At 57.3% G+C, this 56858-nt stretch carries 58 protein-coding genes (1 of these 58 running past the window's edge); 47 read left to right on the forward strand and 11 right to left on the reverse strand.

Going from position 1 to position 56858, the window contains the following annotated elements:
- The first annotated feature begins 314 nt into the window (after positions 1–314).
- Positions 315–2039, forward strand: coding sequence for a beta-xylosidase (locus ACFE7X_RS07445; RefSeq protein ID WP_375435044.1), 1725 nt, complete (start codon positions 315–317; stop codon positions 2037–2039).
- Between the two features lie 148 nt (positions 2040–2187).
- On the opposite strand, the gene ACFE7X_RS07450 is transcribed toward ACFE7X_RS07445, so the two are convergent.
- The 4 genes from ACFE7X_RS07450 to ACFE7X_RS07465 form a co-directional block, all read right to left on the reverse strand.
- Positions 2188–3195 (reverse strand): glycoside hydrolase family 43 protein, encoded by a 1008-nt coding sequence (locus tag ACFE7X_RS07450; protein WP_375435045.1) that lies wholly within the window; start codon positions 3193–3195, stop codon positions 2188–2190.
- Between the two features lie 101 nt (positions 3196–3296).
- Positions 3297–6134, reverse strand: coding sequence for a bifunctional transaldolase/phosoglucose isomerase (locus ACFE7X_RS07455; protein ID WP_375435046.1), 2838 nt, complete (start codon positions 6132–6134; stop codon positions 3297–3299).
- Positions 6135–6190: 56 nt separating this feature from the next.
- Positions 6191–8242 (reverse strand): transketolase, encoded by a 2052-nt coding sequence (gene tkt, locus ACFE7X_RS07460; RefSeq protein ID WP_375435047.1) that lies wholly within the window; start codon positions 8240–8242, stop codon positions 6191–6193.
- Positions 8243–8572: 330 nt separating this feature from the next.
- Positions 8573–9553: an arabinan endo-1,5-alpha-L-arabinosidase gene (locus ACFE7X_RS07465; protein ID WP_375435048.1), complete on the reverse strand. Its 981-nt coding sequence runs from the start codon at positions 9551–9553 to the stop codon at positions 8573–8575.
- A gap of 891 nt (positions 9554–10444) precedes the next feature.
- Between ACFE7X_RS07465 and ACFE7X_RS07470 the strand changes: the two genes are divergently transcribed.
- From ACFE7X_RS07470 to ACFE7X_RS07480, 3 genes are read left to right on the forward strand one after another with little or no spacing between them, the layout of a single operon-like run.
- Positions 10445–11455: a LacI family DNA-binding transcriptional regulator gene (locus ACFE7X_RS07470; protein WP_375435049.1), complete on the forward strand. Its 1011-nt coding sequence runs from the start codon at positions 10445–10447 to the stop codon at positions 11453–11455.
- A 46-nt stretch (positions 11456–11501) separates the two neighbouring features.
- A complete protein-coding gene (locus ACFE7X_RS07475) occupies positions 11502–12215 on the forward strand; it encodes an exonuclease domain-containing protein (RefSeq protein ID WP_375435050.1) in 714 nt (237 codons plus the stop codon).
- The gene (locus ACFE7X_RS07480) at positions 12208–14109 is read left to right on the forward strand and encodes a DUF294 nucleotidyltransferase-like domain-containing protein (protein ID WP_375435051.1); all 1902 of its coding nucleotides are present in this window, start codon (positions 12208–12210) and stop codon (positions 14107–14109) included. The genes ACFE7X_RS07475 and ACFE7X_RS07480 overlap by 8 nt, the downstream gene beginning before the upstream one ends.
- Positions 14110–14166: 57 nt before the next feature.
- On the opposite strand, the gene ACFE7X_RS07485 is transcribed toward ACFE7X_RS07480, so the two are convergent.
- Positions 14167–15471 (reverse strand): OmpA family protein, encoded by a 1305-nt coding sequence (locus ACFE7X_RS07485; protein WP_375435052.1) that lies wholly within the window; start codon positions 15469–15471, stop codon positions 14167–14169.
- Positions 15472–16083: 612 nt separating this feature from the next.
- On the opposite strand from ACFE7X_RS07485, the gene ACFE7X_RS07490 reads away from it, so the two are divergent.
- Positions 16084–18837 carry a TIM-barrel domain-containing protein gene (locus tag ACFE7X_RS07490; RefSeq protein ID WP_375435053.1) on the forward strand — a complete coding sequence of 918 codons (2754 nt, stop codon included), beginning with the start codon at positions 16084–16086 and terminating at the stop codon, positions 18835–18837.
- Between the two features lie 115 nt (positions 18838–18952).
- Here the strand turns inward: ACFE7X_RS07490 and ACFE7X_RS07495 are convergent, their stop codons facing one another.
- From ACFE7X_RS07495 to ACFE7X_RS07520, 6 genes are all read right to left on the reverse strand, one after another.
- Positions 18953–19933: a Gfo/Idh/MocA family protein gene (locus ACFE7X_RS07495; RefSeq protein WP_375435054.1), complete on the reverse strand. Its 981-nt coding sequence runs from the start codon at positions 19931–19933 to the stop codon at positions 18953–18955.
- 120 nt (positions 19934–20053) lie between these two features.
- Positions 20054–20668, reverse strand: coding sequence for a DNA-3-methyladenine glycosylase I (locus tag ACFE7X_RS07500; protein WP_375435055.1), 615 nt, complete (start codon positions 20666–20668; stop codon positions 20054–20056).
- Positions 20669–21406: 738 nt separating this feature from the next.
- A complete protein-coding gene (locus ACFE7X_RS07505) occupies positions 21407–21796 on the reverse strand; it encodes a hypothetical protein (RefSeq protein WP_375435056.1) in 390 nt (129 codons plus the stop codon).
- Between the two features lie 1242 nt (positions 21797–23038).
- Positions 23039–24370, reverse strand: coding sequence for a tyrosine-type recombinase/integrase (locus ACFE7X_RS07510; RefSeq protein WP_375435057.1), 1332 nt, complete (start codon positions 24368–24370; stop codon positions 23039–23041).
- Positions 24371–24381: 11 nt separating this feature from the next.
- Positions 24382–25206 (reverse strand): hypothetical protein, encoded by an 825-nt coding sequence (locus tag ACFE7X_RS07515; protein ID WP_375435058.1) that lies wholly within the window; start codon positions 25204–25206, stop codon positions 24382–24384.
- Between the two features lie 47 nt (positions 25207–25253).
- Positions 25254–25730 (reverse strand): hypothetical protein, encoded by a 477-nt coding sequence (locus tag ACFE7X_RS07520; RefSeq protein WP_375435059.1) that lies wholly within the window; start codon positions 25728–25730, stop codon positions 25254–25256.
- A gap of 378 nt (positions 25731–26108) precedes the next feature.
- On the opposite strand from ACFE7X_RS07520, the gene ACFE7X_RS07525 reads away from it, so the two are divergent.
- From ACFE7X_RS07525 to ACFE7X_RS07730, 42 genes are all read left to right on the forward strand, one after another.
- Positions 26109–26462 carry a hypothetical protein gene (locus ACFE7X_RS07525; protein ID WP_375435060.1) on the forward strand — a complete coding sequence of 118 codons (354 nt, stop codon included), beginning with the start codon at positions 26109–26111 and terminating at the stop codon, positions 26460–26462.
- 13 nt (positions 26463–26475) lie between these two features.
- The gene (locus tag ACFE7X_RS07530) at positions 26476–26820 is read left to right on the forward strand and encodes a helix-turn-helix transcriptional regulator (RefSeq protein WP_375435061.1); all 345 of its coding nucleotides are present in this window, start codon (positions 26476–26478) and stop codon (positions 26818–26820) included.
- A gap of 31 nt (positions 26821–26851) precedes the next feature.
- Positions 26852–27100: a hypothetical protein gene (locus ACFE7X_RS07535; protein WP_375435062.1), complete on the forward strand. Its 249-nt coding sequence runs from the start codon at positions 26852–26854 to the stop codon at positions 27098–27100.
- Between the two features lie 4 nt (positions 27101–27104).
- Positions 27105–27449 (forward strand): hypothetical protein, encoded by a 345-nt coding sequence (locus ACFE7X_RS07540; protein WP_375435063.1) that lies wholly within the window; start codon positions 27105–27107, stop codon positions 27447–27449.
- Entirely contained in the window at positions 27442–28140 is a 699-nt protein-coding gene (locus tag ACFE7X_RS07545) for a hypothetical protein (protein ID WP_375435064.1), read from the forward strand. The genes ACFE7X_RS07540 and ACFE7X_RS07545 overlap by 8 nt, the downstream gene beginning before the upstream one ends.
- An 11-nt stretch (positions 28141–28151) precedes the next feature.
- Positions 28152–28454 (forward strand): HNH endonuclease, encoded by a 303-nt coding sequence (locus ACFE7X_RS07550; protein ID WP_375435065.1) that lies wholly within the window; start codon positions 28152–28154, stop codon positions 28452–28454.
- Between the two features lie 48 nt (positions 28455–28502).
- Positions 28503–28685: a hypothetical protein gene (locus ACFE7X_RS07555; RefSeq protein ID WP_375435066.1), complete on the forward strand. Its 183-nt coding sequence runs from the start codon at positions 28503–28505 to the stop codon at positions 28683–28685.
- Between the two features lie 323 nt (positions 28686–29008).
- Positions 29009–30376, forward strand: a complete 1368-nt coding sequence (locus ACFE7X_RS07560; protein WP_375435067.1) for a hypothetical protein — start codon at positions 29009–29011, stop codon at positions 30374–30376.
- Between the two features lie 2 nt (positions 30377–30378).
- Positions 30379–30813 (forward strand): hypothetical protein, encoded by a 435-nt coding sequence (locus ACFE7X_RS07565; RefSeq protein WP_375435068.1) that lies wholly within the window; start codon positions 30379–30381, stop codon positions 30811–30813.
- Positions 30814–31192: 379 nt separating this feature from the next.
- On the forward strand, positions 31193–31429 hold the full coding sequence (locus tag ACFE7X_RS07570) for a hypothetical protein (protein WP_375435069.1): 237 nt from the start codon (positions 31193–31195) through the stop codon (positions 31427–31429).
- Positions 31430–31445: 16 nt separating this feature from the next.
- Positions 31446–31655, forward strand: coding sequence for a hypothetical protein (locus ACFE7X_RS07575; protein WP_375435070.1), 210 nt, complete (start codon positions 31446–31448; stop codon positions 31653–31655).
- Positions 31636–31878, forward strand: a complete 243-nt coding sequence (locus ACFE7X_RS07580) for a hypothetical protein (protein WP_375435071.1) — start codon at positions 31636–31638, stop codon at positions 31876–31878. Before ACFE7X_RS07575 ends, ACFE7X_RS07580 begins: the two co-directional genes overlap by 20 nt.
- A 20-nt stretch (positions 31879–31898) precedes the next feature.
- Positions 31899–32123, forward strand: coding sequence for a hypothetical protein (locus ACFE7X_RS07585; RefSeq protein ID WP_375435072.1), 225 nt, complete (start codon positions 31899–31901; stop codon positions 32121–32123).
- Complete coding sequence (locus ACFE7X_RS07590; RefSeq protein ID WP_375435073.1) at positions 32120–32506, forward strand: hypothetical protein; 387 nt, start codon at positions 32120–32122, stop codon at positions 32504–32506. The genes ACFE7X_RS07585 and ACFE7X_RS07590 overlap by 4 nt, the downstream gene beginning before the upstream one ends.
- 10 nt (positions 32507–32516) lie before the next feature.
- Positions 32517–32882, forward strand: a complete 366-nt coding sequence (locus ACFE7X_RS07595) for a hypothetical protein (protein WP_375435074.1) — start codon at positions 32517–32519, stop codon at positions 32880–32882.
- A 43-nt stretch (positions 32883–32925) separates the two neighbouring features.
- Positions 32926–33507 (forward strand): dual specificity protein phosphatase family protein, encoded by a 582-nt coding sequence (locus tag ACFE7X_RS07600; protein ID WP_375435075.1) that lies wholly within the window; start codon positions 32926–32928, stop codon positions 33505–33507.
- Positions 33508–33796: 289 nt separating this feature from the next.
- Positions 33797–34414: a hypothetical protein gene (locus ACFE7X_RS07605; RefSeq protein WP_375435076.1), complete on the forward strand. Its 618-nt coding sequence runs from the start codon at positions 33797–33799 to the stop codon at positions 34412–34414.
- A gap of 1 nt (position 34415) precedes the next feature.
- A complete protein-coding gene (locus ACFE7X_RS07610; protein ID WP_375435077.1) occupies positions 34416–35120 on the forward strand; it encodes a hypothetical protein in 705 nt (234 codons plus the stop codon).
- 128 nt (positions 35121–35248) lie between these two features.
- Positions 35249–37912, forward strand: a complete 2664-nt coding sequence (locus ACFE7X_RS07615; RefSeq protein WP_375435078.1) for a hypothetical protein — start codon at positions 35249–35251, stop codon at positions 37910–37912.
- Positions 37913–38020: 108 nt separating this feature from the next.
- On the forward strand, positions 38021–39424 hold the full coding sequence (locus ACFE7X_RS07620) for a S49 family peptidase (protein WP_375435079.1): 1404 nt from the start codon (positions 38021–38023) through the stop codon (positions 39422–39424).
- A 62-nt stretch (positions 39425–39486) separates the two neighbouring features.
- Positions 39487–40473 carry a hypothetical protein gene (locus ACFE7X_RS07625; protein ID WP_375435080.1) on the forward strand — a complete coding sequence of 329 codons (987 nt, stop codon included), beginning with the start codon at positions 39487–39489 and terminating at the stop codon, positions 40471–40473.
- An 84-nt stretch (positions 40474–40557) separates the two neighbouring features.
- A complete protein-coding gene (locus ACFE7X_RS07630; protein WP_375435081.1) occupies positions 40558–40884 on the forward strand; it encodes a hypothetical protein in 327 nt (108 codons plus the stop codon).
- A gap of 53 nt (positions 40885–40937) precedes the next feature.
- Complete coding sequence (locus ACFE7X_RS07635; RefSeq protein WP_375435082.1) at positions 40938–41486, forward strand: hypothetical protein; 549 nt, start codon at positions 40938–40940, stop codon at positions 41484–41486.
- 12 nt (positions 41487–41498) lie between these two features.
- Entirely contained in the window at positions 41499–41723 is a 225-nt protein-coding gene (locus ACFE7X_RS07640; RefSeq protein WP_375435083.1) for a hypothetical protein, read from the forward strand.
- A gap of 91 nt (positions 41724–41814) precedes the next feature.
- Positions 41815–41982: a hypothetical protein gene (locus ACFE7X_RS07645; protein ID WP_375435084.1), complete on the forward strand. Its 168-nt coding sequence runs from the start codon at positions 41815–41817 to the stop codon at positions 41980–41982.
- The gene (locus ACFE7X_RS07650; RefSeq protein ID WP_375435085.1) at positions 41979–42620 is read left to right on the forward strand and encodes a hypothetical protein; all 642 of its coding nucleotides are present in this window, start codon (positions 41979–41981) and stop codon (positions 42618–42620) included. Before ACFE7X_RS07645 ends, ACFE7X_RS07650 begins: the two co-directional genes overlap by 4 nt.
- Positions 42613–43902 carry a DNA modification methylase gene (locus tag ACFE7X_RS07655; RefSeq protein ID WP_375435086.1) on the forward strand — a complete coding sequence of 430 codons (1290 nt, stop codon included), beginning with the start codon at positions 42613–42615 and terminating at the stop codon, positions 43900–43902. The genes ACFE7X_RS07650 and ACFE7X_RS07655 overlap by 8 nt, the downstream gene beginning before the upstream one ends.
- Entirely contained in the window at positions 43877–44566 is a 690-nt protein-coding gene (locus tag ACFE7X_RS07660; protein WP_375435087.1) for a hypothetical protein, read from the forward strand. Before ACFE7X_RS07655 ends, ACFE7X_RS07660 begins: the two co-directional genes overlap by 26 nt.
- The gene (locus ACFE7X_RS07665; protein ID WP_375435088.1) at positions 44553–46211 is read left to right on the forward strand and encodes a hypothetical protein; all 1659 of its coding nucleotides are present in this window, start codon (positions 44553–44555) and stop codon (positions 46209–46211) included. The genes ACFE7X_RS07660 and ACFE7X_RS07665 overlap by 14 nt, the downstream gene beginning before the upstream one ends.
- A 338-nt stretch (positions 46212–46549) precedes the next feature.
- Positions 46550–46885 carry a hypothetical protein gene (locus ACFE7X_RS07670; RefSeq protein WP_375435089.1) on the forward strand — a complete coding sequence of 112 codons (336 nt, stop codon included), beginning with the start codon at positions 46550–46552 and terminating at the stop codon, positions 46883–46885.
- A gap of 1 nt (position 46886) precedes the next feature.
- Complete coding sequence (locus ACFE7X_RS07675; protein ID WP_375435090.1) at positions 46887–48257, forward strand: hypothetical protein; 1371 nt, start codon at positions 46887–46889, stop codon at positions 48255–48257.
- On the forward strand, positions 48232–49254 hold the full coding sequence (locus tag ACFE7X_RS07680; protein ID WP_375435091.1) for a DUF6712 family protein: 1023 nt from the start codon (positions 48232–48234) through the stop codon (positions 49252–49254). Before ACFE7X_RS07675 ends, ACFE7X_RS07680 begins: the two co-directional genes overlap by 26 nt.
- 23 nt (positions 49255–49277) lie before the next feature.
- Entirely contained in the window at positions 49278–49835 is a 558-nt protein-coding gene (locus ACFE7X_RS07685) for a bacteriophage holin (protein ID WP_375435092.1), read from the forward strand.
- Positions 49835–50338 (forward strand): lysozyme, encoded by a 504-nt coding sequence (locus ACFE7X_RS07690; RefSeq protein ID WP_375435093.1) that lies wholly within the window; start codon positions 49835–49837, stop codon positions 50336–50338. The genes ACFE7X_RS07685 and ACFE7X_RS07690 overlap by 1 nt, the downstream gene beginning before the upstream one ends.
- A gap of 5 nt (positions 50339–50343) precedes the next feature.
- A complete protein-coding gene (locus tag ACFE7X_RS07695) occupies positions 50344–50871 on the forward strand; it encodes a hypothetical protein (protein WP_375435094.1) in 528 nt (175 codons plus the stop codon).
- Between the two features lie 198 nt (positions 50872–51069).
- Complete coding sequence (locus ACFE7X_RS07700) at positions 51070–51360, forward strand: hypothetical protein (protein ID WP_375435095.1); 291 nt, start codon at positions 51070–51072, stop codon at positions 51358–51360.
- A 327-nt stretch (positions 51361–51687) separates the two neighbouring features.
- Entirely contained in the window at positions 51688–52674 is a 987-nt protein-coding gene (locus ACFE7X_RS07705; RefSeq protein ID WP_375435096.1) for an amidoligase family protein, read from the forward strand.
- 1 nt (position 52675) lies between these two features.
- Positions 52676–52909 (forward strand): hypothetical protein, encoded by a 234-nt coding sequence (locus ACFE7X_RS07710; RefSeq protein WP_375435097.1) that lies wholly within the window; start codon positions 52676–52678, stop codon positions 52907–52909.
- A 351-nt stretch (positions 52910–53260) separates the two neighbouring features.
- A complete protein-coding gene (locus ACFE7X_RS07715) occupies positions 53261–54052 on the forward strand; it encodes a hypothetical protein (RefSeq protein ID WP_375435098.1) in 792 nt (263 codons plus the stop codon).
- Positions 54049–54591, forward strand: coding sequence for a hypothetical protein (locus tag ACFE7X_RS07720; RefSeq protein WP_375435099.1), 543 nt, complete (start codon positions 54049–54051; stop codon positions 54589–54591). Before ACFE7X_RS07715 ends, ACFE7X_RS07720 begins: the two co-directional genes overlap by 4 nt.
- A gap of 2 nt (positions 54592–54593) precedes the next feature.
- The gene (locus ACFE7X_RS07725) at positions 54594–56642 is read left to right on the forward strand and encodes a hypothetical protein (RefSeq protein ID WP_375435100.1); all 2049 of its coding nucleotides are present in this window, start codon (positions 54594–54596) and stop codon (positions 56640–56642) included.
- Positions 56639–56858: the 5' end (the start) of a hypothetical protein gene (locus tag ACFE7X_RS07730; protein WP_375435101.1), read on the forward strand. Its footprint extends 1199 nt past the window's final position; the window shows 220 of its 1419 coding nt (coding positions 1–220); the start codon lies at positions 56639–56641; the stop codon falls past the right edge of the window. Before ACFE7X_RS07725 ends, ACFE7X_RS07730 begins: the two co-directional genes overlap by 4 nt.

Below are 56858 nucleotides of genomic sequence, written 5' to 3' on the forward strand. Positions count from 1 at the left end.
GGTATGCACCATCCAGCCGGCCAACGGCAACGCCGTTAGGGCGCCTATGGGCATAGCAAGCAGCAATTGCCCTATTTCTCCCTCGCTCAACCCTAGTTTCAAGCTGATATCAGGAATGCGGGAAGCCCAACTGGCGAAGCAGATACCAGCTTGAAAGAAAACGGCAGCAACGGCAATTCGGCTTTTGGTAGTGGAATGCGGCATGGGAGGCAGTAATCGGGCAAAGGTACGGGCAGTTACACAATCGGTTGTGTTTACAGCGCAGGAATAGTAGCTTGCCTTGTGCCTCCTTCCACCCAACCCCCAATGGCTACATGAATACACTTTCTTCGCCCTTTCGCCCGCTTACTAGTCACTTACTCGGGTGGTTGATTTTGCTAGGTTTAGCGGCGGGCGCCTCACCGGCCCGCGCGCAGGCACCTACCGCGCCGGTCTCCATACAGGTTGACTTAGCGAAGCCGAAAGGCCCTATGTATCCGATGTGGGCTTATTTCGGCTACGACGAGCCCAACTACACTTACATGAAGGACGGGCAAAAATTGCTCACTGAGCTGGCTGCCTTGAGTTCAACTACCGTGTACGTGCGGGCGCACAACCTGCTGACCACCGGCGACGGGACGCCCGCCCTCAAGTGGGGCTCCACTAACGCCTACACCGAAGACAAAAAAGGCCGGCCCATCTACAACTGGAAAATAGTCGACCAGATTTTCGATACTTACTTGGCGCGGGGCATGAAACCTATTGCCCAAATTGGCTTTATGCCCGAGGCGTTGTCGTCGCACCCGGTACCGTATCGGCACTACTGGAAGCCGGGCCAGCCCTACAACGACATTTATACCGGCTGGGCTTACCCGCCCAAAGACTACAAGAAGTGGTCGGAGCTGGTGTACCAGTGGGTGAAGCACTGCGTGGCGCGCTACGGCGAGGCGGAGGTGAAAACGTGGCCCTGGGAGCTGTGGAACGAGCCCAACATCGGCTACTGGAAAGGCACACCCGAAGAGTACAGCAAACTTTTTGACTACACCGAAGAGGCCGTGCACCGCGCCTGCCCCGGCATCCAACTCGGTGGCCCCGAAACCACCGGTCCACGCTGGGATAAGGCAGCCAGCTTCCTGAAAGACTTTTTGCAGCACTGCGCCACCGGTACTAACTACGCCACCGGCAAAACCGGCACCCGCCTCGACTTCATTACCTTTCACGCTAAGGGCGCCCCCAAAGTGGTGGAGGGCCACGTGCGCATGAACATGGGCGTGCAACTCGAAGACATTACCGAAGGCTTCAAAATCGTGGCTTCGTTTCCGCAGTACAAGAATCTGCCCATCATCATCGGCGAGAATGACCCCGAAGGCTGCGCGGCCTGCTCGGTGGATTTAAGCCCCGAAAATGCCTACCGCAACGGCACTATGTATTCCAGCTACACCGCCGCTGCCTACGCGCGTCTTTATGAGCTGGCCGACGAGTACAAAGTGAATTTGCTCGGCTCGGTGAGCTGGTCGTTCGAGTTTGAAAACCAGCCCTGGTTTGCGGGCTTCCGCGACTTAGCCACCAACGGCGTCGATAAGCCCGTACTCAACGTGTTCCGGATGATGGGCCTCATGGGCGGGCAGCGCGTAGCCGTCAGCAACGCCACCGCCCTCACGTTGCCCGAGTTGCGACAGGGTCTGCAAAGCCAACGCGCCGACATCAGTGCCCTGGCCTCCACCAACGGCCGTTCCGCCAACGTGCTGGTCTGGAATTATCATAACGACGACTTGCCCGCTGCGCCCACCGAAGTGGAAATTGTGCTGCAAAACCTAACCGCGCCGCAAGCCCTGGTTCAGCACTACCGCATCGACGGAGCGCACAGCAATTCGTACACCGCGTGGCAGAAAATGGGCTCCCCGCAAAATGTATCAGCCTCCCAACGCACCGAGCTAGAGCAAGCCGGCCAACTGGCTTTGCTGGACTCTCCTGCATGGGTGAAAACCAAAGACAACAAAACCACACTGCATTTCACGCTGCCCCGCCAAGGCGTTTCGCTGCTCCACCTCACTTGGTAGGTACATAAACAGGTTTGTCTTTAGCAATCAAAAAGTAGAAGGCCTCATGGTAAGTTTGTCATTGCGAGTGCACTCGCAATGACAAACTTACCATGAGGCCTTCTACTTTTTGTGTTTATGCTCAACGTGCTAAAAGCGCCCGTCAGTCTTACTTCGCTGGCTTAACGCCTTCCGTGGTCATTACCACCCGCTTGAGCGTACCGTCTTTGTTGTAGTTGAGGTAATCGATGCAAACGGAGCGACGGAAACTGCCGCCGTCGGTGTTGATGGCGCCGTTGTGGTAGACGAAATACGATTGGCCTTTGAAGTCGATGATGGATTGGTGGTTGGTGTTGGAGTTGCCGGCTATCTCATTTAGGATGCCTTTGTACTCCCACGGGCCCTCAATCTTGCGGCTCATGGCGTAGGCAATCTTCTCCGGGAAACCCGTGGCATACGAGAGGTAGTACCAGTCGCCGCGCTTATGGACCCAGGGGGCCTCCGTAAAGTTAGGCAAAGCCACTTTGTTGATGGGGCCATCCAACTCGGTCATGTTTGGTTTGAGCTTGGCGTAGTAGCACGTTGTATTGCCCCAAAACAAGTAGCCCTGGCCTTTGTCGTCCACCCAAACCGTCGGGTCGATGTCGGCCCAACCGATTTTATCGTCGGGGGTCATGTCGCTCGTAATCAGCGCCGAGCCGCGGGCGTCTTTGAAAGGCCCCATAGGATTGTCGGCCACCGCCACGCCAATGGCTTTGCCCTTGACGGTGGCATGCTCCACGGCCGCGTACCAGTAGAACTTACCGTTGCGCTCTATCACTTGCGAAGCCCACGCATCATCTTTGGCCCAGGCGAAATCCTTGACGGCCAGGGGTGATGGATGCTCGGTCCAGTTCACCATATCGGTCGAGGAAAAGCACAGCCAGTCGTGCATCACGTAGCGTTCCTGCCGGGCGGGGGCTTCGTCGTGGCCGGTGTAGAGGTACACGGTACCCTTGTGCACGAGAGCGGCCGGGTCGGCAGTGTACTTCTGCTTGATGATGGGGTTGCCAGCCGGAGCCGTGGAAGCGGGGTTTTGGGCATGAAGCACTGAGGGGGCTACCACCAAGCCAAGTAACCCAACTAGTACAGCCTGGCGGAGTAGCGAGCCAGCCTTTTTGTGCAGTCTTTTTGTCATTCTGAAAGGGTGGGAAAGTACACAATCGATTGTTAAAAGAACGAAAAAATAACCGGCTCAACAATTACTGCTGCTGAGCCGGTTACTTTAATTCCAACAAGTTACTTCTGCTGTAGCGTAGCCGCTTGCAGGGCCGTCAGCACGGTTTGCATACCTTGCTCGGCATCAGCGCCAAGGTGGATGTGCAAGGTGCGACGGTTGTAGTCGTGCAGCGCTTGTAAGTCACCGGCGGCTTGGGCGTTTTTGAAAGTGCCGAACGTGTACGAGCGGCCCGGCAGTGGCAAGTCCTGCGGGTGGTCCATGGTAAACTGCACGAACAAGCCGGTGTTCGGGCCGCCCTTATGGTACTGGCCGGTGGAGTGCAAAAAGCGTGGACCGTAGCCAGAAGCGGTAGCAATGTGCAACTGCTCCTGCACTTGGGTACGCAACTGGTCTAGGCTTTCGTTCAAGCTTGGCGTTTCGGTCAGGTAAGCCTGGAGGCAGAGGAAGTCGCCGGGCTTGGCCTGGTCGAAGAAGGCTTGCAGCACCTCGGCCGCGTCGGAGCCCGAAACGGCGGTGTAGTAAGCCACGCCGTTTTCGGTTACCACGGGCGCGTCGCCTTGCGGCAGGCTGCCTTCCTTCTCTACCACTTTCATCAACGCGTCGGTGGCCGTTTTGGCGGCTTGCACGTTGGGCTGGTCGAAGGGGTTGATTTCCAGCACCGCGCTGGCTACGGCAATGGCCACTTCCCAACGGAAGAATTCTTGCCCAAAGTCATAGGCATCCTTGATGGTGATGCGCACCACTGGATGGCCCGCTTGCTCCAGCGCTTGCAGTGCCTGCTTGTTGGCTTCGTCGGCTTCGTTTTCGTAGCCCACATACACGAACACCCGGTCATTGCCGTACAGGCTAGGCTCGCGCACTGGTTCGCCGGCAATGGGCATGATGCCGGTGCCTTGCTTGCCGGTGCTTTCAGCCGTTAGCTGCTCCAGCCACAGTCCGAAGCTGCTCAACGACTCGGGCACAATGAGCGTCAATTTGTCGCGGCCTTGCTTGGCCAATACGCCGAGTGCCACGCCTAGCTCCAAACCAGGGTTTTGCTCCACAGCGCCGTAAGCACCGCACGCGCGCATCATTAGGATGGCGCGCTCCAATATCTCGCCGGTGCTCAAGCCATAGAAGGCCGCCGGCACCAAACCGAAGTAAGTGAGAGCCGAGAACCGGCCGCCTACTTCCGCGAAATTCAGGAAGATGTGGCGGTAGCCTTGCGCCGTAGCCGAGGCCACGAACTTCGAGCCCGGGTCCGTAATGGCTACGAAGTTTTCGCCGGCTTTGTCGCCTTTGATCTGCTTGACCTTGTCGTAGAAATAGTCGCCAAAGGCCAGCGGCTCAGCCGTAGTGCCCGATTTGCTGGCTACAATAAACAGGGTATCCGCCAGCGGCACCAATTCTTCGATCTGACGGACCGTGCCGGGGTCGGTGGTATCTAGCACCGAGATGGGCAAGCCGTTATCCCCCCGCTCGAAGCTCTCCTTGAACACAATCGGCGCCATGGTGCTGCCGCCCATGCCCATTACCACTACGTGCTTGAAGCCGGCATCCCGTACTTCCTGCGCGAACTGCTCGATAGCGGGCACGGCGGCTACCATCGTTTCGGCCACGCGCAACCAGCCCATGAAGCTGCGGATGCTTTCCTGCCCTTCGGCATCCTGCACCCACAAATCAGCTTGCTTGTTCCAGAATCCTTCCGTGAAATTCTTGGCATTGAATTCCTGCACCTTGGCATCTACATCCGCCTGATACTGGCCGAGGGCCAAGGTGGCGGGGGCCGTGGTTTGGGCGAGGGCCTCCAGGCGCTTCTTCTCCAGCGAAGCCATCAGCTTGCCGAAAGGCTCATTGAACTTCTTGGCGCCGTCGATTTCCAACGCGTTGGTTTGCTCTTCCAAGTCGATGCCCAATTCGGGCAGCCGACGCAGCACTTCGGCGGCTTTGTCGAGGCCTTCTTCGAGGCGGGCGGCGGGCTGTCCTTTCTCCCGGAAAATGTCCAGCGTTTCGGTCGGTACGGTGTTCACTGTTTTCGGGCCGATCAGGTTCTCTATGTACTTCAGGTCGTCGTACTTCGGGTTTTTGTTGCCGGTGCTGGCCCACAGCAACCGCTGCGTGTCGGCGCCTTGGGCTTGCAGCGCTTCCCAGCGCGGACCTTGGAATATCTCCTTGTAAATCTGGTAAGCTTGCTTGGCGCTGGCCAAGGCTACTTCGCCTACCATCGACTGCGCTAGCTCGCCTTTCTCGCCGCCTTCGGCCGCTAGCTTCTCCAGCATCGGATCAATCAGCACATCAATGCGGCTGAGGAAGAAGCTGGCTACCGAATCGATGCCGTCGAGGGGTAGGCCGGCTTTCACCCGGTCTTCGAGGCCCGAGATAAAGGCTTCGGCCACCAAGCGGTAGCGCTCCAAGCCAAAAATCAGGGTTACGTTAACGTTGATGCCTTCGGCAATAAGCCGGCGAATGGCGGGCAGGCCTTCCAGCGTGGCGGGCACCTTAATCATCACGTTGGGCCGGTCCACGGTTTTCCAGAAGCGCATGCCTTCCTCGATGGTGCCTTCCGTATCGTTAACCAACGCCGGCGATACTTCCAGGCTCACGTAGCCATCAGAAGAATTGTCGTGGCTGTCGTAGAGCGGGCGGAACAGGTCGCAGGCGTGCTGGACGTCGGCAATGACCATCTCCGTGTAGATTTCGTCGGCGGTTTTATTTTGCAGGGCCAGGCTGCGGATGGCCGCGTCGTAGTCGTCGGAGCCACCAATGGCCTTCTCGAAGATGGCCGGATTGGACGTAACGCCGCGCAACGCCTCGTGGTCGATGCGGCGCTTCAACTCGCCGTTAATCAAGATTTTGCGACGGATGAAGTCAAGCCAAATGCTTTGGTCGAACTCGCGGATAGCAACTAATGGGTTCATGACAGGGGAATAGAGTGGACAACGAATGTAAAAAGTGGCAGCTAGTGCGTCACTTCTTACGAAACCACTTGTTTTTGGTCTTCTTCGGCGGGCTGCTCTTGCAATACGGAGTGGGCAGTTTTCACTACGTTTTCCACCGTGAAGCCGAACTCCTCGAACAGGTACTCCGCCGGCGCCGACTCACCGAAGCGGTTCATGCTGATGCTGGTACCTTCGTCGGTGGCGTATTTGGCCCAACCGATAGGTGAGCCGGCTTCGATGGTAACGCGCTTGCGCACCGTGGGCGGCAACACCTGCTGCTGGTAGGCTTTATCCTGCTTCTCAAACAGCTCCCACGACGGCATGCTCACCACGCGGGTAGCTACGCCTTCGCCTTGCAGCGCTTTCTGCGACGCCAAGGCCAAGCTCACTTCCGAGCCAGTAGCAATAAGAATGAGTTGTGGCGTGCCGCCATCGGCCTCGCTCAGGATGTAGGCTCCTTTGGCCACGCCTTCGCGGGCCGAGCCAAGCACCGTCTGGTCGAAAACAGGGAGCTTCTGGCGCGACAAAATCAGGCAGACCGGCGACTTGGGCGTGGTCATGGCAATGCGCCACGCTTCGGTGGTTTCGTTGGCGTCGCCGGGGCGCAATACTATAATGTTAGGAATGGTCCGCAACGATACCACCTGCTCAATAGGCTGGTGGGTTGGGCCATCTTCACCCAAGCCGATGCTGTCGTGGGTGAAAACGAACGTAGCGGCCGATTCGGCCAGCGCCGTGAGGCGGATGGCGCCACGCATGTAGTCAGAGAAAGTGAGGAACGTGCCGCCGTAGGTACGCACGCCGGCGTGGTGGGACATACCGTTCATGATGCCGCCCATGGCGTGCTCGCGCACCCCAAACCAGATGTTGCTGCGCTCGTAGTGGCCGGGTTGGAAACTATCGTCGCCCGACTTATCCATCTCATTGGAAGAAGCCAAGTCGGCCGAGCCGCCAAACATAAAGGGCACGGCTTTCTTGATGGCCGTTAGGGCCTTACCGGAAGCCTGGCGGGTGGCTAACTCACCATCAGCAGGCGTATAAACGGGCAGATCCTTGTCCCAGTTTTCGGGCAAGTCGCCGTTGAAAGAGATGTGGAATTGTTGGGCTTCAGCTGGGAACTCCTGTTCGTACTGCTTGAACTGTGCGTCCCACTCTTTTTGCAGCTCGGCGCCTTGCTGACCGGGCTGCCGCAGGTGCTCGTACACCTCGGCGGGCACTACGAAAGACGCTTCCGGGTCCCAGCCGAAGAACTCCTTGGCTTTCTTCACGTTGTCGGGACCGAGGGGGCTGCCGTGGGCCTTACTGGTGCCAGCCAGTGGCGAACCAAAGCCGATGATGGTTTTTATCGAAATAATCGAGGGCTTGTCTTTCTCTTCTTGCGCGGCTTTGATGGCTGCCTCAATTTCGTCGAGGTTGTTGCCATCCGCTACGCGCTGGGTGTGCCAGCCGTAGGCCTCGAAGCGCTGCATAGCATCTTCAGTATAAGCCAGGCTTGTGGGACCGTCGAGCGAGATGTCGTTGTCGTCGTAGAGGTAAATGAGCTTGCCCAGCTTCAAATGGCCCGCCAGCGAAGCCGCCTCCGAAGCAACGCCTTCCATTAGGTCGCCGTCGCTCACAATGGCGTACGTGTAGTGGTCCTGCACGGTGTGACCGGGTTTGTTGTAGACCGCCGCCAAGTGGGCTTCGGCCATGGCCATGCCCACGCCGTTGGCGAAGCCCTGGCCCAGCGGGCCGGTGGTTACTTCTACGCCGGGCGTCACGTTGGACTCGGGGTGGCCAGGCGTGCGCGCGCCCGGCTGACGGAATTGCTTCAGCTCATCCATCGGCAAATCGTAGCCATACAAATGCAGCAAGCTGTAAATCAGGGCCGAACCATGGCCCGCCGACAACACGAACCGGTCCCGGTTCGGCCACTTCGGGTCTTGGGGATTGAAGCGCAGAAACCGCGAAAACAGCACGTAGGCCATAGGAGCCGCACCGAGCGGCAGGCCGGGGTGGCCGGAGTTGGCGGCCTGCACCATATCCACCGACAGCAGGCGGATGGTGTTTACACTTTGCTGATCGAGGGAAGCAGAAGGATTACTCATGAGGAAGTGAAGAAGGGTTGTATGTGCTTGGTTGCGTAAGAAATGTGTGCATCCATTCCGCGTTTGGCAGATGGATGCAAGTGCTTGTTGTGTTGCTGTTAAGCCCAAGAAGCGAGTTCAACTAGGAACTTATACGCTTATGCAAGGCTCGGCGCCCACGCACAAAGGCAATAAGTTCTGCTCAGCGGCACGGGCCGCCAGGCAGGCTCAATTGAATAGCCGTTGCGAAGCGCTTCTTCGGCAACGGGTACTCGCGTTACGCAAAGAAGAGTATTTCGCTCGTGTATCTTGCCTACCGCAAATGTTGCGATAAAAAAATATTCTGATTTTTTAGGGTTTTACCACCGGCCAGCCTTGCGCGTCCCAAGTCATCTTTTCGATTCGGAGCTTGGGGCGGCCCTTGTCAGCGCCATCGTAGCCGTGGAAGACGATGTAGTCGGTGTTGGCGAAGGTGTAGGCGGAATTGTGTCCCACGCCAAACCAGTTTTTGTCGCCTTCCAGCACCAGCGTGCCACCGCCTTGCTCTAAACCGGTGCCCGCCTTGTCTGTATAAGGGCCCGTGACGTTTTTCGAGCGGCCCACCATCATCTTATACGTGCTTTGGGGCCCGCGGCAGCAGTAGTCGAACGACACGAAGAGGTAGTAGTAGCCATTCTTCTTGAAAATGAAAGGACCTTCGATGGCGGCATCACCAGGCAGCGAATCGGTAAGTTTCTGGTCGCGGGGGCGCGCTGCCACGGTGCGCCAGCGCTCGGGCTGGGCTGGCGCGGTGAGGTCGGGGCGGAGCTGCACGAGCTTCATGCCGTCCCAAAAGGAGCCGAATACCAGCCAGGGCGTACCCGCTTCGTCGCGGACCAGGTTGGGGTCGATGGCGTTCCACATGTCCCGGCCGGGCACTGACTGAATCACCTTGCCTTTGTCAACCCACTTGTAATCGGGAGAGGCAGGGTCCAAGGTTTTGTTGGTAGCTAGCCCAATGCACGACGTGTTTTTGCCGAATGCCGAAACCGAGTAGAACAGATAATACACCCCGTTGTGCAGCGAAATGTCGGGAGCCCAGATGTGGCCTTTGAAGCTAGGTATGGCCTTCACTGCCCACTCCGGCGGCGTATCAAACACCGGTTTCTCTTGCTTCCACGTCTTCATATCCTTCGACGACCAGTTGGCAATGCCCCGGCCAGTACAGAACATATAGTACGTGCCGTTCTGTTGAATCATAACCGGGTCGTGGGCCGAAATAAGAGGCTGTTGAGTTTGTGCCTGCGCGGTAAGGCCAGCAAAAAAGAAAGCTAGATAGAGTAGGAGTTTCATGGGTGGGAAGAGCAGCATTAACGATTGTGTAATTAGTGCATAGATACTTAAAATCAGAATGGATGCCAGCAATTCGTTTAAAAGGATGTTTGGATAGAACAATTAGGCACTGCTTCCCTGTCAGCCACTCGAAAGCAGAGCAAACGGTATGTTTCTCGCTATCAGTTTCGCATGCTAAGGGGATATGAAAAGTAGCTTTTAATGCTTCACTGCTTTACATTCGGTAGAAGGAAGTCATTTCGCAATAAGTGCCTAGGGGCAACTTACCTGCATGGTTTAATCTAGGCACTGTTGCTGCGCTTCACTTGTATGAAGGTTAAGTAGCCGAGCAACTTCCTAGGAGATGGTCACCAGATAGAAACATAATCGTTTGTGATAGGTCGATGTGTTTTCTGCTTTAACACAACGATTCTTTGGCTGCGCGGTGCAGGGATGAGCCAACTTTTGGTGTCGTGAGAGTGATACTTTTCTTATCACCTTTATTTGGCAGTGCTTAAAAAAACCTGCGCGCCACAGTAGCCAATAGTAGAGGCAGGCATTCGAGATGCAGCAGCTAGCTACCGTCTTTGTTTGGATGGCAGCTAGCTGCTACCTCGATACCGGCATCCAAATTGGGCAAGGAAGTGACACGGCCGTAGCACGGCACAGTGCTTTGTGCCTAGAAAAATTGATCCATTAAGCGTTCTTTATTCCCGTAGCGGGCTTATTCAGCAGTAAGTGCGCGCAAGAACGGGGATACGCGAGGTAAAGCCGGAGAATCTATTAAAAAGCCTATACACAGTCTGTGAAACCGCAGTAGCTTTACGCAAAGTAACTATAGAGTGAAATAATATGGCCCCACGTGGTAAAAAGGTTAAGGATCTGGCAAGCGTACAAAGCAGTCCGGTTTCTATGTCTGATCTGGCGCGCGAACTGGGGGTATCGATGACCACTATTTCGCGGGCTCTTAGTGACCACCACAGCATTGGGCCAGCTACCAAACAAAAAGTGCTTAAGCTGGCTAAGAAGCTCAATTACCAGCCCAACCATTTGGCAGCGGCTCTGCGCAAAGGAAAAAGTAAATTGCTCGGCGTGATTGTGCCCTATATCGAGGGCCGTTTCTTTCCGTCGGTGGTACACGGCATTGAAAGCGTTGCCAGCAAAGCCGGCTACAGCGTCATCATTTGCCAGTCCAATGAAGATGTAACGCACGAGCGCAAGAATATTGAAACGCTTCTTAGTGCGCAGGTAGCAGGCATTATGGTGTCGCTTTCACGCACTACGCTTGATTTCAAGCACTTCGATAAAGTGCGTAAGCGCGGAATTCCACTGGTTTTCTTCGACCGCACGATGGAGGGTGACAATGTGAATGCTGTGGTGCTCAACGACCGGGACGGGGGCTTCCAGTCCACCAAGCACTTGCTGCAACAAGGGTGCCGGCGGATTGCTCACTTTGCTGGGCTGCAACACCTGAACATCTACAAAAATCGTCGGCAGGGCTACTTGGATGCCTTGCAACTGTACGGGCTGCCCCACGACGAAGAACTGATTGTGTACTGCGACATGACGCTGGAAGAAGGCATGGATGGTATGCGCCGCCTACTGGCCCTGCCCAACCCGCCGGATGCCGTGTTTTCCGCCGGCGACTCCTCGTTGCTCGGGGCCTTGCAACTGCTCAAGCAGCGCGGTATCCGGGTGCCGCAGGACGTGGCCCTGGCCGGTTTCAGCAACGAAGGCTTCACGGCTATCACCGAGCCCATGCTAACATCGGTAGATCAGCGTTGTGAGGAAATGGGACAGGCAGCCGTCCGGCTATTTCTGGAATTAGTAGAAGCGAAGGGCAGCCCGTTTTCGCATCGCCAAGTGGTGCTGCAACCCGAGCTGTTTATTCGAGACTCTTCGTTGCACCAGAACAGAGAGTAAGGTCAAGTGCGGTTGGGAAACAAAATAGATTTATTAACCTAAGAGGGTGCAACAATATTTGCTGTTTGTAGATACGGAAACCACTGGGCTGCCTGCGGGCTGGAGCAAACCGTATTCGTCGGAGCGTAACTGGCCCTACATTGCGCAGTTGGCCTGGGTGGTGTATACGTTGGAGGGCGAGCTGGTGAAAACCGAAAACCACTATATCCGGGTGCCTTCGGGGCGTATGCGGCCTTCGGCGCTGGCTATTCATGGCCTTACGCCCGATTTTCTGGACCAGCACGGCGAGGCCCGTTCAATTGTGATGCAGCGCTTCTTCAACGATTTGCGCACCTACGGCCCCTTGGTGGTAGGCCATTATATGCGCCTTGATTTTCATATGATAGGGGTGGAGTTTCACCGGACCGGCCTGCCCAATTTGCTGGCCGAACTGCCTACCCTCTGTACCATGCAAACCAGCCAGCGGCAGGCGCAGGCGCAAGAGCGTAGCTTTCTGCGCTTAGGCGAACTGCACGAGCATCTGTTCAAAGAGCCCATGGCCCGCCAGCACGATGCCCTAATTGATGCTCAGGCAACGGCCCGCTGCTTTTTCGAACTGCGCCGCCTCGGCGACCTCAGCGACGAAATTATTTCCGAGCAGCCCCAATTGTCGGTGCCTTCCGCCGAAGCGGGTATGTTCGAGCGGTACCGGTCGTTGTGGCCCTTGTTTTTGCTGGTAGCCGGGGTACTTTCACTGCTGTTATTTTGGCTTTATGGATAACCGCTTAGCATTTCTTGAAACAGTAACCCCCTTCGACCTGCTGCCCGAGGACGTGCTGCTCGGGGTAGTGGACCTGTTGCAGGAAGTGCGCTACACCAAGGAAACGCTGATTTATCAGCAAGACTCGTCGAAGTTGCGCAGCCTCGATATTATTGTGGCTGGCGAGTACGAGGCTTTTTTCTACGACAGCGAGCAAAATAAGCGCCTGCCCGAAGCCTTGCGCGCCGGCGCCTGCTACGGCGGCCAATCCATCCTGCTCAACAAGAAACGCTCGATCCGCACGGTGATAGCCCAAAAGGGAACCGTGGTGTACGCGCTGCCCCGCCGCGACTTTCGGGCCTTGTGTCTGGCGTACCCGGCTTTCTTTCACTTCTTCACGGCGCGTTACGGCGAGCGAATGCTCAACGAGGAATACGCGCATTTTGTGAAGCCCACGTCGGCGCCCGAAGAGAACTTCATTGCGGCCGACCAGATGTACTCGCGCAAAATCGAGACGCAGGAGGTGCGCGAAATAGTAGCGGTGCCGCACGATACGCCCATTTTTCGGGCCGCGCAGCAAATGGCCGCCGCTAAGGTTAGCTGTGCTTTCGTAATTGACAACCAAGGCGGAATTATTGGGTATCTAACCGACATTACGCTGCGCGACAATGTGATAGCGCGGCAACTAGATGCTGCCCGGCCGGTAGCCGAAGTAGTGGATACGCCCATTGTTTCCATCAACAGTGAGGCGTATGTGTATGAGGCCATCCTGCTGATGTTTCAAACCAAGACCCGCTACCTGCTGGTCGAGAAGGGCGGCCACTACATTGGGTTTCTGAGCCGCAACAAGCTGCTGAGCGACTTGGCGCAGTCGCCGTTCATGTTCATTCAGGCGGTGAAGTCGGCGCAGAGCATGCAGGAGCTGAAGCGACGCTGGGAAACGGTGCCCGAAATTGTAAATCAACTGCTGAGCCGGGGCGTGAAGCCCGAAATCGTGAACCAGGTGATTACCACCGTGGCCGATACCATTGCGCTGAAGGTGATTGAGAGCGTGCTGGCCGAACATGGCCCGGCGCCGGCCAAATTTGTGTTCATGGTGCTCGGCAGCGAGGGCCGAAAAGAGCAAACCCTGCTCACCGACCAAGACAACGCCATCATTTACGAAGACAAAGCCAACGAGCAGCGCGAGTTGGTGCGGGCCTACTTCCTGCGCTTTGCCGAGGCCGTTTCCGACCAGCTCAACCACATCGGCTTAAGCTTTTGCACCGGCGGCTTCATGGCCAAAAACCACAAGTGGACGCACTCCCTCTCGCACTGGAAGCGCAATTATAAGAGTTGGATGAGCGAGTCGAACGCCGAGACTGTCATGAAGTTCTCGACGTTTTTCGACTGCCGCTACCTCTACGGCGAGGCGGCCATCATAGAAGAGTTGCAGGCGTTTATGGGCGAAGTATTGCAGGGGCCGGTGGAGCGTTTCTTCTACTACATGGCCAACAATGCCTTGCAATACGAGCCCCCACTAACGTTTTTCCGCAATTTCCGCACGTTCACGCAGGGCACTCAGCAGGTGTTTGATTTAAAGAAAACCATGACCCCCATCGTGGACTTGGTGCGGGTATATGCGCTCAAACACCAGATTTTTAAAACCAACACGGGCGAGCGGCTACACGAGCTGCGCGAGAAAGGCGTTTTCACCGAAAAAGAATACCAGGAGCTGTTTCAGGCCTATTATTACCTGATGGGGATGCGTCTGAAAAAGCAAGCCCGCCAGCTCATCAACGACCGGATTCCGCCCACCAACTACCTCGACCCCAAAGTGCTAACGCAGGTGGAGCAAGTCACCCTCAAGGAAATCTTCAAGGTAATAGCCGACTTCCAGCTACGCATCAAGGTGGTTTTCACGAAAACCTTGTAGGTGAAATACCAAGCAAAAAACTCGTCTTGCGCCGCGCAAGACGAGTTTTTTGCTTGTTTACTTGTTGATGACGCGGATGCTAACCCGTCGGTTCAGGGAGCGGCCATCGGGGGTGTCATTGCTGGCAATATTGTCGAGGGAGCCATAGCCGACGGCTTCCACGCTGTTCGGATCTACTCCAAACTTGATGAGCGTAGCGCGGGCAGACTCGGCCCGTTCGCGGCTTAGCTTTAGGTTGAAGAGGGGACTGCCGGAAGTATCGGTGTAGCCCCCGATGCGCACTTTGGCATTCGGAAAGGTCTTCAAGATGCTGGCCACGTTGGAGAGCTGCCACATCGATTCATTGGTTAATACGGCCTTGCTGGACTCGAAATAGATTCGGTCGAAACCAATCCAGCCTTTGGTGGGGCTTTCTTTATCCACCTCGGTGCGCGGGTCAACTAAGAATTGATACAGCTTGTTTTCGGTGGAGTTGGCCCCAATTATCTGCTGCAACCCGTCTTTGAGTTTCAGAACGGCCGGCACCCCCGCGTCCCCATACACGTAGCCTCCGCCCGCCCGGTCGAAGTTGCCGTTGGCCGTGAGTGCCGCTGGATTGTTGGGGTCCCAAACGCCCCTGTTGCTCACGCTTACGGCAGGGGTGGTGTAGTTGTCGGTGTTGGGGCGGATAAGCGTGGTTTCGCTGTTTGCCTTCTTGGTTTCGCTGCCTATAATATAGCCCAGCTCCGCCGTTGCTATTATCAAAGCCGCTATCAGCCATTTGTTGGTAGAAGAAATAGTTGCTGCTGGCCGCGGCACTGCCGCAGTTGTTTGGGTTGGGCTTGGCAACCACTGCTCCCGCATGGGAAGCAATACGTGTTCGGTGGCCGCAGCAGGCGCCATCTCGCGGGATTGGGTCTGCAACGCCTGCGCTAAGTCGCCGGGTCCCCAGTTGTTTGTCGTCGCTTGTTTGCCCAGCATCCCTAGCGTTACCGGCACGACCAGGTTAATCAGGTCGGTTACGGTTTTTTGCTCGATGCCGGTGGTGGATACCACGCTGTTGATAGTGCCGAAGTACCGGTCTTTCTGCACCGACTTAATCAGTTCAGTTCCTCGCTCGGGCATCACCGCCACTTCCTGCTTGGCCGTCTCAACGTTCAGTACATCCAACTTTCTAGCCTCCTCGACCATGTTGTAAACTGCCTGCTGGCCGCCTGTTTGCTCACTTAGCTCGGCTAGGTTGGTCATTACGAGCGATATAACGCGCGGCAAAGCCAGCTTTGTGCTTATTTCCTGTTCGACCCCAACTTCCTTAACGTTGATAAGATCGTTGCGCAGAATGAACCGCTTGATGTCATCCGCTAAAAGTTCATTTGTTATCATAGGGTAGTGAGGACGTAGTGTATTACAAGATAATCCAATTAAATATCAAATTATCATTACCCCTCACTTACGTAGTCGATTATAAAGCAGATTGATTCCCGATTGATCTTATAACTGGTTTCTTGATTATCAAGCTTATACCATATTCCAGTTTTCTCTAATAAGCTAGCAGTGGCTATTGCTAGCCGGCAGCACCCTGTCAGAGACTATGCCAAGCTGCCTGACAGGTTGAGGCAAAGAAAAGCGGCCCTTCGAAAGTCTTCCGGGTATGCTTCTAATGTGTATTATTACGCGGCCTTGTAGTATTTCTTCCCGACAAACGTGGTGCAACTAATTAGTCTCTCTAAGAACAGTCAAGCTAGTGCCGGTGGCTGTTTGCAAAAAGTGCTACCTGCTAGAAAGCTCGGATGGCGCCTCGACATTAATGTTACTTAGAAGCTATGGTGCAGCGACAAAGCTTAGCACTTTTTTCAATCCCTAACCGGCAAACGTTTGCATTCTATGTTCAAACACCGAAGTACCTGTAGTCTTCCGCTTTTAGGGCTCCTTTTCTTGTCGCCTATAGTGGGGGCAATGGCTCAAAAGCCGAGCGTTAAGCAATTGCAGGACGGAGTGCTTATAACTCTCCCCAAACCCAACGACAACGCCGTGCGCACCATCCGGCTGCAAGTGGTGTCCGACAACATCATTCATGTGCGTGCCAGCCCCCTGGACTCGGTATCGTCTAGGGCGAGCTTGATGGCCGTTACTCCCACGGGGCCGGCGCCGAAGTGGCAGTTCAAACAGAAGAAGGGGCAGGGTGTGGTGAGTACCGGTGCGTTGAACGCCACCGTCTCGCTAACGACCGGCGAAATCGGGTTTACCGATGCCAGAGGCCGCGTTATTTTGCAAGAGCGCAAGAATGGCGGCAAGCTGTTTAAGCCAGTAATAGTTGAGGGGGAAAAGCTTTACGAGATTGAGCAGATATTCGACTCGCCAGTGGATGAGGGCCTTTATGGCCTGGGACAGCACCAGAACGGGGTGATGAACTACAAAGGCCAACAGGTACGGCTAGCCCACAACAACACGGATGTAGCAGTGCCTTTCCTGGTTTCCAACAAAAACTACGGTATTCTGTGGGATAACTACTCTATTACCAACGTCGGCGACACCCGCGACTACCAACCACTTTCCGCGCTGAAACTCTACGCCAAAGATGGCAGTGAAGGCTGGTTAACAGCTACTTATGTAAAGAAAAACAAACCCAGTGAAGTTGTAGCGCAGCGCCCCGAGTCCTCATTGCCCTACGAGTACTTGGAAGACATGAAGAACTTCCCCGCGCAGGTTAAGCTAGGCGAGACCTTGGCTACGTGGGAGGGTTCCATTGAGTCGGAGAACACCGGCGTACACCACTTCATGCTTAAAAACGCGGGCTACGCCAAGCTCTACATTGATGGCAAGCTTCAGGTAAGCAAGTGGCGCCAAGCCTGGAATCCGGGCACGGCGGTGGTAGCCATGAGCATGGAGAAGGGCAAAAAGTACCCAATCAGACTGGAATGGGACCCAGATGGTGGGGAATCGTATCTGGGGCTGCGGTGTTTGAGCCCGCTCGAAGGCCAGAGTGAGCACGAGTACGGTTTCAAGTCGGAAGCGGGCCGCGACATCAACTACTACTTCGTGCAAGGCAACAACCTGGACGAAGTAGTGAGCGGCTACCGCCAGATTACGGGGCCGGCACCCATCATGCCGAAGTGGGCCATGGGCTTTTGGCAGAGCCGCGAACGGTACAAAACGCAAGACGAGATTCTGACTACGGCCGCAGAATTCCGCAAGCGCCAAATTCCGATTGATAATATCGTGCTGGACTGGTCGTATTGGAAGCCGGCGGAATGGGGCAGCCAGGAGTTCGATCCCGCTCGCTTCTCCAATCCGGATGCCATGGTTAAAACCCTGCACGACCAAAATCTGCACTTAATGATTTCGGTGTGGGGCAAGTTTTACGAAGGAATTCCGGCGTATAATGATCTGAACGCCAAAGGCTACCTCTACAAGCGGAACATCGCCAATCGCACCCGCGACTGGATTGCGCCCGGCTACACCTCTACCTTCTACGACGCCTTCAACCCCAAAGCCCGCGACGAGTTCTGGAACCTGCTCAACACCAAGCTGTTCAACAAAGGCATTGATGCCTGGTGGATGGATGCCTCGGAACCGGATATCTACTCGAACACCAACGAGGACACCCGCAAGCGCCTAATGACCCCTACCTACGCAGGTTCGGGCACCGAATATTTCAACGGATATCCGCTGCAAAACGCCAGAGGCATCTACGAAGGCCAGCGCAAAACCGCTCCCGACCAGCGCGTGTTCCTGCTGACCCGCTCGGCGTACGCCGGTTCGCAACGCTACGCGGCAGCTATCTGGAGCGGCGACATCGGTTCGCGCTGGGAAGATTTCAAGAACCAGATTTCGGCGGGTCTGAACTTCTCGCTGTCGGGCATTCCGTACTGGACCACTGATATTGGTGGTTTTGCGGTGGAGCGGCGCTATGAGAAGCCGAATGCCAAAGACCTGGAGGAATGGCGTGAGCTCAACGCACGCTGGTACCAATATGGCGCGTTTTGCCCGTTGTTCCGGGCCCACGGCCAGTTTCCGTTTCGCGAGATTTACAACATCGCGCCCGAAACGCACCCGGCTTACCAGAGCATGCTGTACTACAACAAGCTGCGCTACCGCCTGATGCCCTACATCTACTCGTTGGCTGGCCAGGCTCACCACCAAAACTCCACCATCATGCGGGGCCTAGTCATGGATTTCGGTGCCGACCCAGCCGTGAAGAGCATAGGGGAGGAGTTTATGTTCGGGCCGAGCTTGCTGGTAGCGCCCGTAACCGAGTACCAGGCGCGTACCAAGAAGTTGTATCTGCCTGCCAACACCGGCTGGTTCAATTTCTACAGTGGCCAGTACACCCCCGGCGGCCAGCAAATCACGGAAGATACCCCGCTAGAGCGTATGCCGCTGTACGTCAAGGAAGGCTCTATCATCCCCTTCGGGCCAGAAATTCAGTACACCACCGAAAAGCCCACCGACCCGGTTACGCTCTACGTGTACACCGGCAAAGACGCCAGCTTCTCGCTGTACGAGGACGAGGGCGTGAACTACAACTACGAGAAAGGTTCTTTTGCCACCATTCCCACCTCGTACGACGAGAAAACCAAAACCCTGACCATTGGGGAGCGGAAAGGCACGTTTCCGGGCATGCAAACCCAGCGTACTTTCAACGTGGTATGGGTGAGCAAAGACAAGCCAACCGCAATCAACTTCACGGCGGCTCCCGCCAAAACCGTTAGCTATTCAGGTAGCGCCGTAACCGTTAAAATGGACTAACGCCTACCCTGGTTTCTATAGCAAAAAGGCCCTGCCAGTCTGGCGGGGCCTTTTTTATAGGATATCAGTAAGAAGTTGAGTTTGGATGGAAGGAGGTGAAGCAAAGGTGTTCCTCTTACTCGCCCGGATAGCGCAGGCCAATTTGCTGCCTCACAGTATCCAGCAATTGCATCAATTCCTGGCTGAATTGCAGGGGCAACATAGGGCTTTCGGTGAGGCCTTGTTCCAAGCACTCTTGCACGTGCTGGGCTTCGTAGTGGTAGCCAAAGCCTTGCTTTTCGCAGGGAATTACCTGGGGTTCCTGGCCAGTCAGGTGCAAGGTGATGCCGCTGGCCGCGTGAAACCGGCCGGTAAGGTGCAGTTGCCCTTTCGAGCCGTAGAGGACGCACTGGTTGTCGGTTTGGGCGGCGAGGGTGGAAAACAAGCTGGCCGTCGCGCCGCTGGCATACGACAAGACCATGGCGCAGTTCTGGTCGACGCCAGTAGCAGCGGGCACGGCTACTGCTCTTATTTCCTGGGGCTCGCCCAAGAAAAGCTTGCTGATGAAAAGCGGGTACACGCCGATATCCAACAGGGAACCACCGGCTAACTCGGGGTTGAAGAGCCGGGCTTCGGGCTTGTAGTCGGCAGCAAAGCCGAAGTCGGCAGCTAAGTGCTTCACTTCCCCAATGGTGCCAGCGGCCAGTAGTTCCAGCGCTTTGTTGATGGCCGGGAAAAAGCGCGTCCAGAAGGCTTCCATCAGGAAAACGCTTTTTTCTTGGGCCGTACTAATCATGTCGTGGCTTTGGCGGGCGTTGAGGGCAAAGGCTTTCTCACATAGCACCGGCAGGCCGCCCCGCAAACAGAGCAGCGTGTGGTCGTGGTGCTCGGAATGAGGCGTGGCAATATAAACGGCATCAATGCCGGGTATAGTTAGCAGTTTTTCGTAGCTGCCTACTGCGTGTGGCACCCCGAAGCGGGCGGCAAACTCCTGGGCTTTCGTTGTGCTGCGGGAAGCTACGGCATGCAGCCGCGCATTGGGCAGGAGCGTTAAGCTTTCAGCGAATTTGTGGGCAATGTTGCCCAGGCCCAGAATGGCCCAGTTGAAGGTGCGCATAGAATCAGGATAAAACAGCGGAAGGCAGTAAAGGTAGCGGCTCTGGTTTTGGGGTGATTGTCTGGCTGCTGGCTTGGCGCGCCGTAGCAGAACAACACCAGGCGGCACCAGCTATTCCTGCTACTGGGTCAGCACGACGCATTCGGCGTGCCGCGGACAACTGAGTAGGTGGTCATTTACGAGGCCAGCCGTCTTCAAGATGTTGTAGCAGGTTACGCGGGGGGCCAGCACAAACCCGCGCTTCTTCAAGTCTTTGCTCATAGCTTCACTTTGGGGCGTGGACAGGGGCACGGGATTGGTGGCGCTGCGCTGGTTGTCGACGGTCTGGCCGCCTACGTACTGATAGAAGAAGGTGAGCAGTTCATCGTCGCCGCCTACCTGCTGGCGCAGGCGCAACCACGCCTGGGCGTTTAGCACAGTGGCTTCTAGCTTGCGCCGGTTGCGCAGGATGCGCGGATTGAAGAGCAGTTCCGCTATTTCGTCTTCGCCAAAACGAGCTAGCCGCTCAGGGTCGAAGCCGGCCAGCAGTTCCCGGAACCCTTCGCGCCGTTTCAACACCACCGGAAAATCAAAGCCCAGTTGAAACGTATGCAGTACCAAGTATTCGAACAGGATGCTCGCTTCGGCCACTGGTTCGCCCCATTCGTGGTCGTGAAAATCGCGCAGCAATTCGTTGTGGTCGGCCCAGGGGCAGCGGCCATCGGAGCCAGTAGGCGGGAGGTTGGGTAGCATCATAATCAGGCAAAGGCCAACTAAATAATATGCCTGCTACGGTTGTTGCTGCGCCTGCGGTTACCGGCCCGCTATTTCTTGCGGTACTATCCAAAACACATGGGCGGCGCACGACAATTGACGGCTGAATAAAATAGAAGATTAGCGAGGGATAGAATATCAGGTATCTACCTCAACACCACTAGTAGTATTGCCCGCACAACTCGGTCCAATGGCGCAGCCGCCCCAACCACTTTGCACAAGCCTTAAGAGCCGTGCGTAACAGAACGGCTTGTTCGAAATCCAAGGCGTAAATAGGTGGCCTCTTAAAGGTTTGTTGCTATCAACAGATGACTTGACGACTCTGTAACTCTGCAACGGTGCAGGTCAATAAATAATGGTTTGGTAGAAGCGAGCAGCATTGTAAGCCAGTTCTGCTCGCTTCTACCAAATCATATTATTAGGTCTCCCAGGCTAATCAAACGAATAGCGCAAGTACAAACAGCTCCAACTGCATCAGCGGTCAAAAAGATTGTTCAAAATGTCTTCAGGAAAAATGTATTAATAGGCCAGTCTTAGTGGGTTTAATGCAAGGAACTCCTGAACTAGTTTGCTCAGCTACAAGAGAATGTGGTATCTAGCTAGCTAAGTATATAGCAGCAGAAAAACGGTGTATCATGAAGAGAAAAGCAGTGTAGTTCAACATGCCCTCGCAGCCAAAATCGGTCCGCGAGGGCACAGGCTGTGTTGATACGGTTTCAGTCAGTTGCGACCCAAGGCAGAAAATGGATAGCCATTTCGCTCTAAAGCCTCTCTGTCTAGCTGCAAGTTAGTTGGGGAAAACACAACGCGCCAGCCTTTGTAATTGGTTGACGAACTGTTGAGTTTGCGCAAACAAGGATTGGCAAACACATTATCGGATCTACGCCAGGTAGACATTAAGCGGAAGAAAAGGGGATCAGGCGGCTTCATCGAATTCAAGTCAGTAAAATTGAAAAGAGGAAGAAGGGCAGCGAGGTACGTTTTTAGATTGAAAACGAGTCGCAAGAACAACTTGCTTTGTTTGGCACGATTTGAAGCGTAACCACTGCTTTCAGGGCCTGACGTTTTTACATCGCCGGTCAGAAAATCAGTGGCGCTTTCATAGCGCATTATGTCATACGTGACAAACACACGCCGATGCGACGCGCGCTATCAGCGCACAACAATACGTTTCGTGGTTTTCCGTGAGGAAACACAACTCCAAGCAACAAAGCGGGTAGTACACCCTCCTAATGTGATTTGCAACAACAAACGCTCAGCGCAAAGCTGGAGTAGGCGTAGCATAAACCCAGTACACAATACTGGGGCGCAGACAACTGTCTGCACGCGGCGCCGCATGGGCATAAGCTAGAAAGCTCGATTCACACAGTAAATCGGCCGAGCAGTTTCGGCTAAACAGTTTTCGCGGCTTTAAGCCCGTGCAGCACAATTCACATTGGAGTAGGTTGTGTTAGTGTAAGCTCAAGATAGGGTATGTACGCAAGAAGTACAAGAGATGCGAGTAGCATAACTGATTTTTGTGAGATTTACATGTTCATGTCTTGTCTCTAAAATCAGTTCTCAAGCAAGCCCAACATCGAGCAAGAATCAGTTGATATAGCTGACATATGGCTGACAAGTGATTCTTGCTCAATGTCGTTACAAACTTCTACCGTGCTCAGTCCATTCCATTGCGGATTCTGGTTATTGCGGTGCCGAAAGATCCTCTTGCTTTTGCTGTGCTGTTCTCGCCCCTGCTTTAGAATAGAATAGCAATTTCTTGTAGCACTTCGCTTTTGCAACGGGTGTTTTCTGAGTGTTCATCGTAACCATATAGCAGCAAACTGAATTATGATATGCCGATAAAGTAGCCCCAGCAACTGCTATTGCCTGCTGCTTAGAATAAGTGAAATCATACTTACTGGGCAAGGTGTTGGCTGACGCGTGGCTGAATGAAATGGAATGTACGGGCCTTTTTACATGCGGCTGACTGCACTGATAGAAAGGATTGGGTGCATCATGCAGGGCAAGGCTGGAAGTGAGAAGGGTAAATATCGCTTCCTTGAGTCTTAAAAATAACTCTAATGATAGTTATACAAATGGCGCAATCTACCAACCTTCCAGCGGCTTGAGGCGGATAACTAAATTCTCTTTACCAATCATTTTCCTGATATAACAAAAATAAAAAACCCTCTCTACGATTTGTAGAAAGGGTTTTTGGTGGTCACGCTAGGACTTACTTCGTGCCTTTCGTTTCCACTCGTTTCCAGCAAATGCACCGATTTGGGTGCGTAAAGGAGGTTTTCGCTGCATTCGCTGGAAACGGATGGAAACAAGATACCTAAAATCTGCCCCACGTTTTTGCCCCACAATTTAGGCGGCGTTGGGCGAGCGGCGCATGAACTGTTCTAGTAAACTAATCGTGTCGACGCCCACATAGTGATTGAAGCTGGACTCGGTGGTGTGGCCCGTGGCCTGCATAATAGAGCGGGTGGGCACGCCTTGGTAGAGCTTGAGCGTGACAAAGGTTTTGCGGCCCAGCTTGGTGGTCAGGTTCAGGCGCGTGATGCCGGCCAGCTGCTGGACGATCTTCAGAAATTCGTTGACTCGGTAGCACGTGGGCAGCAATAAGTCGTCGTGGCTGCGGTGCTCGTAGGCGTTGGCCAACGCCACCAGGTGAAACAAGGAGTCATCGTAGAAGGGGATATAGCATTCGCGCTGCGTCTTGCCGGCCTTGAGGTGAATCATCTGCCCCTTGACGTGGTGCCAGGCTAAGCGCTCGGCATCGGATATGCGCAGACCGGTATAGGCACATTCCAGAAACTTGTCGCGGGCCAGGCGCACGTGCGCAGCCCAGGCCTGATAGTTGGGCATCTGATCAGAGTTGGCCTTGGAATGCGTGGCCTTATGAATCTCTAGCAGTCGTTTCTGTACTTCCTCAGAACTGAAATCGAGCCGCTGGATCCGGCGCAGCTCGTGCTCGGTCAGCGCATCGACGCCCACATAGACCTTCGGCACGGCAAACTTGCGGTACCGGCGGTTAACCGGCAGGTCCTGCTCTTCGCACCAGGCCAGGAACGTGCGTAGCCGGGCAATGTGCTTGCCGAAGGTGTTGGTCTCCTGGCCTAACTCATCCATCATGTACTCACGGAAGGCCATATAAAAGGCATTGTCCATGCCCTGGAGCGTGAGCGGCACTTTCTTGGTTGCACTAAACTGCTCGAACCGGGCCTTCGTCGCCTTCAGGCCGGCCAATGACGTCTTGGCCATGGGCCGGAAAGTAGTCGGGTGCAGCTTGCGGGCCGACTCCTGGATCCACTGCTCCATGAGCTGAAAGAAGCCGAGGCTTTGCTGCAGTGGGGCGGCCGGAGCAGTGGCTTCCGTTGCCGACGCTTTGCCCGGCTTCAGCACCGGCTCTAGTGCCTGGCGCAAGGCTTCCTCGCTGAGTAGCCTATGCGCCTGCTCGGCAGTATAGAGGGCGGTTTCGGCCGCTTCCTCAATAGCCGCCAGCTTTGGGTTAATCTGATTGTAGTACGAGCCCTTTACGGCTTTCACTTTATGAGACTCCTCGTCCCAGTGCTCGGGGCGCACGACCTCACCACTGCCTATGCGCAGCCGGTTACCCGCCCAGCAGATGGTAAAATGAATGGGAGCAAAGCCACGCTTATTAATTCGGTCGCGACGAAGCTGACGCGTGATTTCCATTAAATATTTAATTATCTATCCGATTCTGGAGATAAATCTTCTCTGTCCTTGTCAGCCAATCCTACTTCTGAATTCTTTATTGTGAAAAGAGTATTACTTAGTTCACTTAGTAAGAATTTTACAACCCCTAGATCCTTCTTTATATGAACTTTAAAGATTGCATTGAATTGAAGTAATACATTATGAAAAAGATGTTCATCTCCTATCTTTTCTTTTATTTCTTTTAAGTAGTCTCCTATGTCCGTAGCCTTGTATTTCTTTAACAATTCTGCAATTTCTTCTTCCTCTGATAGTAAGCTAGTGTTGGAATATGTATGCATCCACCGTTGCAAAAGGCGAAGCATTAGAGTGCGTGTAGCAATGACAAAATTGAGCCTTACATGGAGCGGTAAGCGACTAGATAATGGGTATTTAGCTAGTAAACTCAACTCAGCTACTTGATCAATTGTAGAACTAGAATCAAAGAGTACGTTAAAACCTCGTCCTTTTCTGTCAAAATGCGCAGCTTTATTTCGGATGCGTTGAACAATTTTAAGCTTTTTAGTATCCTCTGCATGAATTAATCCGAAAGCTTGAGCAATTAATATTCTGGATTCGAAATCACCGGCAGGTTGACCAATTTTAAGAAGCTCATTGCCATATGCTTCTGATGCCGTGCCTTCTTTTATTATTTCACCTAGTAGTTCTTCTAGAACAGCTGTAATAATTAGTATTGCACCACGATCAGATTCTTCTTTAACAAGCATTTCTATACTGCTTACAAATTCAGTAAGCCGAGTGAATTTTTCTACACTCTTTTGACCAGCTTCGCCTAAAAATTTCTTGTTAGGAATCATTATAGATTCAGTTTAAGGCTATACCTAATGCTGTAATGGATTACTAGTCATAAGGGGCTTTGAATATTATTCAATTGCATTTCTAAAAGCCTAATAATGCGCTCCTTATCCTGGAGCTGACTAGCCTGTTGGTCTATTTTATCCTTAGCTATATCAAGTGCCTTCTTGCAATCGTCGAATGAGTTGAATTCGACGTTGTTGACCCCGTTGTTAGTGGCGACGTTGCCGACATTGCTGGTTCCCTTATTTTTTTGATAAGTAACGGTGGGTTCGGTTGTCTCATTTAGGAGCATAGAGCCCTCACCTAACAGAAGCCATGTGGTATTGATGTTTGCAATTCCTCGCGCAATTGCGGATATGTATTCAATGTTTGGCTTCGAGCCACGATCCAAATAGCTGCGGGTTGTGCCCTCGCTCACTCCAACCAGCTTGCTGAAGCTTCTCGGATTCAATTTTAGCGTTTCAATCAGAATTTTAAGTCTCTGATTGACAGTTGCTTGTGGCATTTTTAGGATTTTTTGCAAATAATATCACCGCAATTGTTTGGCTAATGCTCGCAATTGCGCGTATGTTTGTTTGGCTGTCAGGAAGACAGAAAGAAAGATAGCGCAAGAAAAGAATTGCGCGAAGAAACCGAGCAAACACGATGATGACGGAAAAGCAAAAGTACTTCCACCTGATGGGCGAAGTGTGCGAAATCCTGAAGCCAACGGCGGTGGATGACGCAGTTAGGGCGGGTTATGATACTCCCTCAAATCTACTTGCTGCAGCGCGCATAGGTCGCCGTCCTGTACTGCGTGACCTAGTTGCCCTGGTCCAATTCTCTATGCCTAGCTATGAAATTCCGACGCACCTGCGGCCAACGTCCTAAACCCATCTATCACTATCCTTCACCATTCCCGATGACGACCATTTGCCCGCCTATCAGCCTCACGGATGCGCTGAGCGGGAAACGCATCCGCGTTTCAGAATTCCGATCTGGTGCTGCCATCTGCGCTGTCACCAACCAAAAACCCGTCGAACTGGCTGCTCCGCAGCCACTGCTCGGCTACTGGTACCGCCACGGCCACCTCACCGTGTATGTGCAAGGCCCCATGCCGGCTGGCTGGCGCTCGGCGCTGGAAGAAAATCGCGCCCAAGAAGAAGTACTCCTGCGCGCAATGCCCGAGGGCATCGCTGAAATCGATTTGACCGACTGCCGCCGCGAATTCCGCGTGCTGCCCTTTTACCAGCAAACGCTGCAAACCGCAGCCTAAGCCGCCTCGCTCTATGTCGCTGGACGCCAATCAAATCGCTACAAAAGGAGACCTCGACGCATTGTTTAGCCGCTTTACGCAGCTATTGAGCCAGGCCGCACCTGCTGCGGCGCCCAGCGATGAGTACCTGACGCTGGAGGAAGTGGCCACGGCCACCCGCGTGAGCGTGCGCACGGTGAAAAAGTGGGTAACCGAAGGCAAATACGACCCCAAAGGTCATCGCATTACCCTCTACGCCCTGGAGTTCACACCGGGCATTCTACGCATTCCGCGGGCCGCACTGCTGGCTTATGGCCAAGCCATCGGCTTTACCATCGCCGACTTGAAAACTGCGCCACCTATGCGCATTGCTTCATAACCCCCCTCTTTCTCCTTCACCATTCCCGACAATGACCAAAGTAGACCTTATCAGCGTGGATGAATTTCAAAAATTGACCCCGGAAGATCATTCGGTGGCCATCAATACGCACAGCCAGCGCCTGACCCAGTTACGAAACCGCCTGGATTTGCCGGGCACTGAAGATGCCCGCGAGGTAATGCTCGATGAGGTGCGCCGCAGCCTGCAACTGCGCAAGGTGCATGTGCAGGCCCTGGCCGAGCAGTTGGAAATTGTTCCGCAACGTGCTGCTGCCGCCTAGCCTTATGAGTACAGGCACTAACGTCTACACCTCAGATCGGTCAGCCATCCGCGCTTTCGCGCAGCTGCTGGCCGAGAAGTCAACTCAACCGGTTCGGGTCCGCCCGCTGACCGAGTTGCCGTCGCCGGACACCCAACGACCCACACGTCAGCAATTGCGTCAGGAGCGGGCCGCAATTGAGCCCGCACTAAAGGGCCTTCTGGTCAACATTGGCAAGGCGGAAGGCAATCGGCGGGAGTATGGACATATGCTACCGGATATGCAGGCGATGCGCGACCGATATGAGTTGCGCCTCGAGGATATCAAACGGGCACTAGACGAACAGCAAGGAGGGCAAGCGAATGGCTAATCCGCTCCTACTTGACAACCGTTTCGAGATGCTGGCCTCTTACTGGCCTTACAATCCGGAAGTGCAGACCCCTAAGGGATTGGGAGTGCTTAATACGTTGAGTGGTACCACGCCCGCTTTTGATGGCCCTTTTGACCATCCCCCAAGTGTGCTGGTGTACCTGCGTCCTTCAGCAGGTACGGTGCACCCCTACAGCGTTGGCTTTAAGCCAGAGGAGGTTAAGCCGTTGCTCTACACGTTGGATCAGCTAGAGCATATTCTGCCCAATCAAGATGCCGTGCGGCATGTAATTGGCGAGTGTGTGCCGCTCAACAGCGATGGCCCTTATGGCGAGTATGCCTGGGGACCAATAACCGTTACGGGCGGGCAGCACCAAGTCATGCTGAGCTTCAACACAGGTTGGAATGTCGACTACGGTGACAACCCGGATGATATCGACGACAGCGTTGAGCCAGAGGATGATGGGGTTTATGCCAGCTACGATTTATTACTGGATAATATAGGCTCCCAGCTTTACCGCCAGAATAAAGGGCCGTGGCAGGTAGCTACCGGTGGGCTCTATGTCTACCAGTATCTGCGCTCCCTGCACGTAGCGGTCGGCACGATTTACCCAGCCTATCAGGCAGAACCTAAATATTTCGTGCGCAAGGAGCTGCCCGTGCAGCAGGAAGGAGCCGCAGCGGATGCGTAAGCTACTACCTCATGCCCATCGACTACAAACGCTACCACCCCAAGTGGCGCCTGATCAGTCGGCTCGTGCGGTTTCGCCGGGCCGGCAATCGGTGCGAATGGTGCCAGGCACTCAACTACGAACCGCACCCCATCACGGGCAGCAAAGTCATCCTGACGGTAGCGCACCTGGACCGCGACCGCACGCACAACCGCTTCAGCAATCTGGCGGCACTCTGTCAGCGCTGTCACCTCAACTACGATCGACGGGCGCACATTTACAATCGGCGCTATGGGCGCTATCACAAGGACGACCAGTATCGGCTGGACTTTTAGGGAAGGAGCTGGCGCATGCATAATGTGCTCTGGCTCCTTCCCTCGCTGTTGGTACCGCTCTCACTGGTACTCGTGCGCCTCAAGCAGCGGCAGATAGCGCCGGTGGTCATGTGGCCCTGGTGGGTAGTGCTGGCGCCCTTCTGGGTGCCAGTGGTGCTTTTCATAGGCTTCGGCCTGGCTTGGCTGCTGATGGCCATCATCATTTTCATTCTAAACGGCGCCCGGCTATGAAGCGACAACTCCTGCGTGCGCCGCCCATGTACGAGCCAGGCACCCGGCCAGGCTAAGTAAAACTTCCCGTTGTCCCTTTTGAAGGGCAGCCATCTGGACCCACGGGAATGGTGAAGGAGTGGCCCGATCTCGTGATCGGACGGGAAGCGAAGGTCGGCAGAAGCCGGCCCTGCAGTCGGACCTAAAAAGGCCCTTTCCAGCGCCCTGACTGCGCTTTTGCATAAAAATTCCGAGTTGCCGAAAAACGCGTTTTCCGGCTCCCTGGCACTGCTTTGTCAATTTTTTACCCCTCGCTATCTCTACTTTTTACCCCGTTCACGCTTATGTTACCCGCCCCCCTGACCCCCACCAGTGCCCTGGCTCGATGGAGCAAACACTACGACTTGCTGGAGGCCGCTAGCCCTACCAAAACCCATACTCGCAAGGTGAGTAATGGCTCCTGTGCCGGCCGCGAGCAGCAGGTAAAAATCAAACAGAAGCCGCTACCTGGTTGTGGCTACTTAACCGGGCTCAACATCATACGCCTGGCCATACAGGCAACCAATGAGTACCGCAACCACCAGATGCTGCAACTCGACTACCAGCACACCGACGCCGTGCCGGAGGGCATACTGATATCGGTTAGCCACCCTCAATTGGCTAAGCTGGTAAAGAAGAATAAGCGCACGGTTTATACACACGTAATGGCCTTAATGGGCGGGGAAGACAGCCTGATTCTGCAGAAGTATTTCCGGGGGTGGCGGCGCAACGTGGAGCTGGTAATTAACAGCAAATTTTTGTTTAAAATGGTAGATATCCGTGATGGGGTTGTATCATTTAGTGCATCAGCAGCACAAGGAGGGCAGGTTCAGCAAATCGTAGATAGTACAAAACTTCCACCTATTAAAGACCCTTTAGGGTTATTAATTACTACTCTAACTGACGAAAGTGGAAAAGTTGAAAACCCAGAAAAAGTAATTAGTGCCCGGACAGGCGGCGCGGACGCGGCGGGGGACGAAGCGAAGCCGGAAACAGGTAAAAAAGGGGCGCTGGGGGAGCGCGAGGCGCGTTTTTACCAAAAATCGAAAACGACCCCGGCCGAACAAGTGGACCCCGTAGAGGCCAAAAAAGCGGCTATCCTGAACACCTACAGCACTAAACTTCTCAACAAAGCCAACAAATTCATCTACAAACGCGCCTTCACCGAAGAGGAGATGCACCTGGCGCAGGACGCCATCAAAGAGGGCGTGTATCATAATCTGGATTCGCGCCGAAGTCTGGAGGAGTGGGCCGATTATCATCGGGACGCTATGGAGCGCATTCGCCTGGCTGCCAAGTGGTTTGCTAAGCACCCGAACCGGCCCCCTAGCTGGCCCTACGCCCGCTATACCGACGGCCCCGGTTATTTTGATGAATCCAATCCCAATGGATTTTACCGCACGGAAGCTTGGTGGCAAGCCAACAAAACCAAGAAGGAGCAGCGCAAGTTAGACGATGCGTTGAACCTGGCTACCAAGGAGTTCCAGGAGTTCAAAGACTACCAACGCGGCAGCAAGATACCCGTTGGCAAACGCGTGAAAAACAGCACTGCTTGGCAGCTATACCAGTACCACGAGCACCGGATACGGCAGTTTGGCAACGAGAAGCTAACGCGCCTGTTTTATGAGGCCGTCAACCAAAGCCGCGCCAGCGCAGGTACCTGGTCCAATTAGCGATGGCTATCCTCAACTACACCACGACCATCGCGGCCGGTAAGACAACCCAGGAAATCCAGATGCTCCTGGCCAAAGCTGGGGCGCAAAAGGTGCTGGTCGACTACGAAACGTCGGGCTCGGGAGAGCCTGTGGCCATCACCTTCGCCGTAGCGGTCGGTCCGGAGCAGACGCTGTGGTGGTTCACCCTCCCGAGCAACTGGCAGGGGGTACTCAAGGCTCTCACGAAAGCGCAGGTAGCCTGGAAGTACCGCACCGAAGCGCAAGCCCGCCGGGTCAGTTGGCGCATCATCAAAAACTGGTGTGAAGCGCAACTGGCTATCATCGAAGCGGGCCAGGCGGGCTTAGCGGAAGTGTTTCTGCCCTATGCGCAGACGCCCTCGGGAGACACGCTCTACAAGGCCATCGAATCCGGTAGTCTCAAACTGCTCAACTAGTTGCATGATGGCTAAACAACCATTCATTCAGAGGCTTAGCGAGCAACCCTACCGGGCGCCTCGCATCCGGACCAGGTCCCCCGACTTTCGCTTGAGCCCCGAGCAGCTGGAGGCGATGGGGTTCCGACAAGTCTACAAAAAAGGGCCTTACTCTGGCTGGCAACGGCAGCGCGAGTTCACGGTCGGTGTCGACCAAATCGAAATTCTAGTCGTCGGCACTGTCTTCAGCGAGGTGGTCAAGGTTAATGATCAGATGGAGGAAACCATCTGCTTTCGGGGCTGGCCAGCTAGTCTGGAAGATGTCGAGCAGATCATGCGAATGATTAGGTGGCACCCAGGGCCAAATAAATAAGTAAAATGTTGATTACAAGTATTTAAGATGAGCTATCAAGATACCGATTTTCGTAGCGACGAGTACCGCGAAGCCTATTGCAAAACGCTAGAATCTCTCACTGCGGGCCGTCCCATGCCACCTCTGATGCGAGCGGAGGTAAGGGCTGCCCTTGATGCGCTAAGCAGTTTTCTTACAGCCCACCAAGAAATAGGCCTCATGGCGTTTGCCGTGATGGGCAAAGTCATCACCGAAAAAATGGGACCTCATGCCAGCAAGCAATGACCTTAATGGGGCGAGTATGCTTGAAATATGGCTTGCCGAAGCGCAGGCCGACCACGCCCGCTACCTGCCGGACCTGCGGCAAGTCGAGCAGTTGTTGAAGACTAACCCCACGGACCCGGCGCTGCAGCAGCGCCACCAGATGATTCAGTGGTATGTGTCATCGCTGGCGGAAGGCATTGATATCCTTCAAAATATGATTTCTACGAATGGCACCCCCAGAAAATAACCAGAAGCAATTTATCGTCATCGGCTACCTCCAACTACCTGGTGCCTCGATTCCCACCAGTAAAATCAGGGTAACCATCGCGGCGGAAACGCAGCAGCAGGCCGAAGAAAAGTTCAAAACCTTTCTGCTTAACAAGGCAGAGCCGGTAGTTTCCTCCAGCACAATAAAAACTGACTTCGAACAGATTAGTGACATGTTCAGAGACATGTTTAAAAACTTGTAATTAACTGCTAATAAGGATGTATGAGCGAGGAACTACAGCAACAACTGGCTAGTGCCCTAGAAGGAATGCAGGCCCAAGGCTTAGATCCAGTAGTAGCCAGCACTGCTGGCGCCGCGGCCTTACACCTCTATGAATTTGTGCGCGACCATGGTACGGCCGGCGTGGTCGCCCTTGGCTTAGTGGTAGGCTTGGTTACGCAGGAGGGCCTACCAGTTCGTGACGCATTTATCGACGAAGGAAAATGAACTTACGCCACCACGACCAGGTGGTGGAGCTGCAGAAGGATGAAGCGGAGGCGCTCTGCCACTCGATTAGAATTTACCATCAGAACTTGGTGTGGTGTAGCGGCCACCGCACGCTTTACCTAGCTGAAATCATGAGCATTCGCCCCACCCAGCGCGTGCTCGACCGGCTCACCCGGCTGCTCACCAAACCATGGCCTCGCACCAATCTGCGGCAGCTGCGGCCGCGTAAGTGGCGGTTGGAGGTGGATGAACTCGTGCAGCTCAACGCCCTGTTCGTGGCGGACGAGCTTACTGCTACCTTTAGTTACAAAGGCCCGCTCTACACTATCCTGGGCAAGCTCAATCAGAAAGCCCAGAACCTAACCCATCACTTCCAGCTATAAAACTTCTTTAATGCGCCAAGTTGCCCGTGTATTCGACGTGCTTAATCATCAAGTTTTAGTTACTGCCATCGAAGGCACTGCCCCCTGCGCGTGCCGGCGCTGCAAGCGTCTGGATAAGGTGCCCTTGCTGCGCATTACCACCCACATCTACCATAACCACGAGCAGGCCCAGCTGGTGATGGACATCCCATGTCCGGACGAGTCCCAGCAGCGAATGGCCTTGCATAAGTTCGCTGCTTACCATGCCGCCAGAGCCTTCAGCGTTCTGCAGGAGGCGCTACACCTGCTCAATGCGCAGCTATACCTGCAAATCGAAATCGAAGCCCTTGGGCTGGAGTTATTCGGCCTGCATTTATTTGGTCTCGACTCTAACTAAGTGGTAGGCAAAGGATAGATTTTATAAGTCAATGACCGCGTCTATGAAATTCGAGGACTGGTTCCGCACGCGCCTGCACGTTCAGCGTTACCCCATGCCCACTGAGATCAGTAAGGCAACGGGTGCGCTGCATGTGGTAAATGTGAGTGACATGTACATTCACTCCTGTGCCCAAGCGGCCCGAGATTCTGAGAGTGCCGTCTTTTACCACTGGTTTCCCATGAACGAGTGCACCGGCCATATCGGGCTCAACTCCCTATATGGAGCGCTGCAGATTCTGCACATGGCCGAGAAGGAAGGTCACCGCGTGCTGCTGCACTGCGCGGCCGGGGCGAACCGCTCGCCCACCGTGGCTCAGGCCTACTACTTTATGCGGACGGGGCGGCACTGGCGAGACCATGAAGAACCCAATTCCGAGAGGCAGGCCACCAACGAGTGGTTAAGTTTACCCAAGACCATGCGCAGCCAGAACCGGCTGCTTGGCAACATCGAGGAGGGCTTACTGCCCGCCAAAGCGCCCCTGGAGAAGTTCCTCAAGCTCTGTGGCACCAAGTTCGAAGAAATGGAGCAATGGGACCGGAGTGGCTTGCTGACGCAGCTTAAGCTCGATACAGGCCTACTCTAACTCCCGTAAGTTATACTTGCCGAAGATATAGTCTAGCTTACTTGCCAAGCTTTATTTTCTGCTTTACTGGTATCCTAGAAAGAAAAGGCGGGTATAGATAGGGCGTTTCCAAGAAACTGAACAGTTGTAACATTGTTGCAAATGTTGGATATTGCTAAGGCAATTACACTAGCAATCCCTTATACATGCAAAAACGTTACGTATCGCCGGCACTAGTTTCAGGGCTGGCTCGGGAGCATGCTGGCCGGCTTACCTGCTCTCCTTATTTCACTTTATCCTAACGCCGGCTATGCTCAAGATTCTTGATTTTCCAGTGAAGCCGCATGTGCGCAAGTACCTGGATCTACATTTGGGCACTGAGCCCTACGTACTGAGCAGTGCCGACCGCTTCGGCAAACTGCTTTTTCATCTTATGCGCCGGCAGATCAAGGGCAAATTGCACCACGCCGGCTCCCGCGAGGGCTGCACTAGCAATTTCAAACTGGACCTGCGCAATTTTCCGGCTTATCAATACGGCTTCGACGAGTTGACCGACTACACCATCTTCCAGTTCAACGACTACGTCGATGAGCTACTCAAGGAAGAGCTCTACACCTGGATCCGGCAGTTCGTCACGCGGCGCACCGGCATCAAGCGGGTCATCATCGACTTCATGGCCGGCTACGACTTGCGCGAAGAAGACATCCAGTACGAGACCCTGCGCAAGGCCGTGCAGCGCAATGTGAGCCTGCCGCCCCTGAAAAAAAAGCGAGAGAAATCGGTAGTCAATTTGTCCCTTAAAACGGGCGATTTGTCTCAAAAAACGGGTGATTTGTCCCTTAAAACGGGTGATTTGTCTCGTTCGGCGCAGTTAGTCTCTCTGCGTCAGCAACTTATGAAAGAGGCGCAGAGCCCTTTACCCCAATAAAATGGCAACTGGCAACGGCGGAACCGAAGACCAACCGGTCGGCAACTACAACCCCTACGGCCTGCGCACCCTGGCGCGGGAGCAAGGCCTCGACAACCTGGGCGGCCTGGAGGCGGTCTGGTACACGCCGGTGAGCAACTTCCGCTCCTGGCCCGCGGTGGGCGAGCTAGTGATTGGCAGCCTGGACCTACTGCCCACGGCCAAGTGGTACCAACTGGTGAGCACCCGCGGTACGCTCGGCTACGACCAGACCCCCAAGCCCCTGGGCCGGCACGGGGAACTCTACAGCCAAAAACTCAAGGGCACCCTCTCGCGGCACACCGGCGTGCTGGCCACCGGCATCGAGACCATGCAGCACGGCCGCTTCGTGGCGCTCTACCGGGACCTGAACGGGGAGGTGCAGCTGGTGGGCACGCCCACCGAGCCGCTGGAGTGGAAGGATACGTACTCGGCCGGCTCCGAGACGCAGCGCAACAACTACGACTGGCAGCTGCTCTGCGAGGGAGGCACCGTGCGCCGCGCCCGGCCCTACACCGGCACGTGGGAAGTAGAGGGGGGCACCCAGGAGAACACCGTCGTGCTGCAGCCGGGCGTCGGGGGCACCGTGCTGCTGCGCACCCAGGACGGCCGGCTGCTGGCCACCGTGCCGGCAGGCAAAAGTATTGTGCTTAAGTCGGGCTTCTCTCTCTCGTATCTGATCGTATAAGGGAGCTAAACCGGTGTGATGATGAGAGCAAAAAGGCCCGAACTACGTGGTTCGGGCCTTTTTGCGTCCTTTTTCACCGAGGTAACCAATGGCAGTTTTGGGCTTTTCCATGGTGAACTGCCCCGAGCATGACAGAAAATGAATTCGTAGGGAAGTGGCGTCTCCGCTTCGCCGATAATGATACGTTCACGATTGACGAGGGGGACCTGCGCGAGTTAACGGAAGATATCGTAACCGTTTTCGGCTCCGATGACCCGAGGGCCGCTTTCGTGGAAATCCTGGAAAATCAGGTCGGCAAGCACCCGGCCTTCAAAACGTCGCAGAACGAGGTCAATCTTTTCCTGTTACAAAAGCTCACCGCGCAGCTTGCGGTGGCAGCGCCCGACGCGCCCACCTTCAGCGGTTTCAACGACGGGGCCAACACCGTAGCCATCTCGCATCCGGAGTACGCGTTGACCGATCTGCGCTATGATTTCAACGGGCAAGTGGGCCTTGCTGTGCCCGCCGATGGCATCATCCGAGTCGGCAACCTGGCCGGCCAGGTCACCGGCTACGTACGCGCCGCCGGGGGCCGGGCGCAGGGCGTCAAGGCATTTACGCCGGCCTTTACCACGACGGCCGTGACCGTGACCATCACGCCCTCGGCGCCCTCCTTCAGCAATTTTGATGATGCGGCCAACACGCTCAACGTGTTCCATCCGCAGTATGGGATGGACCAGCTGCGCTATGACTTCAATGGGCAGACGGGCTTATTGGTTTCGGCTACGGGCCTGCTCGAGCTAGGCAATCAGGCGGGCCAGGTTACGGCTTACGTGGTGGCTGATGCCAGCAAGAACCGGGGGGAGGGGGAGAAAGCCTACTCGCGGCCCTTCACGGTGGGTAGCAGCGTAGTAACGCCGCCCGTAGGAACTGCCCTGACCGTGGCCTTTACCATCGGCAGTAGCACGAGCACGCCGGGCCAGAACGTCTCGTTTACGGGGTCTGCCAGCGGCGGTACGGCACCCTACACGCACGAGGTGCAGGCCACCAATACGGCCACCGGTACCGTAATCGGCATTGGCTCGTTCGTCGGGGCGCAATACGCCGGGAGCTGGCAGAACGTGCCAGCGGGCAGCTACGAGTTGACCGATACGGTTACGGACGCGGCCGGCACGAAAAAGATATCGGTGGTTCGTTCGCTGACGGTAAGCGCCGCCTCGGCCACGCCCCTTTTGGCGCCCACCAACCCCCAAGCCACGGCGACCAGTTCCAGTGTCATCAACGTGACGTGCTCGAGCGTGCTCAATGCCACGGGTTACGCGCTGGAGGTGGCCTTAACCGCCAACGGCATCTACGAGGAAATATACCGCGGCGTTAGTGCGAGCTATAATCATACGGGCTTACCGGCTAGCTCCCCGCGGCACTATCGCTGGAAAGCCCTCGGGACGGGCTCTTACTCGGATTCTGCCTATTCCACGGTGGCAACTGCCACAACGCAGGCCGTTACGGTCAAGGACATCCACCTGGTTTTTGCCGGCAACTCCATCGTCAACGACTACGATGGGGATTTCACCGGCTCGGTGGTGGCCGGGTTCCGGGCCTACCTGCTCTCGCTTGGGGATACACGGCAGATAACCTTCACCAAAGTGGCCGTGGGCGGGCAAACCACGCGCATGATGCGGGCCAATAGCGCGGCCGTTATTGCTGCCTATAAACCGGGCTGGGACAACGTGCTGCTCACCTGGGAATTGTTCAACGAGTATCGCGCTTCTCAATACGCGGGCGAGGGCTTGGACCCGGGCGTGACGGACCCAGCGGCCATTACCGCCAAGATTGACGAAGGTATTGCCACTATCCAGGGCTATTTTCAGGACCGCCTCGACGAGCACAGCGACTGGCGCTTTGCCGTGGGCTCGACGCCGCCCGACAAATATACGGGCAACGTGGCCCCGTTTGCCCCGCCGCGCGCCAACTTCTACCAGCTGATTCAGCTGCCAGTCAGCAACCGGCTCAGGGCGCTGCTCGCTAACGGCACGGCCAAATTTCAGGTTCTGGCCGATGTGGCGCGGGATCTCATCTATGACCCGTCGGATCCGGCGCAAGCCGAGGATGGCGTGCATCCGAGCGACTACGGCCTGGAAAAAGGCTTTATTACGAGCCGCTGGGTTGCCACGCTCGTGGAGCTGTTCTTTGGGGTGGCGCAGCCCGCCCCCGTCGTAGCGTCAGGGGCTGGAACGATTCCGGCCGGGGCGGGGCGCATTGCCTTGGGCGCCGATAACGCCAGCATCGCTAACAACGGCAGCAATGGCTATTACACGACGACCGGCGGCGGGCCTGGGAGTTATGGCGTAACGACCTACACCGGCAAAAAACTGGTTGGGGCGGGCTGCTGGGGTCACGTCACGCGGGCCGCTAATGCCCTGGACGTGGTCCTGCTCTTTAGTGCGGCCCCCCAGCCAACGGGCGTTGGGGCCTCGGTTGCCGCTACGTGGAACAGCAGCCAGAGCGGGGATGGCCTCGATACGGTGGACCGCCTCACCCGGTTTGACTCCGGGGCCAGTCCTGGGGGCGCCCGGACGACGCGCCCCACCACGCTCGGCGATACGCAGGCTATTTGGCGGGTAGTGAATCCCGACGGGGACGGCCTGGATCGGCTCGTGCTCCGCTCCAGCACCAACTACGGGGTCAGCTGGACCGATATTTACACCTATGAGTATCGGATTGCGACCGGGCAGCCGCTCTACTTGGGGGCCGACTTTTCCGGCCCTGGGGCTTGCTACGATCCATTTGCCATCGGGGCGGTAAACGCGTAAGCATATCAGCTTTAAAGGAAGGCCCTAACCGGGTGGTTGGGGCTTTTTTGTGTCCTTTTTGCGGGCTAAAAGCGCGGGCAGCTTTGCATCGATCATTACCCAAAGTCGATGCACCACCACTCGGTTCTGACCTCCATCTTGGAGGCCCCTTTCCTTATCGAAGGCCAAGGCCTGCAGCAGCTTTACGCGCAGGTGGCCCAATTGCTTAATGGTCAGGCGGGTAGCTCAGAAGCCGAGGCAAAGCCCAAACCCATCACGTACGCGGCTTTCACGCCGCACGCGGCAGCCCTGGGCGTGTTGCCCTACACCTCGCTCAACGAGATACCGGCCAACTCCATCGCCGTGCACACGGTAGCCGGCGTGATGTTTCCCGAGGATACCTACTGGGGCCTGGGCACCAACACCCTCGGCCGGCTTATCCGCCAGGCCGATGCGCACGAGAACATCATCGCCCACGTGGGCGTGTTCCGTACGCCCGGCGGCTCGACGATGGGGTTAGAGGACTTTGCTAGCATCATCGCCGGCACCAAGAAACCCTTCGTGAGCTATCTCCAGCAGGCCTGCTCCGCGGGCTACTGGAGCGCCAGTGGGGGCAACGTGCTTATGCTGGCCGGCCGCACGGCCATGTGCGGGAGCATCGGCACCATGGCCGAGTTCCTGGACTTTACGGGCTACTTCGAAAAATTGGGTATCAAGCAGGTGTCGGCCAACGCCACGAAGAGCACCCACAAAAATGCCTCCTTCAAAGCCGCCATTGCCGGCGACCTCAAGCCCCTGCAGGAGGAAATCCTCGACCCGCTCAACGAAGTGTTTCTGAGCACCGTGACCACCACCCGCGAGGGCAAACTCGACCCTAAGAAGGAGAAGGAGGTGCTCAGCGGCAAAGTCTTCATTGGTCAGACCAACCTCGACTACGGCCTGGCCGACCTGATGGGCTCCCTAGAGGACGCCATTGCCCTGGCCCAGCAGCTGGCCGATGAAGCCGCCACCAACGGCGGCAGTGCTGCTAAAAACGCCACCACATCCTCAAATTCTACCACTACCATGTCGCTTTTCGCAAAAAAGCTGACGTTAGGCGCAGCCATGCTCGCCATCGTCGGCAAAGAAACTGTGTCGGCTGAAGAAGCCACTGCCGCCAACACGGAGTTGGAGGCCGCCAATATCATCGGGGCAAAGCTCATCACCGAGGCCGCCTTCACCGACCTGGAGGCCAAGGCCGGCCGCGTTGATACGGCGGAAGCCGCTCTGACCACGGCCCAAAAAGAAGCGACCGACGCCAAGGCAGCCGAGAAAACGGCCACTGATGCCCTGGAAGCCGCTACCAAGCGGGCGGATACGGCTGAGGCCGAAGCGACGCGCCTGGGCAACCTCGCGGGAGCGGGGCACACCACCACCCGCCTGGAGTCCGGTAAAACCGACATCCAGGACAACGAGGACCGCAAGACCACAGCCGAACTCCTGGCCGCCCTGCCCCATAACCAGGCCCTCGACAACAACCCGCTTTTCAACTAGGCCGCCGCGGCGCCTGGAGCCTCGCTTAGCCTGTATTTCTTCATTTTTTATATCCCCATCCGATGACTATCGCAGCCATCATTGCTGAGTTCGGTGCCTATTACCTCAACAACGGCCAGAACGCCACGCGTCTGGTGCAGTTGCTGTTCCGCCGCGGCGTAACCGAGCAATTGTTCTCGTCCCTCGTCACGGACGACACCATCTACCAAGCGGCTAAGACGGTGCTCGGCACCATCCTGCAGCCGTTCCAGAAGGGCTGGACCCCGAAAGGCAGCCTGACGGTGACGCCGATCACCATCAAGCAGTTCAAAATGAAGGCCGACGTGGAGGAAACGCCCGATGATTTGGAAGCCACCTGGTTGGGCTTCCTGGCTGACGCCAGCCTCAAGCGTACCGAGTGGCCCTTCGTGCGCTGGTTCATGGAGGTGCACCTGATTCCGCAGGTAGAAGAGGATTACGAGCTCAACGAAATCTACGGCGGGGTGCGCGTAGAGCCGACTAACGGCACGGCAGGTGCTCCGGGCACGGCTATGGACGGCATTCGCAAGATCCTCAACGACCACACTTCGGCTGGCCGCATTACGCCCATGGTACTCGGGGCTATTCCAACCGACCCAGTGGCCTTCTGCGAGTACGTAGAAGCCTTCGTGTATGGCACCAACAAGCGCTATCGCAGCGCCTTCATGAACCTGGCTATGAACGAGGACTTTGCGTTGCGCTACGCCATCGGCCGCGCCAAGAAGTACTCGTTGCACACCCAGGCTATTGAGGCGCCTATCACGCCCGATTTGAGTGGCACCACGCTGACGGCTATTCCGATTCAGCACGCCAAGCAGCAAGTCGTCGGCCTGCCCTCGATGGGCAACTCCGAGAAGATCTGGATGACGCCGCCGGCTAACGCCAAGCGCCTGGCTAAGAAGAGCCAGAACATGACCCAGTTCCAGATCGAGAACGTGGACCGCAAAGTGAAGCTCTACACCGACTTCTGGAAGGGAGTAGGCTTCCTCTTGCCCGAGGCCGTGTTCACCAATGACAAGGACCTGGTCTAGTCCGGATAGCATAAAGTCGGCCCGCTCCTGCTAAGGGAGCGGGCCTGGCTTACCTCCTCACTTCATTTTCAAGATTTTACAGCCATGGGCGCTAAAGTAGAAACCCCCAAAACCCCCGAGCAGATCATCGCCGACCTGCAGGCAGAATTGGCTGCCTCCAAACAAATCATTTCCGGCCAGGCTGAGCAGCTGCAGGCCGCTGAGGCAGGTGCTGCCGAAGGTCGCCCCGTGGTAACCCACGACAAAAAGCATTACCGCGTGCTGGTGAAGCAGTTTTACTTCAACGGCGTGGAAATCAAGGCGGCTGAGTTGAAAGACAAGACGGACCTAGTAAAAGAGTTGGTGGAGAAAGAAAGCGGCGTGCTGCAACTCATCACCAAGGCGGAAGCCGACGCGGAGGTGAAAGCCTAAGCGTTTCTATCGCTATTCAATCCATCCTCTCATTTTATAACGATTCTATCCTCATGGATTTGTCAAGCTTAACTCACCTGGGGGGCCTGGAAGGCGCCGATAACACGCCCGGCCTGCTCGGCTACGTGTTGTGGGCACCCATCAGCTGGTTCACCACCATCGCCAAAGCGCCCAAGTACGATGGCGCGGCAGTAGCCGGTACCTCGGCCCGCATCACGGCCGACCACGCCTTCAAGGCCGGTAAAGGCTTTTTGCGCATTTACATCACCTTGGATTCCAACGAATTGAAGGGCGAGGTAGTGGGCGAGCGGGACGGCCGCGGCCAGAAAATCACCTTCGAAGGCTTTCACCCCGGCAACAAGGCCGAGGCATTGGAGCTGGTCAACGTCGTCAAAAACGTGGACGGCATCATGCTCGTGCCCGATGCTGATGGCACCTACATTCAAGTGGGCGCCCAAGGCTTGCCCGTAGAACTGGCCCCGTCTTACGGCTCGGGCAAGCTCTCCGGTGGTCGTCGCGGTACCGTTTTGAAGGGCGAGTGCTACTCGACCGGCATCAAGATCTACGAAGGCGACGCCATCGAAAAGCCCGTCGGCGCCTAAGCCTACCTTCTGATGGAGAAGAAGTTCCAACCCCAGCTGCGGCCCGAAGTGGCAGAGAAGTACCGTGCCACCATCGTCCCCACGCGTATCGAGATCCAGCGCCTGGACCGCACCATTGACCTGACCCAGCTTACGCTGGCCGAAGCCGATGAGCTGGTGAAGGACCCCAAGTTCACTTACCTGGTGGCCAAGCGCAAGCGCAAGGCCACTGTCGCCGCCAAAGCCGACGTGAAGTAGCAAAGGTGAACTTGGAAAAAGGCCCGGACCGGCAGGTTCGGGCCTTTTTTTCGTCCTTTTTCACCGAGGCAGGCCGCGGCAGCTTTGGGCTATGAAAAGATTACTCGTGCCCCAAAAAACTGCCGTCGTGGAACTGCTGGATGGCCGCAAGGTCCGCATTATTTCCTTCGACCCCTTTTCCAAAAAAGTGAACGTGAAGAGCCTCGCCACCGGCCTGCCCTTCACCACCACCGAGGATCAACTGCGCCTGTCCCAATGAGGGCCGCCCTGCACGCCTGGCTAGCCGCGCCCACTTCCTTCGCGGCCGGCGCGGCGCTCTATGCGCAGGTAGGGGGCAGTGCCGTGTACGGGCAGTTATTCGCCCTGGGTGAAACCAGCTACAGCCGGCAGGTGCTCGTGCGCGAGCTACGCGTCCTGGCCTCGGGGCTAGAGCAAGGCCCCACGCTGCCGGCGGCACCGCCGCCTAAAATGGCACCAGTGGCCCCGTTAGCGCCATCGGAACCCCCACCAACCCACACCGATTCCCCGTTGCTGGCCCCCTTGCGCGACCAGTTGCGGCAACTGCGGGACGAGCGCAGTCAACTCCATGCCCAACTCACGGCCCCACGCCTAAGCCGCACCGACCGCCGCAAGATGGCCCTGCGCATCTGCGAGCTGACCGGCCAGGTGGGGCAGCTGCTCGCGGCCGAGGCGCACGTGCTCAGCCAGGGACGCTTGCCCGGCGTCGTAGCCACGGCGGACGTGACGGATACCGGTGAGCTACGTCGGCGGCTCGACAACCTAATCAGCCTGCGCGCCAAGGTGCGCAAGCGCCCGGAACGCGCCGCGGAGCTGCCAGCTCTCGACGCCGATATCATCTTGATCCGCCACAAATTATCCGCTACGACTCGTGTCTGAAGAATTGTTACCCCTAGAATGGGACACTGTAAAGCGCCGGGTGCGCGACCTAGTGCCCCTTGATTATAATCCACGCACGCTTACCGAGGAAGGGCGAGCCCGCCTCCGGCGTAGTATTGAAAAATTCAATCTGGCGGAGATTCCGGCTATCAACCGCGACAACGTGGTGCTGGCCGGCCACCAGCGTTTGAGTGTACTGCTCGACCTGGGCCGCGGCGAGGAGATGATCCATGTGCGGATACCCAACCGGCAGCTAACCAAGGACGAGTTAGACGAATACAACGTCACCTCCAACGTCGGGGCCGGCAGCTGGGACTACCAGAGCCTGCTCGACAACTTCAGCCACCTCGACCTGAACAGCATCCTGGATGCGCCCATGCTCGACACGCTGGCCGAATTATCGGCCCTGCCACTACAGCCGGCGGAAGAAGAAGAGTTCGACCCGGCGCCGCCGGCTACGCCCATCTCCGTGCTGGGCGACGTGTACGAATTAAGCAGTGATGCCCGCGGCCTGCAGCACGTGCTGGTGTGCGGCTCGTCCACCGATTCGGACGTGGTGGCCAAGGCCCTGGCCGGCAAGCTGATTGACTTGGTCAACACCGACCCACCCTATAATGTCAACTACCAGGGCAAAACCAAGGATGCGCTCAAGATCGAGAACGACAGCATGGACGATGCCTCGTTCCGGGCGTTCCTCTACGATTATTACACCAACTGCTTCACCTTCATGAAGCCGGGTGCGCCTATCTACGTGTTTCACGCCGATAGTGAGGGTGCCAATTTTCGCGTAGCACTTCAGGAGGCTGGCCTTAAACTTTCCCAGTGTTTGGTGTGGGTGAAGCAGCAGTTCGTAATGGGCCGCCAGGACTTCCACTGGCAGCACGAGCCCATCCTCTACGGCTGGAAGGAAGGCGCCGCGCACAAGTGGTATTCCGACCGCACGCAAACCACGGTGCTTCAGTTCGACCGCCCCCAGCGCAATGCCGAGCACCCCACGATGAAGCCGCTGCCTATTCTGGAGTACCAACTCGAGTGCTCCAGTAAGCCCGGCGACGTGGTGTTCGATGGCTTCAGCGGCTCGGGCTCCGTGCTCATCGCCTGCGAGAAGCTGGACCGGGAAGCCCACGTGGTGGAACTCGACCCGGGTTACGTGGACGTGGATGTGCGGCGCTACATCAAGTTCATGCGCGACAATCAGCGCCGCTTCACTATCACCCGCAACGGCGAGGAACTCACCGACGCGCAACTAGACGAGTATGTCAACGCCGCAGCTACTGCCTAAAAGTCTGCCGGGTGCCTCGGACGTGGTGCTGCACAAGTCCACGGCCGTCGAGCGCATCTACGCCGCCAGCATCGCCGAGGCCAACGGCGAGGGGCCGGGTCTCAAGTCGTTGTCGGCGGCCGACCAGTTGGTCAATCAGCAGATCGAGTCGGCGTACGCGCTGCTAAGCAACTACCACACCTTCGACCAGGCCTGGCCGCTACTAGCCAAGCAGTTCGGTATCAGCCGGGCCACGTGCTACCGGCGTCTGGCCGACGCCCAGAACCTGATGGGCGACTTAAAGAAAGTGCGCAAGGAAGGCCGCAAAGCCATCCTGCTGGAGTTTGCCCGCAAGATTCTGCAACTGGCCCTCACCCAGCGCCCACCCGACCTGGGCAAGGCCCTGGCGGCAATGAAGTTCGAAGCCAACATCGCCGGCCTCATGCGGGCCGATGCGGGCCAGGAAGAGGCCGCTGCCGGCTCCGGCAACACTTCCTACGTCATCAACCTGCAGGTGGGCGCCAATAAGCCGCGCACCATCGATTTGAGCAACCTCAACGACGTGCAGGACGCCGATTACGAATTGATTCAGGAAGCGGTGCAGCAGAGCGTGTTCGGCGGCGACCAGATGCAGGCCATGCTGCTCGAGCGGCGCGAGGAGGGCGCAGACGGTGGTAATAGTTGATCAGGTAAAGCTTAAGTTCAACCAGCCGCAGCTGCGCTACATCACGGCCAAGGGCAAGAAGGAGGGAACCAGCGTCTGGGGCCGCGGTACCGGCAAGTCCACGGTCATTGCCTGGGACATGCACGAAATCGTGAAGACCATGCCCCGCAGCTGCTGGGTTATTGTCGGCTCGACCTACAAGCAAGTGCTCACGCGCACCTTGCCCTCGACGATTGCGGGCCTGGAGGCGCTGGGCTACAAGTTGGACCGCGACTTCTACGTGGGCCGCCGCCCACCGCCGTCGAAACTGTTCGAGCGACCTATCCAGGGGCCGCTGAGCTACGACCACTTCATCATCTTCAAGAACGGCACCGGGTTTCACCTGGTCTCGCTTGATGCGGGTGGCAGTGCCTCGCGGGGTCTGAACGTGGACGGCTTTATCGGCGACGAGGCCTTGCTCTTCAACAAGGACAAGCTCGATGCCGACTTGTCGGCCACCAACCGCGGCAACGGGCAGTATTTCGGTAAAAACCCCAAGCACCACGGCGTTTTCCTCTTCAGCTCGATGCCCTGGGGCGACCAGGGCCGCTGGCTGCTGGAGAAGAGCAAATACTACGAGAACGACGGGATTGATCTTACCGAACGGCAAAACGAGCTGATTGCGGCCCAAGTGCGCTTCATCGACGCCGAAACCGACGAGGAGCGCCTGCACATCTGGCGGGAGCAAGTGGTGCAGCTGATGATGGACATCCGCTATTATCCCAGCGCGGCCAACAAAGGCTCTTTTTATTCCGAGGCCAACGCCTTCGATAACATCCAGAACCTGGGCCTGCAGTACCTGCTCGACCAGCGCCGGTTCATGACCGACTTCACGTTCCTGATTGAAATCATGAACCGGCGGCCCACTACGGTCGAGGGCGGGTTTTACCCGCAACTCAACCAGGCCCGCCACGTGGTGGAGGCCGATAATGACGATTACATTCTGGGGCTGGAGTATAACCTCAAGAAGCTCAGCCAACCGGATAGCCGCATGGATAGCGACTGCCGCAGCCACTTACCCATCGTAGGGGCCGTGGACTGGGGTGGCAAGATATCGGTGCTTACGCTGGGCCAAAAGCATGCCGACGTGCGCGAATACCGTGTGCTGAAGGGGATGTACGTCAAGCACCCCAAGCTGGTAAGTGACCTGGCCAACGCCTTCTGTGACTACTACCAGCACCATCTGCGCAAGGAACTGATCTTCCTCGAGGATGCCGAGTGGGGCAACAACCGCAACCCCAACAGCCCCTGGACCCTGAACGAGACCTTCATCAAGGTACTCCAGAGCCGGAAATGGCGCGTCACCAGGGCCAACCTGGGGCGCGTACCTGGGCACCCCACGCGCTATGTAGTAGGGCAGGAAGTGCTGGCCGAGAAGGACCCGCGGCAGTGGCGAGTACGCTTCAACAAGGTCAACACCAAGGACGTGGTGCAAGCCATGCTGCTGGCGCCCGTAGGACAGGACCCCAAGGGCAACATCAGTAAGATCAAGAAAAGTGAGCGGAATGAGAGCTTCCCGCAGGAGCACGCCACCCACTTCACGGATACTGTGGACCTGCACTTCCTCTACGTTGGCACCGACGTCGTGATGACCCAGCCTGACTTCAGTGGCCTGATCGTGGTATAGTGACATCGTAGTGACATTGCAGTGACAACCAAAAGCCCCAATGCAGTGCGCGTTGGGGCTTTTGGTTGTCCTGTGTCACAGGAATGTCACAGTAATCGCGGCGCCCCGGCCCCCGCAGATATCACCGAGGCAGCCCGCGGCAGCTGCCGGCAGGCGTTAGTGCAAGCCGGGGCACCGCGCTAGACTCGTGAGACTGCGAAACGCCCAAGCGGCCCGAAATCGGCCTGGGCAGCGCGGGAAGGCAATAGGCAGTGAGATTGGCTTTTTATGCGGTTTAGAGCCACTGAGGGCGGTTTTCTGTCCTTTTTGCGGGCCGTATGGGGTGGCAGTTTTGCCGCATGGAAACACCCGCCCCCATTCGCTTAAAAGACGCGCTGGCCCTGCTGGAAGGCGAGGCCCCGGTCGCGGTGCGCTTCGTCACGTGCGACCGGCGCCGCAAAACCGGCGGCGAGTTCCGCGAGCTGAAGGCGGCGCGCCTGGGCTCGGGCCAGCGCCAAGCCGAGGAAAAGCGGGCGCCGCTGCCGACCGGTACGAAAACGCCCGCCCGGCTGACCCGTTCGCCCGCCCACTTCGCCAATGCCACCCGCAACCTGGTGGACACCACGACCGGCAAGCTCATCAAGGTTCACATCTACCTCCTCGTGGCCGTGCAGGGCCGCAAAGTCATCATCTAGCATGAAGAAGATTTTATTCAGCACCGCCGGCAACGTCGCCTACCTGACCGGCCTTCACGGCATGGTGAACCTGGGCGGGGCACTGGCCGCGGCCAGCGCGGCCACGCAGGACGGGGCGGAACCCACTTCGCCGGTCGAGCAGGGCATCAGTGGCGAGGTGGCCTTGTGGGGCGACGGCAACGACTTTCCGCAGCAGGTCATTGCCCAGGCCGAAAAGAGCACCATCATCCCGTCCGTGCTGGACTGGAAAACCCGCGCCGTGTACGGTGGGGGGGTGGTGTACGGCCGCGTCACGGGCTACGATAAGGACGGCAATGAGCAGTTCGAGCGCGAGCGCCTCCCGGAGGTAGAAGCATTTTTCCGGCGTAGCAACATCAAGCGCTACGCCTTCGAGAGTTTGCAGAACCTGTTCTGGTTTATTCAGAGCTACCCGGAGATTATTCTCTCCCTCAACCGGCAGAAAATCACCTCGCTCACCACCCAGGACACGGCTTTCTGCCGCTACTCGGTCGTCAAAGCCGGCATGGCCACGCCCGCGTGGACCCACATTTCCGCGAACTGGCCCAACGCCAAGCCCGGCGACGCCTTCACGACCAGCGTGCCGGTGCTCGACCCTTATTACGAGCCGGTGGAGGCCCTGCGCGCCGATACGCGGGGCTTCAAGTACATCTACCCGCTGGCGCTGCCCTCGCCCGGTAAGGCCCTTTATCAGCTCGCGAGCTGGAACAGCATCCGCCGCTCCGGCTGGCTGGAAGTGGCGCAGGCCATTCCCGAGTTCAAGGCGGCCTTGTTCAAAAATCAGATGAGCATCAAATATCTGATTGAAACCCACGAGGGCTATTGGAAGTGGAAATATCCTGATTGGGATACCAAGCCCACTGAAGTTCGCAAGCAGATCATCAGCGACGAATTGGCCGACTTCGAGGCAACGATGAGCGGCACGGCCGGTACCGGCAAGTCCATCTTGTCACTCACCATCACCGACCCGCGCACTGGGGAGCAGATTTCGGCTTTCAAAGTCACGGCTATCGACGACAAAATCAAGTCGGGCCTGCACATCGAGGACTCGCAGGAGGCCAGCTCGCACATCTACACGGCCCTGGCCGTGGATCCGACCCTGATGGGCATCAGCCCCGGCAAGGGGATGGGCGCCGGCAGTGGCTCCGACAAGCGCGTGGCCTTCAACAATTTCATCAGCACCCACCGCTTCTACCAGGACCTGGTACTGGAGCCGCTCTACCTGGTGCGCGACTACAACGGCTGGCCCGCCGACCTCGAATTCCGCTTTCTCAACCCGCTGGTGCAAACGCTCGATGCGTCGGCACCCGTTAAAACCACCGTAGGCAATGCTGACCCTGCTAAAGACGAGTAACGAACTGCGCCGCTACGTAACGCTCGATAACACGGCCGACGACGTGCTCGAGCCGGTGCGGCGCGAAGAAGAGCGCCTGCGGCAGAGTTTGGTGCTGCCGCTGCTCGGGGCGCCGCTTCTGCACTGGCTGGATGCCCAGTACGAGGCGGGCACCACGCCCGACGACGAAACGCCGGCCGGCCAGTTGCTGCGCCTGGTGCAGGCGCCGCTGGCGCGCCTGAGTTTGGCGGGTTCCCTGGACGAGTTGCAGGTCACCATCAGCAACACGGGTATTCAGATCATGTCCACCCAGACGCATAAAACGGCGTTCCAGTGGCAAATCAGCAGCGTGCAGAAGACGCTCAGCCGCAAGGGTTACCAGGATATGGTACTGCTAGAGCAGTGGCTGGAAAACAACCGCACTTCCTCGCCCGAGCTACTCGCCTGGGCCGCTGGGCCGGGCCAGAACCACCGCCGGCAGCTGCTCACCGCGGCCGACGAATTCAGCCGGTTCGAGAATATCGGCAACTCCTGGCCCCTGTTTCAGGCGCTGAAGCCGCTGATCAGCACCCAGGAATTATTTGTTCTGGAGCCCCAGCTGGGCTATGACTTTTTAAGTGAGTTGCGCGAGCAGGTGCGCACCCGCACCGTGTCGGCCGAGAACGAGGAATTGCTTGAGCACTTCCTTCGCCCGGCGCTGGCTAACTCCACGCTGGCCCGCGCCATCCCCGAACTGGGCTTGCGGCTAACGGGCGACGGTATCGAGCTGCTAATCAGCCGCGTGGATACCGACAATTCCAAGGAAGCGGATGCGGGGCTCGACCGGCTGCTCCAGGACCGCGCTTTCGAGTCGCAGCGCGCCGCCGACATCCGGCTGGAGAAGATGCGCGCCTTCCTCAACCGCACGGCCTCCGCGACGCGCTACGCCACCTACTTCACCACCGGGCCTTACCGGGCGCCGAGCACGCCGGTAGTTCCTCTCAACACCGCGGAAAGCCGCGTGTACCGCTTTTTCTGATGCGCTCTTTGTTTCAATCTCTCGTGCTTCTGGTAATAAACCCGCGCATGCAGGAGGCCCTGGCCACCGGCCTGAGCCTTTCACCCTGGGTGTTGCTGGTGCGCACCTACCTCTTCGACGATTGGCAGTTTCTGGGCTTTCTGCTCACGCTCGTGGTGGTGGACACGGTGACGGGCGTGCTCCGCGGCTGGCAGAAGCGGCAGGTGAGCAGCCGCGCCTTCAGCCGCTTCTTTGTCAAGCTGCTCGTCTACCTCTCGCTGCTGATTCTGGCCCACGTGATGACCAGCTTCACTATCAAGGGCGAGGTGAACGTCTTTTTTCAGTGGTTCGACACTTTCGTTTACTGCGCCATGATGGCCCGCGAGACGCTGAGCGTGCTCGAGAACCTAGCCACCATCGCCCCTGAGTTCGTGCCGAAAGTGCTACTGAAACGACTCGCCCTCTTCAGCGAGGATCCGGAAGCCGCCCTGCGCGGCATCAAGCCCGCGGAGCCGGTAGCCGAACCCCAGGAAGAAGAGTATGTGTCCGGCTGCGCCGGCAAAATCGATGTTTCTCACCCCCAAGAAGAAGGAGTAGTTTAATGAAAACCGGAGCGAGGGGCCTTGCCCTGATCAAGAAAAAAGAGTTGTTCATGGCCAAGGCGTACTACTGCCCGGCCCACATCCTGACCATCGGCTATGGCCACGTCATTGCGGCCAACGAGCCCCATCTGAAGCAGGCCGTGCTTACTGAGGCCGAAGCGTCGGCGCTGCTCTGCCGCGACGTGCTGCGCTACGAGAAGGCCGTGCTGCGGGGCACGGAGGGCGCCAAGCTGACGCAGAATCAGTTCGACGCTTGCGTGTGCTTATGCTACAACATCGGCGAGGCAGGCTTTGAGAAATCGAGTGTGGCGCGCCTCATTAGCGCCCGTGCGGGCGAGGCTGCCATTCGCGGGGCCTGGAGCTTGTGGAACAAGATGGATGGCACCCGCAACCGGCGCGATGACGATAAGGACGGCCTCATTGATGAGCCCGGTGAAAAGCAAGTAGCCGCGGGCCTGGTGACTCGGCGCAAGGAGGAAGCGGACTTGTTTTTCTTGAAGTAGAAATCATGACTGACAACGTCAAAGAAGTAACCCGCTTAGCCTTGTGGCTATCGTTCTGGGCCTATTTCCTGTTTGTGCTGAGCAGTTGCGCGACCACGCGTCCGCTGCCGGCCGACTTGCCGCAACTCGCGGTGCACCAAGGCTCGCTGCGCCCCGACTCACTGGCCCATCTGCCGGCGTATCTGGTGCCGCCGCCGGCTGGCAGTACTCCTCGCCAGGTGCGGCAGTGGCAGCGGGCGCAAGCCCGGAACCTGGCGCGTGCGGGCCACGCGCCGCAGGTGGTGAAGGTCAAGCACAGCACCGTGGCCAACGGTTCGGGTTCTACTGCCGTGAGCACGGCCAAGAAGAGTAGCGCCGCGGCAGGGGAGGCTGCCAAATCGACGGTGGTAGGCAAGGCGAAAGGGCCGGTCGCGGCCGGCGACGGCGCCAACGTGGTGGCGACTACAAAAAAGACGTTTCCCTGGTGGGTGCTGCTAGTAGTGGCAATCCTCTTGGGGCTGAATCGGCTGCTTCGCGGCCGCTGGCTGCTCTAAATAATTACGCCCTGGCCTGCTAGCCGGGGCGTCTTGCTTTACTACCTTCGCCTCGCTAATAGATTAGAATACCACATTACCGGCACCCTGGCCGTCAGAAAACGGCAGGGGAGTAGAGCGGGAGTGTGACCCGTATACTTGGGTGCCGGTAACGGTATTCTATCTATTAGCAGCGATTTCCCCTGCTTGCTGCTGACTATGGCTAAGAAACCGAATCCTATTGGCTTTACCAAGCCCATGCCGGCTGAGGCCGAGTCGTACCTGCAACGCAGCCGGCTTGGTGATGACGACGAGGAGGAAGAGAAGCACGAAGAAAAGCCGCCACGGGCGCCCAAAGTAGTGCTGGTGTTTGTCGGTGCCATCGAAGGCAACGAAATCATGGCGGCTTACGACCTCTATCCTTTAACGCCGCTTTCCAACCTGGAGCAACAGATGCTGCAAATTATCGCGGCCCTGGAGCAAAAGGTAGAGCAGCTAGAGCATAATTAGACGTCATTTTAGTAGCACTTACCTCGAAAGCCCGCCCACTCGGCGGGTTTTTTTCGTGCCCCTATTCTCGAGCAATACCTTTGAATTGTTGATCGGACCACTGAACGCATAGGTGGCCAGACTGACAAGTTTGTTTTTCATAGCTCAGAAACACCCAGGCTTGTGGCCAGGGTTTTTTTGTGCCCAATTGCACCGTGCCAGTCGATAATTCCACCGTGCTTGGAATCTGCGCTAACGCACTCAAAAACAAGTTAATACACTTGGATGCGGCGAAACGTGATGCGTTGTTTGTCATACTAAACGACACTAGCACAACGACTTACGAGTATGACTACCGCCCAAATCCTCGCCTCGACCGGAACCACCAAAACCTGGAAAATGCAGCAACTCTTCGGCCTGGGCCTGAGTCGCCGCGAAGTGGCTACGCTGCTGGGAGTAGGCTACGGCTTCGCCCAGAACGTGTACGCCGCCTGGGTAGCGGGCCGCGCCGCCACCGCCCTCCAAGCCACGCCGACCCGCACCGCTACGGCTGCCGCCCTGGCGCCCTACACGCCCAGCCGCTTCGAGCGCAGCTTCGGCGTAGAAATCGAAGCCTACGGCGTAAGCAAGGCCGTACTGCTAGCCGAGCTACGCGCCCAGGGCCTGGAAGCCCACGACGAAAGCTACAACCACACCACCCGCCCCCACTGGAAAATAGTAAGCGACGCCAGCGTACACGGCGCCAACGCCTTCGAACTGGTAAGCCCGGTACTGCGCGGCTACGAAGGCCTGGAGGATTTGGCCCGCGCCTGCCGCGCCCTGAAGGTGACCGGCGCCCAGGTCAATTCGAGCTGCGGCCTGCACGTACACTTGGGCGCCCAGGATTTGAGCGTAGAAAACATGAAAAACCTGGTGCGTAACTACCTGGTCCTGGAAAGCAGCATCGACTCGGTAATGCCCCGCGAGCGCCGCGCCTCCAACAACAGCTACTGCCGCAGCCTACAGGGTAGCCGCACCATGGCCGAAGCCGAGCGCCAAATACTAGCCGCCACCACGGCCCAGGAGCTAAGCACCGCCGCCAACAACAACGACCGCTACCACAAGGTGAACATGCAGAGCTTCTTCCGCCAGGGTACCATCGAATTTCGCCAGCACAGCGGCAGCACGGACTTCGAAAAAATAAGCTTTTGGGTGAAATTCCTGGCCAACCTGGTCGACTACTCGAAGACCCGCCTGGTAGCCCCAAACCTGCCCGTAGCGGAATTTACTACCTTCAACCAACGCGACATTGCCACCTTCTACACCCGCCGCCGTACAGCCCTCCAAAACCGCTAACATGCCCAAATACGAACTACTTGGTGGTGGCCACATAGAGGCCACCACCGACCTTGGCTTGGTAGAGGCCCTGCGCCGCGACGCGCAGGCCTGGCTACCCAGCGTCAGCATCGAGGACTTTATGGAAGGCATGGCGGCGCGGTGCAAAATTCAAACCGGGGCCGTTGTGCGTACAAATTCCGTGGCTAATTTTATTGCGGACCTGAAAGAGCACCGGTTCGTCAACCCAGTATAACCACCCCCGACAGCGGGGAGCGGCCTGCGGGCCAAGCAGAAGGTTAGGTGAGGGTGGGTTTTGCCGTATCGGCCCCCCTAATTGTAGGCTGCCTTGAAGCCGAGAGACGATGCCTAGATCGGCCTGTTATGCTCCCCCATACGTTAGTGGCCCCATCGCAATCCGGCGGTGGGGCTTTTTTGTCCTTTTCAGCCGAAGTAGCCGGCGGCAGTTTTGCCGCAAGCTTTGTCCTCAATACAAAATCTGACCGGCTGTAAGGTGCGTTCTAGCACGGGAAGGCCCTGGCATGTGCACGTGTCGGGGCCTTTTTGTGTCCTTTTTCACCGAGGTAGCCCATGGCAGTTTTGCGGCATGGAGAAACTGCAAATCGGCCGGACGCCCTACCGGGTTGTCTCAACCTGGAACGAGCTAACCCGCGCCCAGCTGCTGGACTTACTGCGCGTGCTCTACGGTCCCGCGAACCAGCTGCCCCAACCCCTGCGGCTGCTGAGTGTGCTCAGTGGCGTCCCGCTCCCCCAACTGCTCGCGCTGCCGGCCGTCGTGGTCACGCAGCTTTATGCCCTAACCAAGTGGACCAGTAGCGAGGAGCATCACCTTACGGCGCAGCTGCTGCCCGAAGTACGTCTGCAGCGCAGCCAGCGGTATGCCGGCCCTAAATCAAGCCTGAAAAACCTGCTCTTCGGCGAGTTCATCTTCGCCGATACCTACTTCCGGGCCTGGGCCACGCACCGCTCGGCCGCGGCCCTGGACTTGTTCGTGGCCACGCTCTACCGGCCCCCCGTGCCCGGCCTGGGTCCGAGCGATGCGCGCTGGCAGGGCGACCGGCGCGAACCCTTCAACGAGCACCGCACCGAGTACTTCGCCGCCAAACTCGCTGCCCTGCCCGACGATCAAAAACTCGCCATCACCACCTGGTACCGCGGTTGCCGCGCTCAGCTGGAGAAAGAGTTCCCGGAAATATTCGCCGTGCACGAGGAAGAGACCACCGGTAAGAAGGAGGGCGGCGACTGGGGCCAGGTGCTGCGCAAGCTCAGTGGCGGCGCCTTTGGCCCTCTCGAACAGACCGCCCGCCAGCACGCCCGCACCGTGCTGGCCGAAATGCAGGATTTAGCCCGCGCTTACCAAAAAGCCTTGAAAAAATGATGCTTCGTCACTCTCAGTACGTGGGCCTGCTGCGCCTGCTGGCCACCCGCCACAAGAAAATTCAGCATACCGACGCGGCTCCGCGCTTTGTCCGGCTGGTAGTTTCCCAGGATCCGCAAATGCGCGTAGTCGACATGCACGAGTTGGTGACCAAAATCATCGGCCGCGGCATTAAACCTGGCCTTGGCCAGCAGGTGCTGGTGGCGGAGTCCTGCGTCACCGATTACCTCGACAACACGGGCGACAACCGCCAGCGCCTGCGCCACGCCGCCTTCCTGGTGCTTGTGCAGGTCAAGCTCAACGACCACGACGCCATTGAGGTAGCGCTGGACGAGACCGAGCAGACGGCCGAAGAAATCATGGGCGGGCTGGAGCATCAACTCAGCGGCCAGGTGAAGGTGCGCGTGTTGCCGGCTAGTCTGCGCTCAGAAGCCATTGGCCCGCTCGGCGACGGCACCTGGTACGGCACGCGCCTGGATTTCGATTTTACCACCCCGGCCAGTGCGGCTCTGGCCTACAACCCTAACGCTTTCAACTAGTCATGGCAGGAGAACGGTACGCCAAACTCATCATCCATAGCATCACGCCGGACCCCACGCTGCCGGATGAAATCTCGATCTGGCTCGCCGGGGCATACCATCGGTTTGTGGCCTCGGCCGCGCAGTCTCCCTCCGGTCCGGAGGAGTACTACTGCCAGAACAACTACAACACGGCCAACAACTCGGGCGTGCGCTATGCCAACGCAGTCAGTCTTCACGATGCCATTTATGCCCGGCTTGATACGCTCGGAGTCACTGGCAAATACATCCTGGGCGTCGCCGCCGATAGTTTTACGGGGAACGGCGTCATCACGATTCAGGCTACCCGCTACGAGGCCGTCTGGAACTTCCAGGATCCGACCAGCCCGCGGATGAACCAGGTGTATTCCTTCTCGAAGGAAGAACCTGTTTTTCCCATTGCGGTCAGCTATACAACCGACTTTGTGCGCTGCTTTGGGCAGGCGACAGGCAGTATCGAGTTGCAGCCGACCGGCGGCACCACCTACACCTACGCCTGGGCCGATGGCCCCACTTCGTCCACGCGGGCTCTCTTAGTGGCGGGGCGCTACACGGTGACCGTCACGGCCGACACGGGCGCCTCGGCCACCGAAACCATCCAGGTGCAAACCAACTCCCGCATCGAGGTGCTCGTGCGCAAAACCGACACCAACGTCGTGCTGCAGGTAAGCGGGGGCGTGGCCCCCTACACCTTCGACTGGGACGACGGCGCCACCACCGGCACGCGGGAAAATCTGGCGGCCGGCACCTACTACTGCGTCGTGACCGACGGGGTGGGCTGCGCGGCCGTAACCGTGGAGGTCACCATTGAAGCCTACAACTTCTACTTTTCGCGCAATCCCATTCTGCTGGCGCTCGATGCCGGCGATGCTTACCGGGCCGACCCGGCTACCAAGCCGACGTTGACGTTCGTCTGCGACGTGTACCTCGAGCCGGACTACCTGAGCGGCGACTTTGTGCGGGTGGGCACCACCCTCGAGCAGCCCGCCGACCGGCAGGGGCGCACCACCTTCCAAGTGGAAGAATTGCTCGACGCCTACCTGGAGTACCACGTGCCAGCCGTCGGGCAGCGCCTGATCAGCCGGGCCACGCCCTTGTTCCGTCGCTTCTACCTCGAGCACGCCGAAGTCTACGGCACGCCTCCGGTGCGCGCCGCCGCCACCACGCTCACCCAGCACTACGTGACGCTGGGCGGGCTCAGTTCCTACGAGGCGGCCACGGCCACGTACCTGGATCGCTACCGGCCCGCCGTCAAGCCCTTCCTGACCTGGCAGCCGCCGCTCAAGGAAGTGTATGCCGACCAGCCCGAGTTTCTCTACTACCAGTCCGACGTTTCCGCCTCGACCAGCATTGCCGTGCGCTGCCGGGTGCGCTACAACGACGGCACCACCCAACTGCTGCCCTTAGGGCCGCTCTTTCCCGCCGTGCTGCGCTACGAGGTGTGCTGCGTGCCGGTGGGTTTCACCCAACTGGCCCTCACCGACCAGGCCACGCGGCACGTGGTGAGCTGGCAGGTGTGGGTGAGCGACGAGAACGACGCCGTCCTCTCCGAGGTGCGCACTTACGTGCTCAACCGGCTGCCCACGGCCCAGCGCCGCTACTTTCTCTACGCCAACTCGCTCGGCGGCATGGATACCTGGTGCGCTACGGGCGAAGGGCAACTCGACGTGGAAGTCAGTGGCGAGGAAGTGGAGCGGGTGGCCGGTCCCAGCTACGACGTGCTGCGCGGCGACCAGCTCGTACTCGAGCGCTCCCTGCGGCCCGTGCTCAAGGTGGCCAGCGGCGTGCGCAGCAACTCGCGGGAATGGATGGCCAGCTGGCAGGACGTGCTGCTCTCGCGTCGGGCGTTGCTGCTCAACGAGGGCCGCTGGCTGCCGGGCGTGTTCAAAACCAAAACCACCAGCCTCTTTAAGGAGGGAGAGTGGGTGCAAGTCCTGGAGCTAGACTTCTACTTGCCCCGCGAGCGCAACTACACGCCCCGCCTGCCCGCGGAGCCGATCCAGCTCACGCGCCAAGACCTACTGCTCCCATGATGGCCCTGAAAACCGCGGCCGGCTGGCTGGATCTGCTGCCCGGCACCATTGGCATTGAAATTCAGAACCCGTACTTCCGCTACGATGCCGTACCGGGCGTGTCGACCTATCCGTTCGGGCTGCCGATGACGGCTCAGAACCTGCGCCATCTGAACTTTCCGCACCTGGTGGCCCAGCAGGGGCAACCCGTGCCGGCCGAACCGGTGGAGTTCTACG

Origin of the sequence: uncultured Hymenobacter sp. (assembly GCF_964242765.1) — a bacterium.
GTDB lineage: Bacteria > Bacteroidota > Bacteroidia > Cytophagales > Hymenobacteraceae > Hymenobacter.

Excerpts from the sequence above, each read along its gene's own strand:
- ACFE7X_RS07445 (WP_375435044.1), top strand. The coding sequence starts at position 315 with ATGAATACACTTTCTTCGCCCTTTCGCCCGCTTACTAGTCACTTACTC.
- ACFE7X_RS07450 (WP_375435045.1), bottom strand. The coding sequence starts at position 3,195 with ATGACAAAAAGACTGCACAAAAAGGCTGGCTCGCTACTCCGCCAGGCT.
- ACFE7X_RS07455 (WP_375435046.1), bottom strand. The coding sequence starts at position 6,134 with ATGAACCCATTAGTTGCTATCCGCGAGTTCGACCAAAGCATTTGGCTT.
- tkt (WP_375435047.1), bottom strand. The coding sequence starts at position 8,242 with ATGAGTAATCCTTCTGCTTCCCTCGATCAGCAAAGTGTAAACACCATC.
- ACFE7X_RS07465 (WP_375435048.1), bottom strand. The coding sequence starts at position 9,553 with ATGAAACTCCTACTCTATCTAGCTTTCTTTTTTGCTGGCCTTACCGCG.
- ACFE7X_RS07470 (WP_375435049.1), top strand. The coding sequence starts at position 10,445 with ATGTCTGATCTGGCGCGCGAACTGGGGGTATCGATGACCACTATTTCG.
- ACFE7X_RS07480 (WP_375435051.1), top strand. The coding sequence starts at position 12,208 with ATGGATAACCGCTTAGCATTTCTTGAAACAGTAACCCCCTTCGACCTG.
- ACFE7X_RS07485 (WP_375435052.1), bottom strand. The coding sequence starts at position 15,471 with ATGATAACAAATGAACTTTTAGCGGATGACATCAAGCGGTTCATTCTG.
- ACFE7X_RS07495 (WP_375435054.1), bottom strand. The coding sequence starts at position 19,933 with ATGCGCACCTTCAACTGGGCCATTCTGGGCCTGGGCAACATTGCCCAC.
- ACFE7X_RS07500 (WP_375435055.1), bottom strand. The coding sequence starts at position 20,668 with ATGATGCTACCCAACCTCCCGCCTACTGGCTCCGATGGCCGCTGCCCC.
- ACFE7X_RS07505 (WP_375435056.1), bottom strand. The coding sequence starts at position 21,796 with ATGCGCTATGAAAGCGCCACTGATTTTCTGACCGGCGATGTAAAAACG.
- ACFE7X_RS07510 (WP_375435057.1), bottom strand. The coding sequence starts at position 24,370 with ATGGAAATCACGCGTCAGCTTCGTCGCGACCGAATTAATAAGCGTGGC.
- ACFE7X_RS07515 (WP_375435058.1), bottom strand. The coding sequence starts at position 25,206 with ATGATTCCTAACAAGAAATTTTTAGGCGAAGCTGGTCAAAAGAGTGTA.
- ACFE7X_RS07525 (WP_375435060.1), top strand. The coding sequence starts at position 26,109 with ATGACGACCATTTGCCCGCCTATCAGCCTCACGGATGCGCTGAGCGGG.
- ACFE7X_RS07530 (WP_375435061.1), top strand. The coding sequence starts at position 26,476 with ATGTCGCTGGACGCCAATCAAATCGCTACAAAAGGAGACCTCGACGCA.
- ACFE7X_RS07535 (WP_375435062.1), top strand. The coding sequence starts at position 26,852 with ATGACCAAAGTAGACCTTATCAGCGTGGATGAATTTCAAAAATTGACC.
- ACFE7X_RS07540 (WP_375435063.1), top strand. The coding sequence starts at position 27,105 with ATGAGTACAGGCACTAACGTCTACACCTCAGATCGGTCAGCCATCCGC.
- ACFE7X_RS07545 (WP_375435064.1), top strand. The coding sequence starts at position 27,442 with ATGGCTAATCCGCTCCTACTTGACAACCGTTTCGAGATGCTGGCCTCT.
- ACFE7X_RS07550 (WP_375435065.1), top strand. The coding sequence starts at position 28,152 with ATGCCCATCGACTACAAACGCTACCACCCCAAGTGGCGCCTGATCAGT.
- ACFE7X_RS07560 (WP_375435067.1), top strand. The coding sequence starts at position 29,009 with ATGTTACCCGCCCCCCTGACCCCCACCAGTGCCCTGGCTCGATGGAGC.
- ACFE7X_RS07565 (WP_375435068.1), top strand. The coding sequence starts at position 30,379 with ATGGCTATCCTCAACTACACCACGACCATCGCGGCCGGTAAGACAACC.
- ACFE7X_RS07570 (WP_375435069.1), top strand. The coding sequence starts at position 31,193 with ATGAGCTATCAAGATACCGATTTTCGTAGCGACGAGTACCGCGAAGCC.
- ACFE7X_RS07575 (WP_375435070.1), top strand. The coding sequence starts at position 31,446 with ATGCTTGAAATATGGCTTGCCGAAGCGCAGGCCGACCACGCCCGCTAC.
- ACFE7X_RS07580 (WP_375435071.1), top strand. The coding sequence starts at position 31,636 with ATGGCACCCCCAGAAAATAACCAGAAGCAATTTATCGTCATCGGCTAC.
- ACFE7X_RS07585 (WP_375435072.1), top strand. The coding sequence starts at position 31,899 with ATGAGCGAGGAACTACAGCAACAACTGGCTAGTGCCCTAGAAGGAATG.
- ACFE7X_RS07590 (WP_375435073.1), top strand. The coding sequence starts at position 32,120 with ATGAACTTACGCCACCACGACCAGGTGGTGGAGCTGCAGAAGGATGAA.
- ACFE7X_RS07595 (WP_375435074.1), top strand. The coding sequence starts at position 32,517 with ATGCGCCAAGTTGCCCGTGTATTCGACGTGCTTAATCATCAAGTTTTA.
- ACFE7X_RS07600 (WP_375435075.1), top strand. The coding sequence starts at position 32,926 with ATGAAATTCGAGGACTGGTTCCGCACGCGCCTGCACGTTCAGCGTTAC.
- ACFE7X_RS07605 (WP_375435076.1), top strand. The coding sequence starts at position 33,797 with ATGCTCAAGATTCTTGATTTTCCAGTGAAGCCGCATGTGCGCAAGTAC.
- ACFE7X_RS07610 (WP_375435077.1), top strand. The coding sequence starts at position 34,416 with ATGGCAACTGGCAACGGCGGAACCGAAGACCAACCGGTCGGCAACTAC.
- ACFE7X_RS07615 (WP_375435078.1), top strand. The coding sequence starts at position 35,249 with ATGACAGAAAATGAATTCGTAGGGAAGTGGCGTCTCCGCTTCGCCGAT.
- ACFE7X_RS07620 (WP_375435079.1), top strand. The coding sequence starts at position 38,021 with ATGCACCACCACTCGGTTCTGACCTCCATCTTGGAGGCCCCTTTCCTT.
- ACFE7X_RS07625 (WP_375435080.1), top strand. The coding sequence starts at position 39,487 with ATGACTATCGCAGCCATCATTGCTGAGTTCGGTGCCTATTACCTCAAC.
- ACFE7X_RS07630 (WP_375435081.1), top strand. The coding sequence starts at position 40,558 with ATGGGCGCTAAAGTAGAAACCCCCAAAACCCCCGAGCAGATCATCGCC.
- ACFE7X_RS07635 (WP_375435082.1), top strand. The coding sequence starts at position 40,938 with ATGGATTTGTCAAGCTTAACTCACCTGGGGGGCCTGGAAGGCGCCGAT.
- ACFE7X_RS07640 (WP_375435083.1), top strand. The coding sequence starts at position 41,499 with ATGGAGAAGAAGTTCCAACCCCAGCTGCGGCCCGAAGTGGCAGAGAAG.
- ACFE7X_RS07645 (WP_375435084.1), top strand. The coding sequence starts at position 41,815 with ATGAAAAGATTACTCGTGCCCCAAAAAACTGCCGTCGTGGAACTGCTG.
- ACFE7X_RS07650 (WP_375435085.1), top strand. The coding sequence starts at position 41,979 with ATGAGGGCCGCCCTGCACGCCTGGCTAGCCGCGCCCACTTCCTTCGCG.
- ACFE7X_RS07660 (WP_375435087.1), top strand. The coding sequence starts at position 43,877 with ATGTCAACGCCGCAGCTACTGCCTAAAAGTCTGCCGGGTGCCTCGGAC.
- ACFE7X_RS07670 (WP_375435089.1), top strand. The coding sequence starts at position 46,550 with ATGGAAACACCCGCCCCCATTCGCTTAAAAGACGCGCTGGCCCTGCTG.
- ACFE7X_RS07675 (WP_375435090.1), top strand. The coding sequence starts at position 46,887 with ATGAAGAAGATTTTATTCAGCACCGCCGGCAACGTCGCCTACCTGACC.
- ACFE7X_RS07680 (WP_375435091.1), top strand. The coding sequence starts at position 48,232 with ATGCTGACCCTGCTAAAGACGAGTAACGAACTGCGCCGCTACGTAACG.
- ACFE7X_RS07690 (WP_375435093.1), top strand. The coding sequence starts at position 49,835 with ATGAAAACCGGAGCGAGGGGCCTTGCCCTGATCAAGAAAAAAGAGTTG.
- ACFE7X_RS07695 (WP_375435094.1), top strand. The coding sequence starts at position 50,344 with ATGACTGACAACGTCAAAGAAGTAACCCGCTTAGCCTTGTGGCTATCG.
- ACFE7X_RS07700 (WP_375435095.1), top strand. The coding sequence starts at position 51,070 with ATGGCTAAGAAACCGAATCCTATTGGCTTTACCAAGCCCATGCCGGCT.
- ACFE7X_RS07705 (WP_375435096.1), top strand. The coding sequence starts at position 51,688 with ATGACTACCGCCCAAATCCTCGCCTCGACCGGAACCACCAAAACCTGG.
- ACFE7X_RS07710 (WP_375435097.1), top strand. The coding sequence starts at position 52,676 with ATGCCCAAATACGAACTACTTGGTGGTGGCCACATAGAGGCCACCACC.
- ACFE7X_RS07715 (WP_375435098.1), top strand. The coding sequence starts at position 53,261 with ATGGAGAAACTGCAAATCGGCCGGACGCCCTACCGGGTTGTCTCAACC.
- ACFE7X_RS07720 (WP_375435099.1), top strand. The coding sequence starts at position 54,049 with ATGATGCTTCGTCACTCTCAGTACGTGGGCCTGCTGCGCCTGCTGGCC.
- ACFE7X_RS07725 (WP_375435100.1), top strand. The coding sequence starts at position 54,594 with ATGGCAGGAGAACGGTACGCCAAACTCATCATCCATAGCATCACGCCG.